This is a genomic window from Streptomyces sp. NPDC020597 (assembly GCF_044335095.1).
In the GTDB taxonomy this organism is placed as follows: Bacteria; Actinomycetota; Actinomycetes; order Streptomycetales; family Streptomycetaceae; genus Streptomyces.
In genome coordinates this window covers 1-55,647 of record NZ_JBIRUL010000001.1, presented here as the reverse complement: position 1 = coordinate 55,647, position 55,647 = coordinate 1, and the positions used below count along the sequence as shown (strand labels likewise).

The following is a 55,647-nucleotide window of genomic DNA, read 5'->3' as shown; positions in this document are numbered from 1 at the left end:
GCCCAGACATGGTTCGCACCCACACCGAAGTCCGCCGCATGGTCTGCCTGGACACCGGGGCTGCCTGCGAACATGTAGTCGTCCACGGCCTCGGGGTCCTGCCAGCTCCCCGACTGCGCGGAAGCGCCGACTACCGTGCTTCCGTAGCTGTGCCCGAGAACCGTGGTGTGTGCGGTGGTTCCGGTGGCCTCCTCGTGGGCTGCTCTGCTCCCCTGGAGGAAGTCGTACAGGCGAGGACCGCCCTCCTCCGCGCGCGATCCGCTGCTCGCCTCCGGGACGATGCTGTCCGGAGCGTCGTAGTCGAGCCAGGTGATCGTGGACACCTTCTGGCCCGGAGCGAGCTTGGAACTCTCCGCCCACAGCGTCTCGCCACGGCCGAGGTCCCCATGGGTGTCGTTCTCTCCGATCTTCTCGAGGCCTGCGTGGGTACCGGGCACGTACACAGCCACATGGTCCGCGACGTCCGGATTTCCATTGGCCATGATGATCTTTCCGTCGTCCAGCCCCACAGGGTCGAAGCCGAGCAGATAAGCCTCGGGCAGGCCACCTTCGCCGGTCCGGTCGAACCGGTCCTGTATGTAGTGCATGCCCTTGAGGTGCTGCTTCAGCTGCTCGGATCGGTCCCCGTACTCTCTGTGCCAGTCCATCCATTCGTCGGTGTGAACCTTGGACGGGTAGCCACCAGCAGTGATCCAGGTCCACTCGTTGGCCGGCGGCTTCGGGATCGAATTCAACTCCATCCGCATCTTGGCGCGCGTCTCCTCCAACACGATGCGGTTCGCCTCGTCGCGAGCCGTGGCGGGCAGACCGTCCATCGCACCGATGGCGTCCGGCCGCATGGAGACCCACGCGGCCTGTTCCTCCGCGTTCAAGCCGGTCCACCATTCCGCGTTCGACTCCGGAGTACCGTCCTTGGGCGGTTGCGGAAGCGAGTCGAAATACTTCTTGCCCGCCTCGGCGACGCCCTTCGTGTCCGAGGACGCGTCGGACCAGTCGCTGTCGGAGACGGTCAGGTCGTCGTCCGCCTTCAGCGCGAGCAGCTTCGGCGCCCACTTCTCGTCGGCCTCCGTGGCCTCCTTCAGGGCGGCGGCGATCTGGTCGGCGTAGTCCTGGGCGAGGCGGTGGTTGGGGTTGGGGTCGACATTGGCCGACTGACGGCCGATCGCGGCGGCCGTGCCGTCCGTCAACCCGCCCACCGTTCCGCCGTCGGGGATCTTGCCGTCCTCGCCCTTCTCCCCGCCCGCCGGATACGTGATCGAACCGTCGGCGTTCACCGTCAGGTTCGCGGCCTGCGCACCGTCGAGGGCCGCGTCGAGCTTTCTCTTGGCCGCACCCACCTCGTAGGAGAACGCCTCCAGAGCCGTACTGACGAGACCGCATTCGACCTGGATGTAGTGGAAGTTCTTGCCCAACTCCCCCAGTTCCTTGATCGCAGCAGTCGCGGCCTCGCCCTTCAGCGAGTTCCTCATCGCCACCACGATCTGGTTCTCGATACGGTCCTTGGCCGCACTCGCCATGTCAGACGTGCTGCGGTAACCGTCCGCCGCCTCGGAGTACTCGGTCGGCTTGAGGGCCTTCAGCGTTGCGAGATCCATGACGCCTAGAACCGCCCGTCGTCCTGGCCGCCGAGCACCGCCGTATCGGCGTACTCCACCCTCAAGTTGCCGATCTCGGCCTCGATCGCCTCGTCCGTCTTCAGCTGGTCGTTGCCCACCTTCTCCAGCAGACCGGAGAGCTTCCCGCAGCGCGCGCTGACGTTCTTGACGTACTTCTCCCAGGACTCATGAACGGCCTTCTGCGACGCCGCCGTCATACAGCCGGCATCCTCACCCAGCCCCTTCTGCCCGTCCGCCAGCTTGACCTCCACCTTGCTGAGGTCCTCGCGGATCAAGCCGACATCACTGCCGGCCTTGGACCAGGCCGGCTTGTTCGAGACCAGTGTGCCGCCGCTGCCACCCGGGTCGAGCGGAACGTGGTTCAGTTGCATCTGGGTCCCGTGCCGATCAGCCGCCGCGCTTTTGAGCTGCTCCCACTCGTCCCACGCCACGCGTGTCTCCCGTTGTCCCCGTTATCCCCGTTGTCACTGCAAACTTGGCATGTACCGTAGCGCGTTCCTCGCGGAGCCAGTTGAGTACCCGTACCTACGTCGCGGACGTAAATGTTCGGATGCATCAGACGCGTGGCGCTGGTGCAGTGGGGCCATGACCGAGACCGAGACCCTGCCGGCCCCGCTTCACGAGCCCCACAGGACCTGGTGGAGAGCCCCCTTCGTGGCCTCCGTGTTCGGACTGCCGGTTCTCGCGACGGAGTACGCCCTCGTCCGGCATCACCATGGCATGGGGCAGTACGGCGGCATGTTCTATACGGCCATGGCCCTGTACGCCCTCGCCTGGGTGCTGCCGCACCGCCTCTCGTTCCGGATGCCCCGCATCCTGGCGGCCGGCGCGGCACTGCTGATCACGCTCTTCCCGGTGGGGCTCCTGCTGCTACTGGCCGCGATGGTCTCCGCCTGACGCGTACGTCACGAACTCCGTCCAGGCGGACGAGGCGACCTGGAACACGGGGCCGTCGACGACCTTGGAGTCCCGCACGTGGACGGCGGAGGGGGCGGTGGCGATTTCGACGCAGGAGTCGGCTTCACTGCTGCTGCTGTAGCTGCTCTTGAACCAGTGCAGGTCCGGAATCACGTATCCCCCAGCAGTTGCTCGATGAAGGCCGACGACTCACGTGGGGTGAGCGCCTGAGCTCGGATGATGCCATACCGCAGTTCAAGGATACGGAGCTGCTTCAGGTCGGATACCGCCCGACCGTTGGCCACCGCCGGCGAGCGCCCCACCGCCGAACCGTCGGCGAACTTCAGCACTTCGATGCCGCCGGCCAGCCCCGCGTGTTCCTCGCGGTCCATGGGCATCACCTGCAGCTCGACGTTTCGCAACTGTCCTTTCTCCAGCAGGTGTTCGAGCTGGCGACGCAACACCGCCCGTCCTCCGAGCGGGCGTCGCAGCGTCCATTCCTCCAGGATGAATCCGAGTTCGGGCATCGGGTCCCGATCGAACACCGACCTGCGTGCGACGCGCGCAGCGACCCCTCGCGCCACCACGTCGTCCGTATACGCGGGCCGCCGCATCCGCAGCAGCGCCCTCGTGTACTCCGGCGTCTGCAGCAACCCGTGGATGCTCAGCGGATCGTAGAGCTGGATCTCGACCGCCCTCGCCTCCAGCTCCGCGATCTCCCGCACCTTCTTCGGGTACTGGACCCTCTTCACGTCCTCGTTCATGGCCGAGAGCAGGCCGCCCGCGCCCAGGATCTCGTCCGCCCTGTCCAGATATTCGGGGCGGGGGATCCGCCGGCCGCTCTCGATCTTGTAGACCATGTCCTCGCCGTATCCCACGGCCACCGCGAAGTCGGCGACCCGCATCGCCACGGCCTCCCGGCGCAGCCTCAGTTGGCGTCCCACCGTGGCGACGACCGCGACGCCCCACTCGTCGTCCGGGTCCACCTCCCAACCCGGCTCGTCCGTCTCGCCCGTCTCGTCCTCGAGCCGTACCGTCTGCCCGTCGACCGACATCCCGCACCCCTCCGTCGTCCCGTCACACCCTCACGGCGATACCCGTGCGCCCGCCTCCGACAAGCCCGGACACGACCGGACAAGGGATGGACAGTGACCCTACGCAACCGTCAGGTCACTGTTCACGGTACGCGGAGCCGGCCACGCTGAGTGACGTGATCCAGGAAAACCACCGACTCGACTCCCCCGGCGTCTCCCTCCGCAACTTCGACGTGCGCCTGTCCGCCACGCCCCGCGGAGCCCGCCTCGCCCGTCTCCTCGCAACCGAGCAACTCCGTTCCTGGGGGCTGCCGCTGGACCCGGCCGCGCTCCTCGTCGCCGAGCTGGCCGCCAACGCCGTCACCCACGGACGCGTCCCCGGGCGCGACTTCCGCCTGCTCCTGTACGTCATCGGCGACGCCCTCCGCATCGAGGTGACGGACACGCGCGGTGACCGGATGCCGTGCCTCCGACCGGCCGACGCACAGGGTGAGTCGGGCCGCGGACTACGGCTGGTGGACGCGCTCGCCGACCGCTGGGGAGTGTACGAGGGACGGTGGCCGCGCAAGACGGTCTGGGCGGAAATCCGCACGTCGTCGGCACCGGAACCCGATCCTCTGCGCTTCGGTGACAGGGGCGGTCTTCCCCAAGGACCACGTGCGTGAAATGACCCCACCAAGCCCCACCCCTCCCGCCCGCCGCGCAAACTCACTCCCGCGAGTGAATATGCCAACTGGGGTGGATTCGGGGTGGGTTGTCTGCTCTACGCTCAGCGCAGCAGCACCGCTTCACCGGATGCACCCCCACGCCGCAGACACACAAATGGCCCCCGCAGGGACTGGCATCCCTTGCGAGGGCCTGACCACCTGGGAACACAACTTCCCGATGGACCGTCACCAAGGACAAGCCTCCCTGATGAACACGGAAAACCCTAGCGCGCCCTCGGGTGCCGAGTCCCGCATCCCGGGCAAAACCCACCCTCAAGTGGGTGGCCTCAGCCACGACAACGCCCGTCACACCACCCGTTTCACGGTGATCGGCAACCACCTCGCCCAGCACGCGGAGCTGTCGTTGCTCGCGATCGGCCTGGGTGTGCACATCCAGTCGCTGCCCCCGGGGTTCCGCGTCGACATCAAGAGCCTCACCGCGCGCTTCCCCGAAGGGTCGGTCCGTATCGCCGCCGCGTTGCGCGAGCTGGAGGCCCACGGGTACCTCCGCCGCGAACGCACCCGCATCCCCGGCGGCCGGATCATCACCCGCACGGTCTCCTGCAACCAGCCCGGTCACCGTGATCGCCGTCCGGCCTCGGACCACGCGCCGACAAGGCCGGCGGCCACGTCCCAGCCCCGCGAGGCTCCGACCCGTGAGCCGCAGCTGCGCAAGGCGCTCCCCGACGTGCCCCGCCCCGCGTACCCGGCCCCCGCGCTCCTCCAGGCGGCGACGGATCTTCTCGCACGCATCCGCCGCCACGACTCCCGCCTCCTGCTGTCCGCCACGGACGTGGAACACCTCGCCCCCGGCGTCGCCGCCTGGCTGGAGCGTGACGTCAGCCCCGCAGCCGTGACGGGGGCCCTCACCGCGGACCTGCCGGCGGACCCGCTGCGCAGACCGGCCGCCCTCCTGGCCCACCGCCTCGCCGCCCAGCTCCCGCCCCCGCCGCCCTTCCGGACGCCACCCGAGACTCCACCGCCCGTACGGGGCCCCCTCCCCACCTGCGACGGCTGCGACCGCCCCTTCCGCTCGCCGACCCCGCAGCCCCTCTGCCGCGACTGCCGACCCGATCCCCCGCAGGCCGCCTAGCATGAGCGTGACGATCCTTGCCCCCGGGCACAGACGAGGAGCGAGCGCCATGACCATCGCCTCGGACCACACCCAGCAGGGCGCCTCCCTCCTCTACCGGGCCATGCGGGACTTCGTGGAGTCGACGGACGACCGCCTCCCCGGCAGGTTCGAGATCACCAAGGAAGGGATCGTCCTCGACATGATGTCGCCCACGAGGCCGCACGAGCTCACCGTGCTGCGCGTTCGCAAGCGCCTGGAGAAGGCGATGCCGGACGAGATCGTGGCCCACACCGGTGAACCCGACGTGGAGGACGAGCCCGAAGGCATCATGCGCCGTCCCGACGTGATGGTGATCGCCGAGACGGACATGGAAGGAGAGGGCTCCTTCGATCCCCGGTCACTCATCGCCGCCATCGAGGTCGTCTCCCGCTCCAACCCGGACAACGACTGGGTGAGCAAGGTGCGCGACTACCCCCTGATGGGCGTCCCCGTCTACGCGGTCTTCGATCCCCGTACCGGAACGGGCGCGGTCCTCAGCGACATCCATCCCACCCCCGACGGCCCCCGGTACGCCACCCGCAAGGACTTCGTCTACGGCGAGTACGTCACCGTCGCGGACTGGACCATCTCCACCGAGGACCTCCCCCGGTACCCTGCCTGACCGGCTCCACCGAGGTCTCCCCGCGCCCCGAGCCCACGGGCCGCACCCCCGGCGCCGTCCATGCGAAAGGGCCCGTACGACCGGAGTCGTACGGGCCCTCTCAGGTTGCTCAGCTCAGGCTGGAGCTACCAGGCCGATCAACAGGACTTACTTGTTGATCTTGGTGACCTGGCCGGCGCCGACCGTCCGGCCACCCTCACGGATGGCGAACTTCAGGCCCTCTTCCATGGCGACGGGCTGGATGAGCTCCACCTTCATCTCGGTGTTGTCACCCGGCATGACCATCTCGGTGCCCTCGGGGAGGGTCACGACGCCGGTCACGTCCGTCGTACGGAAGTAGAACTGCGGACGGTAGTTGTTGAAGAAGGGGGTGTGACGGCCACCCTCGTCCTTCGACAGGATGTAGGCCTGGGCCTCGAACTCGGTGTGCGGCGTGACCGAACCCGGCTTGATGATGACCTGGCCGCGCTCGACGTCCTCGCGCTTGATGCCACGAAGCAGCAGACCGACGTTCTCACCGGCCTGGCCCTCGTCGAGCAGCTTGCGGAACATCTCGATGCCGGTGACCGTGGTGGTGGTCTTGTCCTGCTTGATGCCGATGATGTCGACGGTCTCGTTGACCTTCAGGACACCACGCTCGATACGGCCGGTGACGACCGTACCGCGACCGGTGATCGTGAAGACGTCCTCGACGGGCATGAGGAACGGCTTGTCGACGTCACGCTCGGGGGTCGGGATCGACTCGTCGACCGCGGCCATGAGCTCCAGGACGGTCTTGGCCCACTCCGGGTCGCCCTCGAGGGCCTTGAGCGCCGAGACCTTGACGACCGGCAGGTCGTCGCCCGGGAACTCGTACTCGGAGAGGAGCTCACGGACCTCGAGCTCGACGAGCTCCAGGATCTCCTCGTCGTCCACCATGTCGGCCTTGTTCAGGGCGACGACGATGTACGGAACGCCGACCTGGCGGGCCAGGAGCACGTGCTCCTTGGTCTGCGGCATCGGGCCGTCGGTGGCGGCGACGACGAGGATGGCGCCGTCCATCTGCGCCGCACCCGTGATCATGTTCTTGATGTAGTCCGCGTGACCGGGGCAGTCGACGTGGGCGTAGTGACGCGTCTCGGTCTGGTACTCGACGTGCGCGATGGAGATGGTGATACCGCGCTGGCGCTCCTCAGGAGCCTTGTCGATCTGGTCGAAGGCCGAGGCCTCGTTCAGGTCCGGGTACGCGTCGTGCAGCACCTTGGTAATGGCGGCCGTGAGGGTCGTCTTACCGTGGTCGATGTGACCGATGGTGCCGATGTTGACGTGCGGCTTAGTCCGCTCGAACTTCGCCTTCGCCACTGGGGTCCTCCTGGGAGTGGTTCTGGAACGCCTTGCTTCATCGGCGCCAGGTGATCTTTGCTGTCAAATCCCGGGGCCGGGGCAAACACCCACGATCCTTGACGAATGCGGGTGGTTGCCCCAGAGGCTCCGGAGTCAAGCCTAAAGCGTGTGAACGCGGTGCGTTACTCGCCCTTGGCCTTCGCGATGATCTCCTCGGCGACGTTCCGGGGAACCTCGGCGTAGGAGTCGAACTGCATCGAGTAGCTCGCGCGACCCGACGTCTTGCTGCGGAGGTCGCCGACGTAGCCGAACATCTCCGACAGGGGCACCAGCCCCTTGACGACGCGGGCGCCGGCCCGCTCCTCCATGGCCTGGATCTGACCACGGCGGGAGTTGATGTCGCCGATGACCTCGCCCATGTAGTCCTCGGGCGTGGTGACCTCGACGGCCATCATCGGCTCGAGCAGCACGGGGCTGGCCTTGCGCGCGGCCTCCTTGAAGGCCTGCGAACCGGCGATCTTGAAGGCGAGCTCGGAGGAGTCCACCTCGTGGTAGCCACCGTCGAGCAGGGTGACGCGCACGCCGGTCATCTCGTAACCGGCGAGGATGCCGAACTGCATGGCCTCCTGCGCACCGGCGTCGACCGAAGGGATGTACTCCTTCGGGATACGACCACCGGTCACCTTGTTCACGAACTCGTACGAGGCGTCGCCGCCCTCGATCGGCTCGATCGCGATCTGCACCTTGGCGAACTGGCCGGTGCCGCCGGTCTGCTTCTTGTGCGTGTAGTCGACCCGGTCGACCGCCTTGCGGATGGTCTCGCGGTAGGCGACCTGGGGCTTGCCGACGTTGGCCTCGACCTTGAACTCACGGCGCATACGGTCGACCAGCACCTCGAGGTGCAGTTCGCCCATGCCGCCGATGATGGTCTGGCCGGTCTCCTCGTCCGAGTGGACCTGGAACGACGGGTCCTCCTCGGCCAGGCGCTGGATCGCGATGCCCAGCTTCTCCTGGTCGCCCTTCGACTTGGGCTCGATGGCGACCTGGATGACCGGCGCCGGGAAGTCCATGGACTCCAGGATCACCGGCTGCTTGTCGTCGCACAGCGTCTCACCGGTCGTGGTCTGCTTCAGACCCATGACGGCGATGATGTCGCCGGCGCCGACCGCCGCGATCTCCTCACGCTTGTTCGCGTGCATGCGGTAGATCTTGCCGATGCGCTCCTTCTTGCCCTTGACGGAGTTCAGCACGGCAGTGCCGGACTCCAGGCGGCCCGAGTAGACCCGGACGAAGGTGAGCTTGCCGAGGTGCGGGTCGCTCATGATCTTGAACGCCAGCGCCGACAGCGGCTCGTCGTCGGACGGCTTGCGCTTGACGACCTCCTCCGGGTCGTTCACGGCGTGGCCCTCGATGGCCTCGACGTCGAGCGGGGAGGGGAGGTAGCGCACGACCGCGTCGAGCAGGGGCTGAACGCCCTTGTTCTTGAACGCGGTGCCGCAGAACACCGGGGTGACGGTGGTGTCCTTGGACTTGCCGGACGCGATGGTGATGCGACGGATCGCGGCGTACAGCTGCTCCACGGAAGGCTCCTGGCCCTCCAGGTACAGCTCCATGATCTCGTCGTCGTTCTCGGCGACGGTCTCGACGAGCTTGCCGCGGTACTCCTCGGCAGCCTCGGTGTGGGTGGACGGGATGTCGACGACGTCGTACATCTCGCCCTTCTCCGCCTCGGCGGACCACACGAAGGCCTTCATCGTGACCAGGTCGACGACGCCCTTGAAGTCGGCCTCGGCACCGATCGGGAGCTGCATGACGATCGGCTGAGCGCCGAGGCGGCTGCTGATCATGTCGACACAGCGGTGGAACTCGGCACCGGTCCGGTCGAGCTTGTTGACGAAGCAGATGCGCGGGACGCCGTAACGGTCCGCCTGACGCCACACGGTCTCGGACTGGGGCTCGACGCCGGCAACGCCGTCGAACACCGTCACAGCGCCGTCGAGCACCCGAAGGGAACGCTCCACCTCGACGGTGAAGTCGACGTGGCCCGGGGTGTCGATGATGTTGATGGTGTGGTCGACGTCGGCGAGCGGCCAGTGACAGGTGGTGGCAGCAGAGGTGATCGTGATGCCACGCTCCTGCTCCTGCTCCATCCAGTCCATGGTCGCGGCGCCGTCGTGGACCTCGCCGATCTTGTAGGAGACGCCGGTGTAGAACAGGATCCGCTCGGTGGTGGTCGTCTTGCCCGCGTCGATGTGGGCCATGATCCCGATGTTGCGGACCTTGGCCAGGTCAAGTGAAGTGGTAGCCATAAGGCTTTCGTCTTCTCTCGGTCTCGATGTGGGTAGCGACTACCAGCGGTAGTGCGCGAAGGCCTTGTTGGACTCGGCCATCTTGTGGGTGTCCTCGCGCTTCTTCACAGCGGCGCCGAGGCCGTTGGACGCGTCGAGAAGCTCGTTGAGCAGGCGCTCGGTCATGGTCTTCTCGCGACGGGCGCGGGAGTAGCCGACGAGCCAGCGCAGCGCCAGGGTGCTCGCGCGGCCGGGCTTGACCTCGACCGGAACCTGGTAGGTCGCGCCACCGACACGGCGGGACTTGACCTCGATGGTCGGCTTGATGTTCTCGAGAGCGCGCTTCAGCGTGATGACCGGGTCGTTGCCGGTCTTCTCGCGCAGGCCCTCCATGGCACCGTAGACGATGCGCTCGGCGGTGGAGCGCTTGCCGTTCAGCAGCACCTTGTTGATGAGCGACGTGACAAGAGGAGAACCGTAGACCGGGTCGATGATGACCGGGCGCTTCGGGGCAGGGCCCTTACGAGGCATTTCTTACTTCTCCTTCTTGGCGCCGTAGCGGCTGCGGGCCTGCTTGCGGTTCTTGACACCCTGGGTGTCGAGGGAGCCGCGGATGATCTTGTAGCGAACACCCGGCAGGTCCTTCACACGGCCACCACGCACGAGCACGATGGAGTGCTCCTGCAGGTTGTGTCCCTCACCCGGAATGTAAGCGGTGACCTCGATCCCGCTGGTCAGACGCACACGCGCGACCTTACGCAGGGCCGAGTTCGGCTTCTTCGGGGTGGTCGTGAACACGCGCGTGCAGACGCCGCGGCGCTGGGGGGAACCCTCGAGCGCGGGCGTCTTGTTCTTCTCGACCTTGTCCTGCCGGCCCTTACGGACCAGCTGCTGGATCGTAGGCACTACTTCTCCGGTTTCTGTGTGCCGATTTGTACAGCTAACCTGGAACTTCGCCGACCCACGCGGTCGGGTGTGTCGAACCCGCGGACTTCCGCCGCGAGGCAGAAATAGGCGCAGATCACGGTGGCCATTGCTACGGCCCCGGTGCGGCTGAAGACACGCACATGGGCCAGGGCACACCCCAGGCACAAGGTCTGAGCGTACCTAGCGCACCGACTCCGGTCAAAACAAAGGCCCTCTCACCGACACGCCGGAGGTTTACGAACGCTGTCGCAACCCCTGCTCCCGGCGGGCCGCGGCGTCCTCGGAACCCTCCGGCGGCCCCGCGGGGGACGGCACGGACGCGCCGGCGCCCGCTTCCGCCGCGGTGCCGCCCCCGGCCCCCACCGCCTCCCCGTCGTGGCCGCCCGCCGCCGTGTCGTGGCCGATGAAGTACGTCGGACGGTTCTGCACGGCCGTGTAGATGCGGCCCACGTACTCGCCGAGCAGCCCGACGCAGACCAGCTGCACGGCGCCGATGAACAGCACGCCGATGAAGAGGGACGTCCAGCCGGGCACGGTGTGCTGGAAGGCGTGGGCGCTCAGCGTGTACACCATCAGCCCGAGGCAGACCAGGAAGGCGAAGCCGCCCAGCCAGGTGGCGATGCGCAGGGGCGCGGCCGAGAACCCGGTGACGCTGTCGAGGGCGAGCCGGATCATCCGGCCGAGGGGGTACTTGCTCTGCCCGGCCGGACGCGGGGCCCGCTCGTAGGTGACCTCGCCGCTGGGGAAGCCCAGCCAGGGCACCAGGAGACGGTAGACGCGCTGCTGGTCGGGCAGGGCCTTCAGGGCGTCCACGGCGGCCCGGCTGAGCAGCCGGAAGTCACCGGCCTGGGCCGGCACCGACGGGCCCGCAAGACGGCGCACGAGGCGGTAGTACAGGCCCGCCGTCCACCGCTTGAAGCCGGTGTCGCTGGCCCGGTCGGCGCGGATGCCGTAGACGATGTCCAGGCTCTCGGCGCGGGCCAGCGCGAGCATCTCGGGGATCTTCTCTGGCGGGTCCTGGAGGTCGGCGTCGATGCTGACGACGAACGCGCCGAGCGACCGGTCCAGCCCGGCGGTCAGGGCGGCCTGGTGGCCGGAGTTGCGGCGCAGGCCGATGACGCGCAGCTGCGGCCAGCCGAGCCGGAACGCGGCCAGCAGCTCCGCCGTGCGGTCGGTGCTGCCGTCGTCCACCGCCACGACCTCGTGCTCGACGCCGAGCCCGGCGAGGACCGGTCGCAGCCTGCTGACCAGCGCGGGCAGCACCTCTTCCTCGTTGTACATGGGTATGACGACCGACAAGACGGTCCCCGCCGCCGTGGTCTTCGGCGCTTCGGACACCCGTCCTCCCCCAACCTGTGGTGCGCATGTGCGACGCTGTTGCGATCTTATGACCACACTCTTGTGAGCAGACTTCACGACCATCCGGACAGCCGCGCCGCCACCCTGGACGTCCGGCGGTCGGCCGAGGGGGGACCCCAGCCATGAGCACGGCTTCCAGCGACACGGCGACGGACCCCGCCGTGCCCGACGGGCCGGAGAAGCGGCCAGGAACCCTGCGCCGCCTCACCCTGCCGGACGGTGTACGACCGTACCTCGCCCCGCTGCTCCTCTACGGTGTGACGAAGCTCGTGGGTCTCACGGTGTTCGCCTGGCTCCTGGAATGGGCCGACGAGTACCAGAAGAAGAACCCGCGCTTCGGCGGCGGCGCCCACTGGTGGGACGTGCTCGCCACCTGGGACGGCTGGTGGTACCTCCAGGTCGCCGAGAAGGGCTACGACCCCGGCCCGCTGGAGCGGCTCGCCCCGGGCGGGCTGTTCACCGTCAAGCAGAACTCGGTCGCCTTCTTCCCGCTCTACCCTGCCCTGATCCGCAGCGTCTCCGAGGTCACCGGCCTCGGGCTGTACGGCTCCGGGATGCTGGTGTCGGTCGCGGCGTCGTTCGTCGCGGCCGCCGGCGTCTACGCGGTGATCTCCACGCTCGCCGGCGTGCGGGCCGGCACGATCGCGGCAGGCCTGTGGGCACTGGCGCCCGGCGCGGGCGTGGAGTGGGCGGTCTACTCGGAGTCGGTCTTCGTCGCCATCGCGACCTGGTGCTGCTACTGCGTGATGAAACGCCGCTGGGTGGCCGCCGGACTGCTCGCCTTCCTGGCCGGGCTCAACCGGCCCACGTCCGCCGCGCTCATCGGCGCCGTCGGCCTCGCGGCGATCGTGACCCTCGCCCGGCGCGAGAGCAGGCGCGAGCACGGGGTGGCGGGGCCCCTCTACGCCATGTTCGCCGCCCCGCTCGGCCTGCTCACCTATGTCGCCTGGGTCGGCCTCAGCTCGGGTGACCTCACGGCGTACTTCACGCTCCAGCGCGAGGGCTGGGCGCACTACTTCGACTTCGGCGCGTACACCTGGGACGTGCTCGCCAACACGGCGGTCGGCCGCCACGACTACCTGTTCGCGTTCTCCGTCCCGGACCTGCTCGCCGTCCAGGTGGTGCTGGCACTGCCGTTCCTGATCGCGCTGATGCTGCGCAGAAAACCGCCGCTGGTCCTGGTCGCGTACACGCTGGCGAGCGTGATCACCGTGCTGGGCACCCAGCAGATGTTCGGCAACACGGGTCGCTACCTGCTGCCGGCCTTCCCCCTGCTGCTCGCGCCGGCCGCGGCGATGAGCCGGCTGAAGTGGCCGAGCCTCGCGGTGTTCTTCACGACGGCGGCCCTCGCGTCCGGGTGGTACGCGCACTACGTCATCTTCGAGCTGGGAATCCCGTAGCGAGAACCCCTCCGGGCAGCGACGACGGCGTCCGAGGCGGTTGCGAGCAGCGTCCCGGAGCCTCGGGGCTCCCGCCGGGGCCTCGGGACGCGGCGCGGTTCCCCCCGGCCGCCCTGCCGCCCGTCAGAGCGCCCGTGGCCCGTCAGCGCCCCCTCCGGCGCCTCCCCCTCCTTGACGCCACCCTCCAGCTCCTCGCCCCTCAGCGTCCTCCCCCCACTGCGTCCCCCCGGTCACGCCGAAGGGCGGCCACCCCGCAACCGGGGTGACCGCCCTTCAGTACCTCAGACCTACGTACGCCTTACTGGTTGTACGGACCGTAGTCGTAGTCCTCCAGCGGAACGGCCTGGCCGGAGCCCGTGCCGAACGGCGAGTAGTCGATGTCGTCGTAACCGACGGCCGAGTACATCGCGGCCTTGGCCTCTTCGGTCGGCTCGACCCGGATGTTGCGGTAGCGGGACAGACCCGTACCGGCCGGGATGAGCTTACCGATGATGACGTTCTCCTTGAGGCCGATCAGGGAGTCGGACTTGGCGTTGATCGCCGCGTCCGTGAGGACCCTGGTCGTCTCCTGGAAGGACGCCGCCGACAGCCAGGACTCCGTGGCCAGCGAGGCCTTGGTGATACCCATGAGCTGCGGACGACCGGAGGCCGGGTGACCGCCCTCCTGCACCACACGACGGTTCTCGACCTCGAACTTCGAGCGCTCGACGAGCTCGCCGGGCAGCAGCTCGGCGTCGCCGGACTCGATGATCGTCACACGGCGCAGCATCTGCCGGATGATGATCTCGATGTGCTTGTCGTGGATCGACACACCCTGCGAGTTGTACACCTTCTGGACCTCGCCGACCAGGTGGACCTGGACGGCACGCTGACCCAGGATGCGCAGCACGTCGTGCGGGTTGGTGGCACCCACGGTGAGCTTCTGGCCCACCTCGACGTGCTCGCCCTCGCTGACCAGCAGACGGGCGCGCTTCGAGATCGGGAACGCCGTCTCGTCGCTGCCGTCGTCCGGCGTGATGACGATCTTCTTCGTCTTCTCGGTCTCCTCGATCCGCACGCGGCCGGAGGCCTCGGAGATCGGGGCGACACCCTTCGGGGTACGGGCCTCGAAGAGCTCGACGACACGCGGCAGACCCTGGGTGATGTCGTCACCGGCCACACCACCGGTGTGGAAGGTACGCATCGTCAGCTGGGTGCCGGGCTCACCGATGGACTGGGCGGCGATGATGCCGACCGCCTCACCGATGTCGACCAGCTTGCCGGTGGCCAGCGAGCGGCCGTAGCACATGGCACACGTGCCGACCTGCGACTCACAGGTCAGGATCGAGCGGGTCTTGACCTCCTCGACGCCGTGGCGCACCAGCTGGTCGATGAGCACGTCGCCCAGGTCCACGTTGGCCGGCGCGATCACCTTGCCGTCGATGACGACGTCCTCGGCGAGCATGCGGGCGTAGACGCTGGTCTCGACGTCGTCCGTCTTGCGCAGGACGCCGTCCTCGCCGCGGACGGCGATCTTCAGCTTCAGACCGCGCTCGGTGCCGCAGTCCTCCTCGCGGATGATGACGTCCTGCGAGACGTCCACCAGACGACGGGTCAGGTAACCCGAGTCGGCGGTACGCAGGGCGGTGTCCGCCAGACCCTTACGGGCGCCGTGCGTGGAGATGAAGTACTCCAGCACGGACAGGCCCTCACGGAAGGACGCCTTGATCGGACGCGGGATGGTCTCGTTCTTCGCGTTCGACACCAGACCGCGCATACCAGCGATCTGCCGCATCTGCATCATGTTTCCTCGGGCGCCCGAGTCGACCATCATGAAGATGGGGTTGGTCTTGGGGAAGTTCGCGTTCATCGCCTCGGCGACCTCGTTGGTCGCCTTGGTCCAGATCGCGATGAGCTCCTGCGTGCGCTCTTCCTTGGTGATCAGACCGCGCTCGTACTGCTTCTGGACCTTCTCGTCCTGCGCCTCGTACCCGCGGACGATCTCCTTCTTCGCCTCGGGAACGACGACGTCGGAGATGGCCACGGTGACACCGGAACGGGTCGCCCAGAAGAAGCCGGCCGCCTTCAGGTTGTCGAGCGTCGCCGCCACGATGACCTTGGGGTAGCGCTCGGCCAGGTCGTTGACGATCTCGGAGAGCTGCTTCTTGCCCACCGAGTAGTCGACGAACGGGTAGTCCTCGGGCAGCAGCTCGTTGAAGAGCGCGCGGCCCAGGGTCGTCCGCAGCCGGAAGGTGTCACCCTGCTGCCACTCGCCCGCGGCGTAGCCGCTGTCGGACGCAGTGCCCTCCTCCTGCGCCGGCGGCGTCCAGCCACGCGGCGGGATGGTGCCCACCGGGAAGCGGATGTCGATCGGCGACTGCAGCGCGAGCTCACCGGCGTCGAACGCCATGATCGCCTCGGCCGTGGAGCCGAAGGACCGGCCCTCGCCCTTGGTGTCGCGCAGCTCACCGTCGGTGGTGAGGAAGAACAGACCGAGGACCATGTCCTGGGTCGGCATCGTCACCGGACGGCCGTCGGCGGGCTTGAGGATGTTGTTCGAGGACAGCATCAGGATGCGGGCCTCGGCCTGCGCCTCCGCGGAGAGCGGCAGGTGGACGGCCATCTGGTCACCGTCGAAGTCCGCGTTGAACGCGGTGCAGACGAGCGGGTGGATCTGGATGGCCTTGCCCTCGACCAGCTGCGGCTCGAAGGCCTGGATGCCGAGGCGGTGCAGGGTGGGCGCACGGTTCAGCAGCACCGGGTGCTCGGCGATGACCTCTTCGAGGACGTCGTACACGACGGTGCGGCCGCGCTCCACCATGCGCTTGGCGCTCTTGATGTTCTGCGCGTGGTTCAGGTCGACCAGGCGCTTCATCACGAACGGCTTGAACAGCTCCAGCGCCATCGCCTTCGGCAGACCGCACTGGTGCAGCTTCAGCTGCGGACCGACGACGATCACGGAACGCGCGGAGTAGTCCACGCGCTTGCCGAGGAGGTTCTGACGGAAGCGGCCCTGCTTGCCCTTGAGCATGTCGGACAGCGACTTCAGCGGCCGGTTGCCGGGGCCCGTGACCGGGCGACCACGACGGCCGTTGTCGAAGAGCGCGTCGACGGCCTCCTGGAGCATGCGCTTCTCGTTGTTCACGATGATCTCGGGCGCGCCGAGGTCGAGAAGCCGCTTCAGACGGTTGTTGCGGTTGATCACCCGGCGGTACAGGTCGTTCAGGTCGGAGGTCGCGAAGCGGCCACCGTCCAGCTGCACCATCGGACGCAGGTCCGGCGGGATGACCGGCACGCAGTCGAGCACCATGCCCTTGGGGCTGTTGCTGGTCTGCAGGAACGCGGAGACGACCTTGAGGCGCTTGAGCGCACGGGTCTTCTTCTGGCCCTTGCCGGTGCGGATGATCTCGCGGAGGCGCTCGGCCTCCTCGTCGAGGTCGAAGGACTCCAGGCGCTTCTGCAGGGCAGCGGCGCCCATGGAGCCGTCGAAGTACGTGCCGAAGCGGTCACGCAGCTCGCGGTAGAGGAGCTCGTCGCCCTCGAGGTCCTGGACCTTGAGGTTCTTGAAGCGGGTCCACACCTCGTCGAGACGGTCGATCTCGCGCTGCGCACGGTCGCGCAGCTGCTTCATCTCGCGCTCGGCGCCTTCGCGCACCTTGCGGCGCACGTCGGCCTTGGCGCCCTCGGCCTCGAGCTCGGCCAGGTCGGTCTCGAGCTTCTTGGCGCGGGCCTCCAGGTCGGAGTCGCGACGGTTCTCGATCTGCTGACGCTCGACGGAGACGTGCGCCTCCAGCGAGGGCAGGTCACGCGTACGGCGCTCGTCGTCGACGAACGTGATCATGTACGCCGCGAAGTAGATGACCTTCTCGAGGTCCTTGGGAGCCAGGTCGAGCAGGTAGCCCAGACGGCTCGGGACGCCCTTGAAGTACCAGATGTGGGTGACGGGAGCGGCCAGTTCGATGTGGCCCATCCGCTCACGACGCACCTTGGCGCGGGTCACCTCGACGCCGCAGCGCTCACAGATGATGCCCTTGAAGCGAACGCGCTTGTACTTGCCGCAGTAGCACTCCCAGTCCCGGGTCGGACCGAAGATCTTCTCGCAGAAGAGTCCGTCCTTTTCGGGCTTGAGCGTGCGGTAGTTGATGGTCTCGGGCTTCTTGACCTCGCCGTGGCTCCACTGACGGATGTCGTCAGCGGTAGCCAGACCGATCCGGAGCTCGTCGAAGAAGTTGACGTCGAGCACTATGCGTCAATCCCTCTCAGGGTTGTAAGTCTTGGGGTCTGATACGGGGGTCCCGGGGCCGGCCGGAGGTTCAGGGATCTTCATCGCCGAACCTCCGGACCGGACTCCCGTCAGACCTCTTCGACGCTGCTCGGCTCGCGCCGGGACAGGTCGATGCCGAGCTCCTCCGCCGCGCGGAAGACGTCCTCGTCGGTGTCACGCATCTCGATGGACATACCGTCGCTGGACAGCACCTCCACGTTCAGGCAGAGAGACTGCATCTCCTTGATGAGCACCTTGAAGGACTCGGGGATGCCGGGCTCGGGGATGTTCTCGCCCTTGACGATGGCCTCGTAGACCTTCACGCGGCCGGTGACGTCGTCGGACTTGATGGTCAGGAGCTCCTGGAGGGCGTAAGCGGCGCCGTATGCCTCCAGCGCCCACACCTCCATCTCACCGAAGCGCTGACCGCCGAACTGCGCCTTACCGCCCAGCGGCTGCTGGGTGATCATCGAGTACGGACCGGTCGAACGGGCGTGCAGCTTGTCGTCGACCAGGTGGTGGAGCTTGAGGATGTACATGTACCCGATGGAGATCGGGTCCGGGAACGGCTCGCCGGAGCGGCCGTCGAACAGCCTCGCCTTGCCGGTCGGCTGCACCATGCGCTCGCCGTCGCGGTTCGGGATGGTGTGGTTCAGCAGACCCGCGAGCTCGTCCTCACGGGCGCCGTCGAACACCGGGGTGGCGACGTTGGTGCCCGGGGCGACCTGGTCGGCGCCGATGACCTGCAGGCGCTGCGCCCAGTCCTCGCCGAGGCCGGAGACGTCCCAGCCGCGGCTGGCGAGCCAGCCGAGGTGGATCTCCAGCACCTGTCCCGGGTTCATTCGGGACGGCACGCCCAGCGGGTTGAGGATGATGTCGACCGGGGTCCCGTCCTCGAGGAACGGCATGTCCTCGATGGGCAGGATCTTGGAGATGACACCCTTGTTGCCGTGACGGCCGGCGAGCTTGTCACCGTCCGTGATCTTGCGCTTCTGCGCCACGTAGACCCGAACCAGCTGGTTCACGCCCGGCGGCAGCTCGTCGCCCTCTTCACGGTCGAAGACGCGGACGCCGATGACCTTGCCGATCTCGCCGTGCGGCACCTTCAGCGAGGTGTCACGGACCTCACGGGCCTTCTCGCCGAAGATCGCGCGCAGCAGGCGCTCCTCCGGGGTCAGCTCGGTCTCGCCCTTGGGCGTGACCTTGCCGACCAGGATGTCGCCGGCGACGACCTCGGCGCCGATGCGGATGATGCCGCGCTCGTCGAGGTCGGCGAGGACCTCCTCGGAGACGTTCGGGATGTCCCGGGTGATCTCCTCGGGGCCGAGCTTGGTGTCACGGGCGTCGACCTCGTGCTCCTCGATGTGGATCGAGGAGAGGACGTCGTCCTGCACGAGGCGCTGCGACAGGATGATCGCGTCCTCGTAGTTGTGACCCTCCCACGGCATGAACGCCACGAGCAGGTTCTTGCCGAGCGCCATCTCGCCGTTCTCGGTGGCCGGGCCGTCGGCGAGGACCTGACCGGTGATGATCCGGTCGCCCTCGTTGACGATGACCTTCTGGTTGACCGAGGTGCCCTGGTTGGAGCGCGAGAACTTGGCCAGGCGGTACGTGATGTACGTGCCGTCGTCGTTGGTCGTGGTGATGTAGTCCGCGGAGACCTCCTGGACCACACCGTCCTTCTCGGCCTTGACCACGTCGCCGGCGTCGACGGCGGAGCGGTACTCCATGCCGGTGCCGACGAGCGGGGCCTCGCTCTTGATGAGCGGCACGGCCTGGCGCATCATGTTCGCGCCCATGAGGGCACGGTTGGCGTCGTCGTGCTCGAGGAACGGGATCATGGCGGTCGCGACCGACACCATCTGGCGCGGCGAGACGTCCATGTAGTCCACGTCGTCACCGGGGACGTAGTCGACCTCGCCGCCACGGCGGCGGACCAGGACGCGGTTCTCGGTGAAGCGCAGGTCGTCGTCGAGCGTGGCGTTGGCCTGCGCGATGACGAAGCGGTCCTCCTCGTCGGCCGTCAGGTAGTCGACCTCGTCGGTGACGACACCGTCGGTGACCCGGCGGTAGGGCGTCTCCACGAAACCGAACGCGTTGACGCGGCCGTAGGAGGCGAGCGAGCCGATCAGACCGATGTTCGGGCCTTCGGGCGTCTCGATCGGGCACATGCGGCCGTAGTGCGAGGGGTGCACGTCACGGACCTCGAAGCCGGCCCGCTCACGGGAGAGACCACCCGGGCCAAGAGCCGACAGGCGGCGCTTGTGGGTGAGACCCGACAGCGGGTTGTTCTGGTCCATGAACTGCGACAGCTGGCTGGTGCCGAAGAACTCCTTGATGGAGGCGACGACCGGCCGGATGTTGATCAGGGTCTGCGGCGTGATCGCCTCGACGTCCTGGGTCGTCATCCGCTCGCGGACGACTCGCTCCATACGCGCCAGACCCGTGCGGACCTGGTTCTGGATGAGCTCGCCGACGCTGCGCAGACGGCGGTTGCCGAAGTGGTCGATGTCGTCGGTCTCGACGACGATCGTCGTGCCGTTGTCGGCGCCCGTCTCGGTCTCGCCGGCGTGCAGCTTGACCAGGTACTTGATCGTCGAGATGACGTCCTCGACGGTCAGCACGCCCGCGTCGAGCGGAGCGTCCGCGCCCAGCTTCTTGTTGACCTTGTAGCGGCCGACCTTCGCGAGGTCGTAGCGCTTGGGGTTGAAGTAGAGGTTCTCGAGCAGCGTCTGCGCGGCCTCACGCGTGGGGGGCTCGCCCGGACGCAGCTTGCGGTAGATGTCGAGCAGCGCGTCGTCCTGGCCCTGGGTGTGGTCCTTCTCCAGGGTGGCGCGCATGGACTCGTACTCGCCGAACTCCTCGAGGATCTGCTCGGTGGTCCAGCCGAGAGCCTTCAGAAGGACGGTGACGGACTGCTTGCGCTTGCGGTCGATGCGGACACCGACCATGTCGCGCTTGTCGATCTCCATCTCGAGCCAGGCGCCCCGGGAGGGGATGATCTTGGCCGAGAAGATGTCCTTGTCGGACGTCTTGTCGATGGAGGAGTCGAAGTAGACACCCGGCGAACGGACCAGCTGCGACACCACGACACGCTCGGTGCCGTTGATGACGAAGGTGCCCTTGTTCGTCATGAGCGGGAAGTCGCCCATGAAGACGGTCTGGGACTTGATCTCGCCGGTCTCGTTGTTCGTGAACTCGGCCGTCACGAAGAGCGGGGCCGCGTACGTGAAGTCACGGTCCTTGCACTCGTCGATGCTGTTCTTCGGCGGCTCGAAACGGTGGTCGCGGAACGTCAGCGACATCGACCCGGAGAAGTCCTCGATCGGGGAGATCTCCTCGAAGATCTCCTCCAGACCGGACTTGGTGGGGACGTCCTGACCGGACTCCAGAGCCGCCTCGACCCGACTCTGCCAGGCGGTGTTCCCGAGCAGCCAGTCAAAGCTCTCGGTCTGCAACGCGAGCAGGTTGGGAACCTCGAGCGGCTCCTTGATCTTTGCAAAAGAGATGCGCAGCGGGGCAGTGCTGGCGGCGTTGTTCGTATTCGAGGTCGAGGCGTTGCGCGAGGCGGCCAAGAGGGGGTCCTTCCGAGGGCTCGGACTCACTACGCGCGTACCGGCCCCTCAGTCCCGGGCACGGAGACAGATATTCCCCGATTGGCGAAAAGGCCAGGTGGGAGATGATCTGGTCGTCCGGACTCAAGTGAGGGCATGCCCCTGGTGACGGGCAGGGGACAGCTAACAGGCAGCGCAAAGGGTCAGTGTAGCCACTTGGCACACTGATGTCCAGTGCGGGTTCTTCGAGACCCTCGTAGTTCTCAACGCCCTCGGTCCGGTAGCCCTCAACGCACGGTGATACTGCCCTCTTCGCCGTCGATCCATGCCTCGGATACGGATCCTTGTGACGACGCGTCCTGAGAATTGCGCGCTGCGTGCGGTTCGTCAAGGCCTCCTGGCGCGAACGGGGGCGCTCGGAGACACGATGAAGATCACCATACCCCCCGCTCAGAGGGGTACCAGGCAACCGTGGCCGCGCTCCCAGGAACGCCGAAGAGCGACCACCCAGATGGATGATCGCTCCTCGGTGCGTGGGCGTTACAGCTCCCGGGGGAGCAGTTTCAGCCTTCGCGTGCGGTCGTCGCCGACCGCGTGGTGTTACTTGACCTCGACGGAGGCGCCGGCGGCCTTGAGGGACTCGGCAGCCTTCTCCGCGGCCTCCTTGGCGACCTTCTCGAGAACGGGCTTCGGAGCGCCGTCCACGAGGTCCTTGGCCTCCTTCAGACCCAGGGAGGTCAGCTCACGCACGACCTTGATGACCTGGATCTTCTTCTCGCCGGCGCCGGTGAGGACGACGTCGAACTCGTCCTGCTCCTCAGCGGCCTCGGCAACGGCGACCGGGCCCGCGGGGGCGGCGGCGACCGCGGCGGCGGCGGTGACGTCGAACTTCTCCTCGAAGGCCTTCACGAACTCGGAGAGCTCGATGAGGGTCATCTCCTCGAACTGCGCGAGCAGGTCTTCCTGGCTGAGCTTCGCCATGGTGGGCGATCCTTCCACTAATTCGGCTGGTGCCGGTATGTACATGTGTGGCGGGCGTACTGTCGGCCCGCTACGACCTCTGCCTCAGGCGGAACGCCTCAGGCGGCGGTCATTTCGCGAGCCGAGTTACTCGGCACCGCCCTGCTCGGCCTGCTTGGCGCGAAGAGCGTCCACGGTGCGGACGAGCTTCGAGGGAAGCGCCTGGAAGAGCTGAGCAGCCTGAGACTGCTTGCCCTTGAAGGCACCCGCCAGCTTGCTGAGCAGAACCTCGCGGGACTCGAGGTCCGCAAGCTTCTTGATCTCGTCGGCGGACAGCGCCTTGCCGTCAAGGACACCGCCCTTGATGACGAGGTTCGGGTTGTCCTTGGCGAAGTCACGAAGACCCTTCGCCGACTCCACCGGGTCACCGGTGATGAAGGCGACCGCCGTCGGACCGTTGAAAAGGTCGTCGAGCGTGTTGATCCCGGCCTCGTTGGCCGCAATCTTGGTCAGCGTGTTCTTCACCACGGCGTACTGGGCGTTCTCACCGAGCGAACGACGCAGCGTCTTGAGCTGCGCCACGGTGAGACCCCGGTACTCGGTCAGCACGGCGGCGTTCGAACTGCGGAACGCGTCCGTCAGCTCGGCTACCGCGGCAGCCTTGTCGGGCCTTGCCATAGAGCGTCGGCCTCCTTCCGGGTGATGAGGACCGCTCAGAAGGGGCTGTGACAGACGAAACGCCCCGGCGCAGGCGCACGGGGCGTAGCTCGACCGAACGAATTCCGCGGACGGATTTCTGTTCGGGAGCACATCCACTGACACCTGCGCGGGTCGTCCGCATTGCAGCGGATCCTTCGGCCACCGCACACTCTGCTGAGTGCACGGCAACGACCAGCGGTCTTTGGCTTCTGCAGGAGCGTACGTGAACCGGTCGCCGTCAAGCAAATCCGCCCGTACGGGGACCGGCCGGGTGCCCGGAGGGGCGTCCGGCGGAGGTCAGTTCGCGGACTTCCCCAGCTTCTCGGCCAGGTCGACGGTGTCCGAGGCCGGCGGCGCCTTCACCGTCACGGGCTTGCCGAAGTCGGAGAAGGTGATGGTCAGGTCGAGCGGGCCGCGCCGTCCGAAGCCCTGCATGCGCAGCTGCCGGGTGCGGTCCTCGGCGTCGACCCACAGGTCCATGGTGAGCTCGTCGACGCCCAGCTTCTCGTACTGGGCGAGGCTCTTCTCGGTCCGCTGCCGGATCTTCGCCGGCCGGCCCTCGAAGGAGGCGCGGATCTCGTCGACCGTCGCCGTGCCCGTGTAGTGGTCGGTGCGGACGCCGCCGACCGCCTCGGCGCCGGCCTTCTTCAGATCGTCGGCGGCGGCCAGGAAACCGGTCTCGTGCGCCGGGTTGTCCCGGACCTTGTCGGACATCCCGCCGTTGGCGCCTGGCTTGCCGAACTTGACCCAGTGCTTGCCGTCCTCGTCGGCTTCGTCGGTGCCTATGTAGAGCACGCCGCCGACGAACCGGAACTCGCCCGTGCCCTTGTCGGGGCCGCTGAGCACGGTGGACTTCAGAGTCATGACCTGCGGTTTCGTGCCGATCGCGGCCTCGCCCCGGATCCGTCCCTCCTCCGGCGTCCGGCCGTTCGTGCGGTAGCGCAGGGACACCGGCTGTTCCGCCTTCTCCGCGGCCCGTGCGACCGCCGCCGCAGCGGACGAGTCACCCTCGCTCCCCGTCCCGCCCATCGCCGCACAGCCGCTGACGAGCAGCACGGACAGCCCGAGGACACCCACGGCAGACCTCATCCAATTTCCCCCAGAACCCCGTACACAGAACACATGGTCGACTCACAGCAAGACCGTGAAGGTATCCTAGGAACCCGGAGGAGGTCCCGTGAATTACGAGCCGCCGGCCGCCCCCTGTTGTTTCACCAGCTCACGGAAGTCCGCCGTGTCGCCCGCCGGGGGCGCCTCGGCCGCGACCGCGGTCCCGTAGTCGCTGTAGTAGGCGGTCTGGCTGTACGCGCCCGCCGTGGTCTCGCCCTTCTCGACCTTCTTGGCCAGCAGGTCCCGCTCGTCGACCCAGATGTCGACGGTCTCGGTGGTGACGCCGGCCTGTTCCAGCGTCTTCTTCAGCTCGTCGAGCCGACTGCGGTCGAGGTGGGAGTTCTTCTCGGCGAGGTCGGCCACCTTCACGGTGCCGGAGTAGTGCGTGGTGTTCCGGCCGCGCACCTTCTCCTCGCCGACCTCGTGGACGTCCCCGGAGGCCAGCAGCAGCTTCACGGACTGGTGGGGGGTGGTGTTGGTCAGCTGGTCCTTCAGATACGCGCCGGAGCCGCCGCCGAGGCTCGCCAGGTCGTCGTACGCGTACTTGATCCAGTGTCTGCCGCCGGCCTGCCCCGCGAAGGAGTCGCCCATCCTGGCGTAGTAGGCGTCGGGCAGGTACCGGGCCTCCATCGAGGTGGCGCCCATCTGCCGCATCGTGTCGGCCATGGTGCCGCCGGTGTAGGTGATGGTGAGCGTGCCGGTGAGGCCGTCTCTCCAGCCCAGGGCGCCCTCGGCGGTCATCGACATCACCGAGCCCATGGTGGTGGTGGACTCGACCTTCGCGGAGTCCGCGCCGTCGGTCGACTTCTCGGCGCTCTGCAGCGCCGCGACGGGACTGAGCCGCGGGCTGCCCTCCTGGCCCTTCCCCGGGCCGCCCGAGCCGCCCGAGCCGCTGCAGGCCGTCGCCCCCGCCAGCAGGGTCAGTGCCGCGATCGAGAGGCCCGCACGACGCACGCTCGTGCACTTCATTCGTCCCACCCCCATGGAATGCCTGTCACTGGACGTTAACGCACAGCACTGACAGTCGTACGAAGAAAGAAGAGGTACGACAAAAAGGGACGAGCCCCGCACCTCGAGAGGTTGCGGGGCTCGTCGCCGACTCGGGCGAACCGTCAGGTTCAGACCGCGGCCGGGTCCTCCTCGACGAGGAGGTTCCGGGTGCGGTTCGGGTCGACCTGGATGCCGGGGCCGATCGTGGTGCTGATCGCGGCCTTCTTGATGTAGCGACCCTTGGCGGCGGACGGCTTCAGACGGAGGATCTCCTCCAGCGCCGCGCCGTAGTTCTCCACCAGCTTGGCGTCGTCGAAGGACGCCTTGCCGATGATGAAGTGCAGGTTCGAGTGCTTGTCGACGCGGAACTCGATCTTGCCGCCCTTGATGTCGGTCACGGCCTTGGCCACGTCCGGGGTCACGGTGCCGGTCTTCGGGTTGGGCATCAGACCACGCGGGCCGAGGACGCGGCCGAGGCGGCCGACCTTGCCCATGAGGTCCGGGGTGGCGACGACGGCGTCGAAGTCCAGACGCCCCTTCGCCACCTCGTCGATCAGTTCGTCGGAGCCGACGATGTCGGCGCCCGCGGCCTCCGCGGCCGCAGCACGGTCACCGGTCGCGAAGACCAGGACCCGGGCGGTCTTGCCGGTGCCGTGCGGCAGGTTCACGGTGCCACGGACCATCTGGTCGGCCTTGCGCGGGTCGACACCCAGGCGGAAGGCGACCTCGACGGTGCCGTCGAACTTGCTCGTGGAGGTCTCCTTGGCGAGACGGACGGCCTCGAGCGGGGCGTAGAGCTTCTCCCGGTCGATCTTGGCGTCCGCAGCGCGGAGGGACTTGCTGCGCTTGCTCACTACTGCTCCAGTGTGTCTGAGGAGTCGTGGTACGGGCCGAGCAGGCCCTGCCACGGTGCTACGAAGGTGCTACGGGGCTGGGTGTCAGCCCTCGACCGTGATGCCCATGGAGCGGGCGGTGCCGGCGATGATCTTCGACGCGGCGTCAAGGTCGTTGGCGTTGAGGTCGGGGAGCTTGGTCGTGGCGATCTCGCGGACCTGCGCCTCGGTGATCTTGGCGACCTTGGTCTTGTGCGGCTCGCCCGAGCCCTTCTCGACACCCGCGGCCTTGAGGATCATCTTCGCGGCCGGCGGCGTCTTGGTGACGAAGGTGAAGGAGCGGTCCTCGTAGACCGTGATCTCCACCGGGATCACCCAGCCACGCTGCGACTCGGTCGCGGCGTTGTAGGCCTTGCAGAACTCCATGATGTTGACGCCGTGCTGGCCGAGCGCGGGGCCGACCGGCGGTGCGGGGTTGGCCGCACCGGCGTTGATCTGGAGCTTGATGAGCCCCGTGACCTTCTTCTTCTTGGGAGGCATTGCTCTCTCCGGGTCCTAGTGAGAGTTTTTCAGCCTTCCGGTCCGGATGATCCGGATGGAGGCATACCGCACAACGATAACGGGTATCTGTGCGCGGCCAAAAACCGAGCAGGTCAGGCGAGCTGTGACAGCCCGCCTGACCTGGTCGGAGGCGTGTGTTCCAGAAGGAGCTAGTTCTTCTGGATCTGGTCGAAGCTGAGCTCGACCGGGGTCTCGCGGCCGAAGATCTCGACGAGGCCCTTGACCTTCTTCGAGTCGGCGTTGATCTCGTTGATCGTGGCCTGCAGCGTGGCGAACGGGCCGTCGGTGACGGTGACCGAGTCGCCCACCTCGAAGTCCAGCACCTGGACCTCGACCTTGCGGGCCGGAGCCGGCTTGCCCTCGGCCTCGGCGGCCTCACGGGCGGCCTTCTCCTCGGCCTCCGGGGCGAGCATCTTGACGATCTCGTCCAGGGTCAGCGGGTACGGGTCGTAGGCGTTGCCCACGAAGCCGGTGACGCCGGGCGTGTTGCGCACGACGCCCCAGGACTCGTTCGTCAGGTCCATGCGCACCAGCACGTAGCCGGGGAGCTTGTTCTGACGGATGGTCTTGCGCTCGCCGTTCTTGATCTGCGCGACCTCTTCCTGCGGCACCTCGGCCTGGAAGATGAAGTCCTCGACGTTCAGCGAGACGGCGCGCTGCTCCAGGTTGGTCTTCACGCGGTTCTCGTAGCCGGCGTACGTGTGGATGACGTACCACTCGCCGGGGAGGGTGCGCAGTTCCTCGCGCAGGGCGGCGACGGGGTCGACCGGCTCGGCCGGCTCTTCCTCTTCGGCTTCCTCGGACTCTTCGGCGACGGCCTCGTCGGCGTCATCGTCCTCGGCGCCCGCGGCGTCCTCGTCCTCGACGTGCAGCGCGGCTTCCTCCGCGGGCTCGCCCGCCTCGGCCTCGGCAGCCTCGAACTCGTCCACCTCGTCCGAGCCCTCGACGATGTCGAGCTCGTCGTCCACGGACTCGTCCGGCTCGATGGCGTCGTTCAGGTTCTGGTCAGACACGGTGGCTGCTTCTTCCTGGATACATAGGGGTGGAACATGCGAAAGGGGCGCCGGATACCTCGGCGCCCTTCGCTCTAGGCTCAGCCAAAGACGTACTTGGCGGCGTGGCTGAGTCCATAGTCAATCACGGTCACCAGGCCGATCATGATGACGACGAACACGATCACCACGGTGGTGTACGTCGTCAGCTGACCGCGAGTGGGCCATACGACCTTGCGGAGCTCCGCAACGATCTGGCGATAGAAGAGCGCCAGGCGCTTGAGCGGGCCCTTCTTGGCTCGCTTGCCGCCCTTGCGGGCCTTCTTCTTCGCCTCAGGCGCCTCGTCCTGGGCATCAGGCGTGTCGATGGAGCCCACGGCGTCCGCCATTCGTCCTCACCTGTTCCCGGGTCGTGGCCGTGCCGCGCCCGGTCTGAGCCGCACGGCGAGTGCATTGCTGTACGTACATGCGCTGCGCACACATCCTGGTGACGGAGTGTGTAGCAGGGCCGGAGGGACTTGAACCCCCAACCGCTGGTTTTGGAGACCAGTGCTCTACCAATTGAGCTACGACCCTTTGTGTGTCCCCAACGTACCGCATCCGCTCGGGTGCTCGGTGTGCACCGGTTGTGGCGCGGCTGTCGAAGGCCAACGACGTGTGAGTGTACGTGGTCTTGAGCGCCTCGTCGAACGGAAAGGGTCCTTGATCGGATTCCTTCGGATGTTCTCCTGGATGTTCGCTCGGCTGACCAGTCCGTGAAACCAGTGTGCCGGGCCGGTTTCCGGTCTGAAACCATGGACCCCATGAGCGCTGCAACCCCTCCCACCGAGCGCCGGGTCTCCGCCCGAGTCGGCGCGATCTCCGAGTCCGCCACCCTCGCCGTGGACGCCAAGGCCAAGGCCCTGAAGGCCGCCGGGCGTCCGGTGATCGGCTTCGGCGCCGGCGAGCCCGACTTCCCGACCCCGGACTACATCGTCGAGGCCGCGATCGAGGCCTGCAAGAACCCCAAGTTCCACCGGTACACGCCGGCCGGGGGCCTGCCCGAGCTGAAGGCCGCGATCGCCGCGAAGACGCTGCGTGACTCCGGCTACGAGGTCGAGGCCTCGCAGATCCTGGTCACCAACGGCGGCAAGCAGGCCATCTACGAGGCCTTCGCCGCGATCCTCGACCCGGGCGACGAGGTCATCGTCCCGGCCCCGTACTGGACCACGTACCCGGAGTCGATCCGGCTGGCCGGCGGCGTCCCGGTGGACGTGGTGGCCGACGAGACGACCGGCTACCGGGTCTCCGTCGAGCAGTTGGAGGCGGCCCGCACGGAGCGCACCAAGGTCGTCCTGTTCGTCTCCCCGTCCAACCCGACCGGCGCGGTCTACAGCGCCGAGGACGCCGAGGCGATCGGCCGCTGGGCCGTCGAGCACGGCCTGTGGGTCATGACGGACGAGATCTACGAGCACCTCGTCTACGGCGACGCGACGTTCACCTCGCTGCCGGCGATCCTCCCCGAGCTGCGCGACAAGTGCATCGTCGTCAACGGCGTCGCCAAGACGTACGCGATGACCGGCTGGCGGGTCGGCTGGATCATCGGCCCGAAGGACGTCGTCAAGGCCGCGACGAACCTGCAGTCGCACGCCACCTCGAACGTCTCCAACGTGGCGCAGATCGCCGCCCTGGCCGCCGTCTCCGGTGACCTGTCGGCCGTCGAGACGATGCGCGAGGCCTTCGACCGCCGCCGCAGGACGATCGTCCGGATGCTCAACGAGATCGACGGCGTCGTCTGCCCGGAGCCCGAGGGCGCGTTCTACGCCTACCCGTCGGTGAAGGCGCTGCTCGGCAAGGAGATCCGCGGCAGGCGTCCGCAGGACTCGGTCGAGCTGGCCGCGCTGATCCTGGAGGAGGCCGAGGTCGCGGTCGTGCCGGGCGAGGCCTTCGGCACCCCGGGGTATCTGCGGCTGTCGTACGCGCTGGGCGACGAGGACCTCGTCGAGGGTGTGAGCCGCATCCAGAAGCTGCTGGCCGAGGCCAGGGACTGACGTCCGCTTCCGCCACGGGACCGCATGCCGACGCCGGTGTGCGGTCCCGCTGCTTTGTGCGAGCAAGACCACGTTCGGGGAAAGCGCTACCGGGACCCGGGGGGCATGCGGCAGGATCCATGGATGGAGCGTGTACGTGATGTCTCTGAGCTGCCGAAAGCCCATCTGCACCTGCACTTCACCGGGTCGATGCGGCCGGCCACCGTGCTGGAGCTGGCCGACAAGTACGGCGTCCGCCTGCCCGACGCGCTGACCGAGGCGCTGACCAGCGGCGAGCCGCCCAAGCTGCGTGCGACGGACGAACGCGGCTGGTTCCGCTTCCAGCGCCTGTACGACGCGGCCCGCTCGTGTCTGCGGGAGCCGGAGGACATCCAGCGGCTGGTGCGCGAGGCCGCCGAGGAGGACCTGCAGGACGGCTCGCACTGGCTGGAGATCCAGGTCGACCCCACGTCGTACGCGCCCCGGCTGGGCGGGCTGATCCCGGCGCTGGAGGTCATCCTGGACGCGGTGGAGACGACGTCGCGCGAGACCGGGCTCGGAATGCGGGTGCTGGTCGCGGCCAACCGGATGAAACACCCGCTGGACGCCCGCACCCTGGCCCGGCTGGCCGTGCGGTACGCGGACCGCGGGGTGGTCGGCTTCGGGCTCTCCAACGACGAACGCAGGGGCATGGCACGGGACTTCGACCGGGCGTTCGCGATCGCCCGCGAGGGCGGGCTGCTGTCCGCCCCGCACGGCGGCGAGCTGACCGGCCCGTCGTCCGTCCGCGACTGCCTGGACGACCTGCACGCGAACCGGCTCGGGCACGGCGTGCGGGCGGCCGAGGACCCCCGGCTGCTGAGGAAGCTCGCCGAACGCGGGGTGACCTGCGAGGTGTGTCCGGCGTCGAACGTCGCCCTGGGCGTGTACGACAAGCCCGAGGACGTTCCGCTGCGAACCTTGTTCGACGCGGGCGTCCCCATGGCGCTGGGCGCCGACGACCCGCTGCTGTTCGGCTCGCGCCTGGCCGCCCAGTACGAGTTCGCCCGCCGCCACCACGCCTTCACGGACGAGGAGTTGGCGGAACTGGCCCGGCAGTCGGTGCGGGGCTCGGCGGCGCCGGAGGACGTACGCCGGAAGCTGCTGTCGGGCGTGGACGACTGGCTGGCGTCCTGAGCCCGGGGCCCCTAGAGCCCGACGCCCACCATCACCGGCTCGTTGACGAGGGTGATCCCGAACGTCTCGCGCACGCCGACGACGACCTCGCGGGCCAGCGCCAGCAGGTCCTCCGTGGTCGCCGCGCCCCGGTTGGTGAGGGCGAGGGTGTGCTTCGTGGAGATCCGCGCGGGGCCGCTGCCGTACCCCTTGGTGAAGCCCGCCTTGTCGATCAGCCAGGCCGCGGAGGTCTTGGTGTGTCCCTCGCCGGCCGGGTAGGCGGGCGGCTCCGCGCCGTCGCCCAGCCGCTCCTTCACGCGTGCGTGGAAGGCGGCGAAGTCGGCGTCGGTGAGGATCGGGTTGGTGAAGAAGGAACCGGCCGACCAGGTGTCGTGGTCCTCGGCGTCCAGCACCATGCCCTTGCCGGCGCGCAGCTTCAGCACGGTGTCGCGTGCGTCGGCGAGCGGCACCCGGTCGCCCGGCGCGACGCCGAGCGCGCGGGCCGTCTCGGCGTACTTCAGCGGCGCCGACAGGCCGTCCGCGTCCTCCAGCTCGAAGCGGACGCGCAGGACGACATAGCGCTCCGGGTCGGCCTTGAAGCGGCTGTGCCGGTAGGCGAAGGCGCACTCCTCGTCGGTGAGCGTGACCGTCTCGCCCGCCCGGCGGTCGTAGGCGACCACCTCGGTGATCGTGCTGGAGACCTCCTGGCCGTACGCCCCCACGTTCTGGATCGGCGTGGCGCCCGCCGAACCGGGGATGCCGGCCAGGCACTCGATGCCGGCCAGGCCGGCCGCCACGGTGTGGGCGACGGCGTCGCTCCACACCTCGCCCGCGGCCAGTTCCAGCCGCGTCCCGACGATGTCGCGGCCGCGGGTGGCGATGCGCAGGGCCGTCCCCTCGAAGCCCTTGTCGCCGATGACGAGGTTGGAGCCGCCGCCGATGATCAGCAGTGGCGTGCCGCCGGCGTCGGCCTCGCGCACGGCGGCGACCACCTCGGCGTCGGTGGTCGCGGTCACCAGCCTGGTGGCGGGACCGCCCAGCCGGAAGGTGGTCAGCGGGGCGAGCGGGGCATCGTGGAGTTCCTGCACCCGCCCAGCCTACGAGACACCGCCGACAGCCCGGCCCGCCCGTCACGCGTAAGGGGCGCCTCCCCCTGGAAGACGCCCCTTACCGCACCGCTCGCTGCTGCTCGCTGCTCGCTGCTCAGGCCAGTCGTACGACCGCCCGTGACATGCCCAGGACCTTCTGGCCGCCGCTGGTCACGGTCAGGTCCACCCGGACGGTGTTGTCGTCGAGCTTGGCGGCCACCTTGCCGGTGACCTCGATCACCGCGCCCTGGTCGTCGTTCGGGACGACGACGGGCCTGGTGAAGCGGACGCCGTAGTCCACGAGGGCGCCCGGGTCGCCGGTCCAGTCGGTCACGACGCGGATCGCCTCGGCCATGGTGAACATGCCGTGCGCGATGACGTCCGGCAGGCCCACCTCCTTGGCGAACTTCTCGTTCCAGTGGATGGGGTTGAAGTCCCCGGAGGCGCCCGCGTACCGGACGAGGGCGGCCCGGTTCACCGGGAAGGACCGGGCCGGCAGTTCGGCGCCGACCTCGACGTCGTCGTAAGCGATCTTCGTCGTCATCGGGTTCCTCACGCCTCCCCGTCGGTCTGCGCCGGCTCCGCCGCACGGGCGACCAGCTTGGTCCAGGCGGTCACCACGTGTTCGCCGGTCTCGTCGTGGACCTCGCCCCGGACGTCCAGGATGTCGTTGCCCGCCATGGACTTGACGGCCTCGATGGTCGAGGTGACGGTCAGCCGGTCACCGGCGCGCACCGGGCGCTTGTAGGCGAACTTCTGGTCGCCGTGCACCACACGGCTGTAGTCGAGGCCCAGCTGGGGGTCCTGGACGACCTGTCCCGCCGCCTTGAAGGTGATCGAGAACACGAAGGTGGGCGGCGCGATCACATCCGCGTACCCGAGCGCCTTGGCGGCCTCCGGGTCGGTGTACACCGGGTTGTCGTCCCCCACGGCCTCGGCGAACTCGCGGATCTTCTCGCGGCCGACCTCGTAGGGATCGGTGGGCGGGTAGCTCCGCCCGACGAAGGACTGGTCGAGCGCCATGGGCCTCGGCACCTCCTGGTTCTCTGCGTCGCTGTGCGTCGCTCTACTGACCGGTACGGGTCGCTCAACGACACGAGGCCGCCCCCGATCACTCGGGGACGGCCTCGCATACGAGCCTGATTTATCGCGTTTCGCGGTGCGCGGTGTGCGCGTTGCAACGCGGGCAGTGCTTCTTCATCTCCAGTCGGTCCGGGTTGTTACGCCGGTTCTTCTTGGTGATGTAGTTCCGCTCCTTGCACTCCACGCAGGCCAGCGTGATCTTCGGGCGGACGTCGGTGGCAGCCACGTGAGTGCTCCTTGACGAACGGATGGGACAGATGAACGCATAAAAGAGTAGCCGATCGAAGGACCGACCCCACAATCGGCTACCGTCAGTAGCGGTGACCGGACTTGAACCGGTGACACAGCGATTATGAGCCGCTTGCTCTACCGACTGAGCTACACCGCTTTGATGGGATCAGGTCCCGCCTCGCGACGGGAACCTCACCCACCAGAGCCCCAATACGGAATCGAACCGTAGACCTTCTCCTTACCATGGAGACGCTCTACCGACTGAGCTATTGGGGCGAGCGATGAAGACATTACACGGTCCGCAGCCGTTCGCCCAAATCCGTTTCGCGAGGCCCACCGGCCCCTCTTCCAGGGTCGTACGGGCATCCGTTTCCCATGGGTCCCGAAGGACTCCCGAGCCCCTCCCGAGCCCCTCCGGCACAGCGGACCACGCCGGTACGACTATTGCGCTCCTCCCCGCCCTCGCCGAAGCACCGCCCTAGGCTCGACTCACTCTGCGTGATCATGCGTCCCGCCAGGACGCCTGCGTCCTCAGCGTCCTCTGCGCCCCGCGCAGTCCCGAGCCCCTGGAGCCCGATGCCCGACAGCCGGCCGCAGCCGCCCCACTCGTGGTCCTCCTCCGGCGCCTCCTCGGGCACACCGGACCCGGCCGCCCTGCTGTTGTGCGGGGCGCGCCTGACGGACGGCCGCACGGTGGACGTACGGCTGGGCCGCGGGCGCATCGAGGCGGTCGGAACCGCCGGGAGCCTGGCGGCCGGGCCGGCCCGGGCCGGAGGGCGCGTGGACCTCGACGGCTACCTCCTGCTCCCGGCCCCCGCAGAGCCCCACGCACACCTCGACACCGCGCTCACGGCGGACGACGACGGTCCCGTCTCGTACGCCCCGCAGGACGTCCAGCGCCGCGCCACCGAGGCGGTGCTGCTGCAGCTCGGCCACGGCGCGACCGCGCTGCGCGCCCAGGTGCGTGTGGGGGACGTCCAGGGCCTCGGCGCGCTGGCGGCCGTCCTGCAGGCCCGGCGCTCGCTGCGCGGGCTGGCGGAGCTGTCGGCGGTGGCGATGCCGCGGGTGCTGACCGGGGCGGCGGGGGCGGACGGGCTCGCGATGCTGCGCGACGCGGTGAAGATGGGCGCCGCGGTGGTAGGCGGCTGCCCGGACCTGGACCCCGACCCCGCCGGCTACGTGGAGACCGTGCTCGAGGTCGCCTCCGAGCACGGCTGCCCCGTCGACCTGCACACCGACGCCGCCGACCCGGCCCGGCTCGCCCGCCTCGCCGCGATGGCCGGCGGGCTGCGGCCCGGCGTCGCCCTCAGCCCCTGCGGCGGGCTCGGTCGCCTCCCCGCCGAGGCGGCCGGCCGCACCGCCGACCAACTGGCCGCGGCGGGCGTGACGGTGGTCTGCCTGCCCCAGGGCGGCTGCGGCGCCGTCGAGGACCGGCGCGCCGCGCCCGTACGGCTGTTGCGTGCGGCCGGGGTGCGGCTGGCCGCCGGCAGCGGCGCGTTGCGGGACGTCTGCAACCCGGTGGGCCGCGGCGATCCCCTCGAGGCCGCCTATCTGCTCGCCTCGCGCCACGGCCTGCGTCCCGAGGACGCCTATGACGCCGTCAGCACGTCCGCGCGGGCCGCTCTGGGCCTGCCCGAGGTCCGGGTGGAGGCCGGCTTCCCGGCCGACCTCCTCGCCGTCCGCGGAGACCGCCTGGCAGGGGTCCTGTCGCTGGCCTACAGCCGGATCGTGATCCACCGCGGGCGCGTGGTGGCCCGCACGAGCGCCGTCCGCGAGTACTGCAACTCGGCGGCCGCCGAGGAGCTGGGTCTGCCGCGGCAGGGGCGGGGCGGCCCGTCGTAGCGCCGGCCGCCGCGGGGCGGGGGCGTGCGCCCGGCGCGGCGGAGCGGCAGGGTTCGGCCCGGACGTTGCCCCTGCGGCCGTTCCGTGGCCGCTGGGGGCGTGCGGCGGCGGACGGGGGCGCCCGGGCGTACGGTCGGAACCATGCGCATTGTCATCGCTGGTGGTCATGGTCAGATCGCGCTGCGGCTCGAGCGGTTGCTCGCCGCGCGCGGTAACGAGGTCGCGGGGATCATCCGCAGGGCCGAACAGAGCGACGACCTGAGGACGGCCGGCGCCGAACCGGTCGTCCTGGACCTGGAGTCGGCGTCCGTCGAAGAGGTCGCGGAGCGGCTGCGGGGCGCGGACGCGGCGGTGTTCGCGGCGGGCGCCGGCCCGGGCAGCGGTGTGCAGCGCAAGGACAGCGTGGACAAGGGCGCTGCCGTGCTGTTCGCGGACGCGGCGGTCCGGGCGGGCGTACGGCGGTTCCTGGTCGTCTCGTCCATGGGCGCGGACGCGGAGCACCGGGGCGACGAGGTCTTCGACGTCTACCTGCGCGCCAAGGGCGAGGCGGACGCGTACGTACGGGGCCTGGACTCCCTCGACTGGACGATCCTGCGCCCGGGCGCGCTCACGGACGACGATGGGACCGGCCTGGTCCGTCTGGAGGCCCGCACGGGCCGCGGACCCGTCCCACGGCAGGACGTAGCCGCCGTACTGGCGGAACTCCTCGACTCGCCGGCCACGTCGGGGCTCACCCTGGAGCTGATCGGCGGCTCGACGCCGGTGTCGGTCGCCGTGAAGGCGGTGGCGGGGAACTGAGGGCGGCGGGCGGCCGGGGCGGGGCGGAGCGGCCGCGAAGGGCGGTGCAGGGGCTGTTGGGGGCGCGCGGCAGCGCCGGGCGCGGGCACGCACGCGTGCGGGGCGTGTGCGGCGCGTGGGCGCGCTAGAAGAGCGCCAGCTGTCCCGGGAAGTCCGGGACCACGTACCCGTCCAACGACGGTTGGGCGGCTCCCAGTTGCGCCGTCCGGCGGGAGCCCGGGCAGGAGACGAGGTCGCCGCTCTCCCGCGTCCCGGGCGGGTCGTGCCGGGCGAACCGTCCGGCGACGACGGCGATCTCGCGACGGCACTCCGGACAGCTTCTGCGACGGCTGGACAGGCTGGACATGAGGTCAGTGTGCCGCAGTGGGCCACGCGGGTATCCCGTGCCCGGACGCGCCCCGCTCGCCGCGCGGAACCGCCGTCCCGTCCCTAGCATCCGTACACGTGGCACATACCTTCGAGGAACTCGTGGAGAAGCAGCGTGCGGCCGACGAGGCGCACGCGAGGGTCGAGCAGTTGCGGGACGCGTACGGCGCGCCGACGACCGCTCCTTGGTCGGAGACCCAGACGGACACCTACGAGACGGCCTGGCGCGCCTGGCGCGACCTCGCCCGCGACGCCCAGACCTCGGTGACGGAGTACGCCAAGGACGAGAAGAAGCCCCGCACGGACGTCGAGGTGGAGGTGAAGCGGGCGGCGAAGACGCCCCCGGACGCGGACGAGACCCCGGAGAACGGCTGAAACCTCGCGGAGACGGGCCCCGGACACGAAGAAACCCCTCCGCTCTGCGTTTCCGCAGTTCGGAGGGGTTTCCTCTCTCAGCGTGGCGGCGCCAGGATTCGAACCTGGGAAGGCTGAGCCGGCAGATTTACAGTCTGCTCCCTTTGGCCGCTCGGGCACACCGCCGGGTTTGCTGCCTATTCGAACCGCTTTTCGGCGGTGCTCCCTGGCAACGACGTAAACGATACCCGATGCGCGGGGGTGCTTCGCCACCTGATTCCGCGCCGCCCGGAGGGGGCGGGGTGGCTAGGCTTGTGCGGATGCGGCCCGGGATCCCACCGGGCTCGGCGGTCACCCCCACGTGCGCCGATACGCACCCTGACACGCACCCCGATACAAGGAGCCACAGGACATGGCCGACTCCAGTTTCGACATCGTCTCGAAGGTCGAGCGGCAGGAGGTCGACAACGCCCTCAACCAGGCCGCCAAGGAGATCTCGCAGCGCTACGACTTCAAGGGCGTGGGCGCCTCGATCTCGTGGTCCGGTGAGAAGATCCTCATGGAGGCGAACTCCGAGGACCGGGTGAACGCCGTCCTCGACGTCTTCCAGTCCAAGCTGATCAAGCGCGGCATCTCGCTGAAGGCGCTGGACGCGGGCGAGCCGCAGCTTTCCGGCAAGGAGTACAAGCTCTTCGCGGACATCAAGGAGGGCATCTCCCAGGAGAACGCGAAGAAGGTCGCGAAGCTCATCCGCGACGAGGGCCCCAAGGGCGTGAAGGCCCAGGTGCAGGGCGAGGAACTGCGGGTCAGCTCGAAGAGCCGCGACGACCTGCAGACCGTCATCACGCTGCTCAAGGGCCAGGACTTCGACTTCGCGCTGCAGTTCGTGAACTACCGCTAGCCGACGTACGGGCGAGGGCGGGCGCCCCTCGGCGTCCGCCCTCGCGCTCGGCCGGGCCGCAGCGGGTCAGCGGGCTCAGTCGCGTGAGTTGCCGAACAGCACGCGGTAGACGATCAGGAGCACGAGCGAACCGCCGATCGCGGCGGCCCAGGTGGCGCCGTCGTAGAAGCCCTTGGTGATGGGGTGGTCCAGCCAGCGGGCCGAGATCCAGCCGCCGATGAACGCGCCCGCGACACCGATGAGGGTCGTGCCGACGAAGCCGCCCGGGTCGCGCCCGGGCAGCAGGACCTTGGCGATGACTCCGGCCAACAACCCCAGGATGATCCAGCTGATGATGCTCATGCCGTGAACCTGCCCCTCCGTGCTGTGCCTGTGCTGTCCGGGCAGTGTGATGTCACTCGCTCCGGACGGGCGCGCGCTCTCCGGCGCGCCCCGCGTCCTTCGTCGCACGCGGGTTCGTGCCGTGCTGATCGGAACGACGCATCACGGGAGGCGGCGGTTCCGGCGTGGGCCGGTGCAGGCCGGGCTGTCATGCCGGTCAGCACGGTGAGCGCGGTCAGCGTGAGGCGAACGGCCGGTCGGTGGGCACGATTTCGCGGCCCAGCGGGAACAGCGAGACCGGGATCAGCTTGAAGTTCGCGATGCCGAACGGGATGCCGATGACGGTCAGGCACAGCAGGAAGCCGGTGACGATGTGCCCGATGGCCAGCCACCAGCCGGCGAGCACCAGCCACAGCACGTTGCCGAGACAGGAGGGCGCGCCGGCGTCACGCCGCTCCACGGTCGTGTAGCCGAACGGCCAGAGCGCGAAGACGCCGATGCGGAACGCGGCGACGCCGAAGGGGATGCCGATCACCGTGATGCAGAGCAGTACTCCTGCGAGCAGGTAACCGAGGAACAGCCAGAAGCCGCTCAGGATCAGCCAGATGACGTTCAGGATGGTCTTCACTGGGGGCGACCTGCCATTTTCTCGAGCCGGGCGATTCGCTCCGCCATCGGCGGGTGCGTCGAGAACATCTTGGAGAGTCCCTGGCCCGGGCGGAAGGGGTTCGCGATCATCATGTGACTCGCGGTCTCGATACGGGGCTCCGGCGGAAGCGGAAGCTGCTTGGCGCCCGTCTCCAGCTTGCGCAGGGCGCTCGCGAGCGCCAGGGGGTCGCCGGTGAGCCGGGCGCCCGAGGAGTCCGCCTCGTACTCCCGGGAGCGGCTGATGGCGAGCTGGATGAGGCCGGCGGCGAGCGGCCCGAGGATCATGATCAGGAGCATGCCCAGGAGGCCGGGGCCGTCGTCGTCGTCGGAGCGGCCGACCGGGATCAGCCAGGCGAAGTTGACCAGGAACATGATCACCGAGGCGAGGGCGCCGGCGACCGAGGAGATCAGGATGTCGCGGTTGTAGACGTGGCTGAGCTCGTGGCCGATGACGCCGCGCAGCTCGCGCTCGTCGAGGAGGCGCAGGATGCCTTCCGTGCAGCACACGGCGGCGTTGCGTGGATTGCGGCCGGTCGCGAAGGCGTTGGGCGCCTCTGTCGGGGAGATGTACAGGCGGGGCATGGGCTGACGGGCCTGAGTGGAGAGCTCGCGGACCATCCGGTACAGGGCGGGGGCCTCGAACTCGCTCACGGGGCGCGCGCGCATCGCGCGTAGAGCCAGCCTGTCGCTGTTCCAGTACGCGTACGCGTTGGTGCCGAGCGCGACCAGTACGGCGACGACGAGCCCCGCGCGGCCGAAGAAGCTGCCGAAGACGATGATGAGTGCCGACAGCCCCCCGAGGAGTACTGCGGTCCTGAGCCCGTTGTGCCGGCGGTGCACGGTACGCCCTCCAAGTCGTGCAGCAGGGGAACCCTTTGCTTGCGGATCTTCCTGTTCTCCGGTGGCACTGGTGCCGTGATGTCACCTCCAGTGCACCCTCCCGTACTGGTCAACGCCAGGCGGGAGGCACGAGTTCCCTGGTGCGCGGGCGCGGGGTGTGGGCCGTCCGGGTGAGGACGGCCCGCACGCGCGTGTGGGATCAGAAGAGACCGGTGTCGGCGAAGCGCAGGATCAGCTGCGGCGCTCCCGAGAGGGCGACGCCGACGGCCGCGGTGAGGGCGATCGCCGCCGTGAGGGGGGCGGGGACGGGATGCTTCTCGTTCTCGCCCTCACGCGCGCGGAAGAGCAGCGCCGTCCACTGGAGGTAGTAGTACAGGGCGACGACCACGTTGACGGCCATGACGACGGCGAGCCAGCCGAGTCCGGCGTCGACGGCCGCCGAGAAGACGGTGACCTTCGCGAAGAGGCCGATGACGCCCGGCGGCAGTCCGGCGAGGCAGAGCAGGAAGAAGGCCAGCAGGAGGGCGGCTACGGGGTTCCTGGCATAGAGGCCGCGGTAGTCGGTGAGCCGGTTCGCCGTGCTGGTCCGCCCGACGAGGGCCGCGACGGCGAAGGCGCCGAGGTTCACCGCGGCGTACATGAGGGCGTACGCGACGGTGGAGCCGACGGCGTGCTCGGCGTCGTCGGTGTACGCGGCGGCGGCGATCGGCACGAGGAGGTAGCCGGCCTGGCCGACGGAGGACCAGGCGAGGAGGCGTACGGCGCTGTACGCGCGCGTGGCCTGCTGGCGGAGCGCCCCGACGTTGCCGACGGTCATGGTGAGGGCGGCCAGCGCGGCCAGGGCGGGACCCCAGACGTCGGCGTACGACGGGAAGCCGACGACGGTGACGAGGATGAGGCCGGAGAAGCCGACGGCCTTGCCCACGACCGACAGGTAGGCGGCGATGGGCAGGGGGGCTCCCACGTAGGTGTCGGGAACCCAGAAGTGGAAGGGGACGGCGGCCGTCTTGAAGGCGAAGCCGACGAGGGTGAGCACCACGCCCGTCTGGGCCAGGGTGTGCAGCTGGCCGTCGACGCGCTGGATGCGGTCGGCGACCTGGGTGAGGTAGAGGGTGCCGGTCGTGGCGTACACGAAGCTGATGCCCAGGAGGCTGACCGCGGTGGCCGCCACGGACGACAGGAAGAACTTGAGGGCGGCCTCGGAGGACTTGCGGTCGCCGTGCCGGATGCCGACGAGGGCGAAGGCCGGCAGGGAGGCGACCTCCAGGGCGACGACCAGGGTGGCGAGGTCGCGGGAGGCGGGCAGCAGGGCGGCGCCGGCCGCGGAGGACAGCAGCAGGAACCAGTACTCGCCCTCGGGGAGGCGCCCGCGCGCGTCCTTCAGGGCGGTGACCGACAGCAGGGCGGCCAGCAGGGCTCCCCCGAGCACCAGGAACTGGACGACCAGGGTGAAGTGGTCTGCCGCGTAGCTGCACGCGCGCGTGTCGCCGGTCAGGCAGAACGTGGCGCGGTCGCCGTCCAGGAGGGGCAGGAGAAGGGCCGTGGAGGCGGCGAGGCCGGCGACGGAGAACCAGCCCAGCAGCGGCTTGCGCGCCTCACCGACGAAGAGGTCGGCGACGAGGACGGCCAGGGCGACGACCGCCGCGAGGGTGGGCGGTGCGATGGCAAGCCAGTCGACGGACTGGACCACGGACTCGGCCAGGGCCTGGGCCGGGGGGTGGGCCACGGAGCTCATCGGGTGCCTCCTGCGAGGAGCTGCTGCACGGCCGGGTCGGTGAGGCCGAGGAGGGCCCTCGGCCACAGGCCGGCGACGACGGTGAGGGCGACGAGCGGGGTCCAGGCCACGAACTCGTAGGTCTGCACGTCGGCGAGGCGCGGGGCGTCCGGCCGGACCGTGCCCATGCAGACCCGCCGGACCACGGCGAGCAGGTAGGCGGCCGTCAGCAGGGTGCCGAACGCGCCGATCGCCGTGAACGTGAGGAAGGCGGGGCGGCCGAGGCCTTCGGCCGGGTCGAACGCGCCGAACAGGGCGAGCATCTCGCCCCAGAACCCGGCGAGACCCGGAAGGCCGAGCGAGGCGACCGCGGCGAAGGCGAGGAGACCGCCGAGGCGGGGCGTCCTGCCGTACAGGGCGGCGCCGGTCTGCTCGGCGAGGGTGTCCAGGTCGGTCGTGCCCGTGCGGTCCTTCAGGGCGCCGACCAGGAAGAAGAGGAGGCCGGTGATGAGGCCGTGGGCGATGTTGGCGAACAGGGCGCCGTTCACGCCGGTCGGCGTCATGGTCGCGATGCCGAGGAGGACGAAGCCCATGTGGCCGACGGAGGAGTAGGCGATCAGACGCTTGAGGTCGCCCTTCGCTCCCTGCTTGGCGAGGGCCAGGCAGGCCAGGGACCCGTAGATGATCCCGACGACGGCGAAGGCGGCGAGGTAGGGCGCGAAGACGCGGAAGCCGTCCGGTGCGACCGGCAGCAGGATGCGGACGAACCCGTACGTGCCCATCTTCAGCATCACGCCCGCCAGCAGGACCGAGCCGACGGTCGGGGCGGCGGTGTGGGCGTCGGGCAGCCAGCTGTGCAGGGGCCACATCGGGGTCTTGACCGCGAGCCCGAGGCCGATCGCGAGAACGGCCACGACCTGCACGGACGTGGTCAGCGACCGGCCGTTGTCAGTGGCGAGTGCCACCATGTCGAAAGTGCCCGCCTTGATTCCGATCAGGAGCAGGCCGAGCAGCATGACCACGGATCCGAGCAGCGTGAAGAGGATGAACCTCCAGGCCGCCCGGGTGCGGCCGGCGCCGCCCCACCGGGCGATGAGGAAGTACATCGGGATGAGCACGGTCTCGAAGGCGAGGAAGAACAGCAGCAGGTCGAGGACGGCGAAGGTCGCGAGGGTGCCGGACTCGAGCACGAGCACCAGGGCGACGAACGCCTTGGGTGAGGGGCCCGCGGGCAGCTTGAAGTAGGAGTAGAGCGCGCAGAGGAAGGTCAGCAGCGCGGTCAGGACCAACAGGGGGAGCGAGATGCCGTCGACGCCGAGGTGGATGCGCACGTCGAGTGCGGGGATCCAGCTGATGTCCGTGGTGGCCTGCATCTTCGACGGCTGGTCGTGGTCGAAGCCGACCGCCAGGGCGATCGCGGCGACGAGAATCACGCCGGTAACGGTCACTCCGTGCCGGAGGACGGCCTGCTCGGGTGACTTCCCCTTCAGCCCGGGCGGGGCGGGCAGCAGCGCGGCGGCGGCGCCGAGGAGCGGGCCGACCACGATGAACGCCAGAAGAACCTGCATCACGGACTCATTGACAGGAATCACGCCTGCTCACGCTCCCGAGGCGACGAGAAGGGCGGCGACCGCCAGGACGACGGCGCCGGCGAGCAGCGCGCTCACATAGGTCTGGACGTTGCCGGTCTGGGCGCGCCGCACGGCGAGTCCCAGCCAGCGGGGCAGTGCGCCCGCGCCACGGACGTACGTCTCGACGACCTCGCGGTCGAGGAACCGGACAAGCCGGGCGGAGGCCTGCGCTGGACGCACGAACAGCGCGTCGTACAGGGCGTCCAGGTGGAAGCCGACGGCCGCGTGGCGGTGCAGCGGGCCGAGCAGGAGCCGCCCGGGATCCGCCGGGTCGGGGGCGGAGGCCACGTCGCCGTAGGCGGGGGCGTGCGTCGCGATGGCTTCCGCCTCGACCTGCGCCGCGTCGGCCTCCGGGTGGGCGGCCACCGCCCCCAGGGGTGTGCGGACGGCGAGTCCGGCGAGGCGCCGCCACGCGGCGAACGTGACGAGTCCGCCGGCCAGGGCCAGGCCGGTGCCCAGCACGGAGGTGGTGAGGGTCGGCGTCAGGTCGTCGCCGTCGAACCAGTCGGGAAGCGTGCGGTACGCGAGCGCGCCGAGGGCGAGGGAGGGCGCCGCCAGCACCCACAGCACCACCGTCATGGTCAGTGGCTGGCGGCCGTGATCGGGTGCTTCGGCTCCCTGTCCGCGGAAGGCCAGCAGCCACAGACGGGCCGCGTAGGCGGCGGTGAGGAGGGCGGCGAGCAGCCCGGTGACGAGGACGACCCAGCCGGCGGCGTCGGGGATGTGCTCGGCGTGGCCGGCGGTCGCGTGCTCGGCCGCGCCGAGGACCGACTCCTTGGAGAAGAAGCCGCTGAACGGCGGGATCGCGGCGAGCGCGAGGAGCGCCACGGTCATCGTCCAGTAGGCGTCGGGGACGCGGTCCCGCAGGTGGCTCATCCGGGACATGGCGGCCAGTGAGTTGGTGCCGGCGGCGTGGATCACCACGCCGGCCGCGAGGAAGAGCAGCGCCTTGAAGGCACCGTGCGAGAGGAGGTGGAAGACGGCGGCGCTGCGGTCGCCGACGGCGAGGGCCCCGGTCATGTAACCGAGCTGGCCGATCGTCGAGTAGGCGAGGACGCGCTTGATGTCGTCCTGGGCGAGCGCGGACAGCCCGGAGCCGACCATCGTGACGCCGGCCATCACCGCGAGCACGACCATCGCGGCCGCGGAGGCCTCGAAGACCGGGAGGAGGCGGGCGACGAAGTAGACGCCGGCGGCGACCATCGTCGCGGCGTGGATCAGTGCGGAGACGGGGGTGGGGCCGGCCATCGCGTCCGGGAGCCAGGTGTGCAGGGGGAACTGCGCGGACTTTCCGGCCACGCCCGCGAGAAGCAGCAGGGCGACGACGGTGGGGTGGCCCAGGTCGCCGTGCGCGACCGCGCCGAGGACCTTCGTGATGCGGAAGGAGCCGGCGTCGGCGCCGAGGGCGAACAGGCCGATGAGGAAGGGGACGTCGCCGAGCTTGGTGACCAGGAAAGCCTTGATCGAGGCGGCGCGGGCCTCCGGGGTCTCCCAGTAGTGGCCCACCAGGAAGTAGGAGCAGATGCCCATGACCTCCCAGCCGACCAGCAGCACGATCAGGTCGCCGGAGTAGACGACCAGCAGCATGGCGGAGGTGAAGAGGGAGACCAGCGCGGCGTACGAGGCGTAGCGCGGGTCGTCACGCAGATAGCCGGTCGAGTAGATCTGCACGCAGGTCGCCACGAGAGCGACCAGGACGGCGACGAGGGCGGCGAACCCGTCGATGTGCAGGGCGAGTTCGATCGGGACGGAACCGGTGGGGGTCAGTTCGGCGGCCGCGTCGACGGCCGCGTCCCCGCCCTGGCGCACCGCGACGACCGCGGCCAGCGCGAGCGCGGCGAGGGTCGGCAGGACGGCGAGCGGGCGGACGAAACCGGGCGCGGTCCGGCCCAGGAGCAGGCCGGCGGCTGCGCCCAGGAACGGAAGGAGGGGGACGAGGACGGCGAGGGTGGTCGTGGTCACGCGGTGGCCTCAGCCTTCTCGGGCGCCGTTCCGGTCGCGGGGGCGTCGTCGTCGGAGCCGTCTGCGGCGGGCGTCCCGTGGCCCTCGGCGGTGTCGCGGAGCCGGTCGATGTCCGCGGTGCCGCGGTTGCGGTGCACGGCGAGGACGATCGCCAGGCCGATGCCGATCTCCGCGGCGGCGATGGCGATGGTGAACAGGGTGAGGGCCTGACCGGAGTGCAGGGTCTCCTCGGCACTCCTGCTGAGCCAGACGTCGAACGCGACCAGGTTGAGGTTGACGGCGTTGAGCATCAGCTCGACCGACATCAGGATCAGGATCGCGTTGCGGCGGGCGAGGACGCCGTACAGGCCGGTGCAGAAGAGGAGGGCGGAGAGGACGGCGGGATAGGCGAGGTGCATCAGCGGGCGCCTTCCTGCTCGGCCGGGTTCTGCCGGGCGTCCGGGAGGTCGGGGAGGCTCTCGGAATTTCCGGAACCGTTTGTGACGGGTCGGGAACCATCGGTGACGGTCCGGGCGTTCACAGGGGGCGGGCCCGATTCGGCCTTCGCCTTGCGGGACAGGACGATCGCGCCGACCAGCGCCGCGAGAAGGAGGACGGAAAGGGCCTCGAAGGGAAGGACCCAGTTCTGGAAGAGGCTCGCGCCGGTGACCTCGGTCGAGCCGGCGGCCGGGCCGTCCAGCTCGATCCAGGTGCTGCGGAAGGCGTCGACGACCACCCAGACCAGGGCGGCGGCCGCGGCGACGGCGACCGTGAGCGCGGCCCAGCGATTACCGGAGTCCGCATCCGGTGAGCGGCCGATGGGGGCCTTGGTGAGCATCAGACCGAAGAGGAGGAGCACCACGACGGAACCGACGTAGATGAGGACCTGCACCCAGGCGATGAACTCCGCGGTGAGCAGGAGGTATTCGACGGCAAGGCCGCCGAGGGCGACCACGAGCCACAGGGCCGCGTGCACCAGCTGCCTCGTGGTGACGGTGACGAGGGCGGCGCCGAAGGTGACCAGTCCGACGAGAAGGAAGGCGATCTCGACGCCGGTCGGGGAGAGGAAGCCCTGCGGGGCCTGGGCGAGGGTCACGCGTCTCCTCCCTCGGGTTCGGGTTCGGTCGACCCCGGTTCGGTGGACGCGGGTGCGGTGGACTCGGGTGCGGTGGACTCGGCTCGGGTGGCTGCCGCCAGCTTCTCCGCCGTCTTGCGGGCGGCCGCGACCTCCTTCGGCTCCTCGGCTGCCGGGTCGAGGGCCGGCGGGGCCGGCACGGTCCACATCCACTCGCGGAGCTTGTCGCGCTCGTGGGTGAGCTCGTGGATGTCGGTCTCCGCGTACTCGAACTCCGGGGACCAGAACAGAGCGTCGAAAGGACAGACCTCGATGCAGATACCGCAGTACATGCAGAGCGAGAAGTCGATGGCGAAGCGGTCGAGGACATTGCGGCTGCGCTCGCGTCCGCCTGGAGCGGCGGGCGGCACCGTCTCCTTGTGGGAGTCGATGTAGATGCACCAGTCGGGGCACTCACGGGCGCACAGCATGCAGACCGTGCAGTTCTCCTCGAACAGTCCGATGACCCCGCGGGTGCGGGGCGGGAGTTCGGGCTGGGCGTCCGGGTACTGCTGGGTGACCGTCTTCCGCGTCATCGTGCGGAGGGTGACGGCCAGACCCTTGGCGAGGCCGCTGCCGGGGATCGACGGACGGGGCCGCCCGGAGGGCGCGGCCGGGGTGTGGTGGTCGGGGGACGGGCGGGACATGGCTACTGGATCACCACCTTGACGATGCCGGTGAGGGCGATCTGGGCGAGAGAGAGGGGGACCAGGAGGGTCCAGGAGAACTTCTGCAGCTGGTCCTCGCGCAGGCGGGGGTAGGTGACGCGCAGCCAGATGACGACGAAGGCGAGGACGGCCGTCTTGAGCAGGGTCCAGACCCAGCCGAGGCCTTCGGCTCCCCAGGGGCCGTGCCAGCCGCCCAGGAAGAGCACGGTGGTCAGCCCGCACAGGACGACGATCCCGGCGTACTCGGCGAGGAGGAACAGAGCGAAGCGCAGGCCGGTGTACTCGGTGTACGCACCGAAGATGATCTCCGAGTCGGCGACCGGCATGTCGAAGGGAGGGCGCTGGAGTTCGGCCAGACCGGCGATGAAGAAGACGATCGCTCCGGTGATCTGCCAGGGCAGCCACCACCACTCGAACGCGTCGACGATGCCGGGCAGCGAGACCGTCCCGGCTGCCATCGCCACCGAAGCGGCGGTGAGCAGCATGGGCAGTTCGTAGGCGAGCAGCTGAGCGGCGGTGCGCAGGCCGCCGAGGAGGGAGAACTTGTTGGCGCTGGCCCAGCCGGCCATGAGGGAACCGAGCACGCCGACGCCCATCACGGCGAGGACGAAGAAGATCCCCGCGTCCAGGACCTGGCCCACGGCCCCCTCGCCCGGCCCGATGGGGATGGCGAGGAGGACGAGCAGATACGGCAGGAGGGCCACGGCCGGCGCGAGCTGGAAGATGCGGCGGTCCGCGCCCGCGGGGACGATGTCCTCCTTCTGCGCGAACTTCACGCCGTCCGCGACGAGCTGGGCCCAGCCGTGGAAGCCGCCCGCGTACATCGGGCCCAGGCGGCCCTGCATATGGGCCATCACCTTGTGCTCGGTCTGACCGACGATCAGGGGGAAGGTGAGGAAGACGCCGAAGACGACCAGGAGTCGCAGGGCGACGTCGAGAGCGTCGTTCACTGCGGGCCTCCTGCGGGGTCGTCATCGGGGGCGGGCCGCTCGGCGTTCGGACGCTCGGGGTTCGAACGCTGCGGGTTCGGACGCTCGGAGGCAGGACGCTCCGGGCCGGAGACACGGTCGCTCGGCTTCGGGCTCGCGTCAGGGTCCGGTGCAGGGCTCGCGTCGGGCTCGGGGCTCGGGTCCGAAGGTGACTCGGACCCGGACACGGACCCGGATTCGGGCTCGGGCTCGGGCGCTCGTTCCGGACGCGCCTCTGTCGCAGGGCTCGGCGCGGCCTCCGTCCGAGGCGTGCCGCCCGCCGTGCGCCCGGGCTCCCCCGCGGGCTCCGGCTGCGTCCTCGGCCGGTTCTCCGCCTGCGGCTCCGGCTCGGCGGCCGGCTCGGCGTCCGCCTTCCGGGTGGGCTCGGCGGTCGGCTTCTGAGGCAGCTCGGCGTCTGCCGTCGGGGTCGGCTTCGGGGCTTCGCTCGCCTGGGGGTCGTCGAAGGCGGGGCGGGCGTGGTGCCAGGGGGCGTCGGACGAGCGGGGGGCCGTGGAGGGGCGGGCCGGGGGGTCGGAAGGCGTCGCCGGGGGCTGGGTGCGCTGGGAAGCGGAGCCCTGGGAGGCGCTGCGGGCGCGGCGCGGTCCCGCCGGGGTTCCCGGAGTCGGCGCGGCGGCGGGGGGTGCTGTCGCGGGCTGTGTGGGAGCCGTGCCGGGGTCGCCTGCGGCGTCGGGAGCCGTCGCCGGCGGAGCGGACGCGGCGGGCGGTGTCGCCGCCGGGGCCGCCTGGCTGGTCGAGCCCTGCGATGCCGTGCGGGCGCGCCGCACGGGGCGGTCGCCCGCAGCACGGGCGGCCGGGGTTCGGGCCGGGCGGGCCGGGGCCGGGGGGAGCTGGCCCTTCAGGGGTCCCCATTCGTTGGGGTCGGGGACGCCCGGGGGGAGCATCTGCCGGCGCTTGGGGCCGCCGTGCTCGGACTCGCCGGGCTCCTTCGCACCGGGCCAGGCCTTGGCGACGCGAGCCGCCAGGACGAAGTCCTTGCGCAGGGGGTGGCCTTCGAAGGTCTCGGGAAGGAGGAGGTGGTCGAGTGCGGGGTGGCCCTCGAAGGCGACGCCGAACATTTCGTGCGTCTCGCGTTCGTGCCAGGCGGCACCCGCGTAGACGTCCACGGCGGAGGCGAGGGTCGGGGCGTCGTGCGGGATCGTGGTGCGCACCAGCAAACGGCGCACCGGGGACAGGGCCACGACGTGCGCGGAGACGCGGAAGCCGCTGCCCGGTTCGTCGACGGCGCTCAGCCAGTCGAAGTAGGTGCAGGACAGCCGGTCGCGGGCCACGCGCAGAGCGGCGGTCCACGAGGCCGGCGGGACGTCGACGGTCAGGACGTCGTAGGACTCCTCGGCTGTGGAGTCCGGGCCGAACAGGTCCTCTGCGGAGGCGGGGAGCCACCCGGTCGTGGTCATCGGTCCCCCTCCGCCGGTGCCGCCGGTGCCGCCGCGGGCGGGTGTACGAGGCCGCTCTGCAGGGCCGCGGGCGAGGGGCGCGACGGGGCCGGGCGGGCGGGGATCGCGGCGTAGCGCTCGTCGAGGGACTCGCGCGCGATCTTCTCCTGGAGCTTGAGGATGCCCTGGAGCAGGGCTTCCGGGCGCGGCGGGCAGCCCGGCACGTAGACGTCCACCGGGATGATCTGGTCGACGCCCTTGGTCACCGAGTAGGAGTCCCAGTAGGGGCCTCCGCAGTTGCTGCACGCGCCGAAGGAGATGACGTACTTCGGCTCGGGCATCTGCTCGTAGAGGCGCTTCACGGCCGGGGCCATCTTGTCCGTGACCGTGCCGGAGACGATCATCAGGTCGGCCTGGCGCGGACCCGGCGCGAAGGGGATGACGCCGAGGCGGATGAAGTCGTGGCGGGCCATCGAGGCGGCGATGAACTCGATCGCACAGCAGGCGAGGCCGAAGTTGAAGACCCAGAGCGAGTAGCGGCGGCCCCAGTTGAGGATCACCTTCATCGGCTCGGGGGCGAGCCGGGCCAGTGTGCCGAGCCGCTTCGGCTCGGGCAGCAGGACGGGCTCGGGGGCCGCCTGCTCCGGTGTGGCCGGCCGGGGCGCGTTCGGTTCCGGCGTCACGCCCATGTCAGGACGCCCTTCTTGTATGCGTACAGCAGGCCCACGGTGAGGAAGCCGAGGAAGACGAACATCTCGACGAGCGTGGTCGTGCCGTAGCCGGGGGCGGCGAAGACCGTCGCCCAGGGGAAGAGGAAGATCGAGTCGACCGCGAAGATCACGTAGAGGAAGGCGTAGACGTAGTAGCGGACCTGGGTGTGGGCCCAGCCCTCGCCGACGGGGTCGACTCCGCACTCGTACGTCAGGAGCTTCTCCGGGGTGGGGACCACCGGACGCAGCAGGCGTCCCGCGCCGAAGGCGACGGCGACGAACAGCACGCCGACGACGGCGAGCAGCCCGACGACGGAGTAGGACTGGAAGTAGTCGGCCGCATAGTCCGCCGCGACATCGACGGTCGGTTCCCGCACGTCCGTCCCCTCGCTCCCTGACCTCAGCCTCTTCGACGGCAGGCCGGTTCGACGATCTGTACGCACGGGAGTCTAGGCCCTGATAAAGAAGCGGTAAGCAGCCCGTCACAGGTCGGGACGTGATACGGGGGTTTTCCCCCGACAACGGAAGGCAGCAGACCTCATGGCGCGGGGTCGGGCGGGGCGGCAGGCTAGCCCGTATGACCGCTTCCGCCAGCCGTTCAGCCGTCCCTTTGGGCTACTCCGGACCATCGGGCGCGGGGCCCGACGACGACCGTCCGCCTCCGGCCCGTCTCGCGTTCGATCCGCAGACATGGCGGGAGATCGCGCATCTGCTGACCAATCTGCCGATGGCGTTGATCGGGTTCACCTATGTGATGACGGTGATCGTCACGGGGACCGCGATGACCGTCACGGTGGTGGGGTTCCCCTTGCTCGCGCTCGGGCTGGGCGGGGCACGGCTGATGGGCCGGTTCGAACGGGCGCGGGCGCGCAGGCTGCTCGGGGTGCGGATCGACGAGCCGAGCCCGCTGCCGCTGCGCAGAGCGGGCGGCCTTCTGCAGCGGATGTGGCTGGTGTTGAAGGACCCGGTGGCCTGGCGCACGGTGCTGTACGACCTGATCCGGCTGCCCTGGGGCGTTGTGACCTTCAGCGTGGTGGTGCCCTCGCTGTTCGTGCTGTGGCCGGTGCTGCCGTTCCTGGCGCGCGGCCTCACCAACGCGGACCGGGCGATGGTGCGGGGCCTGCTCTCCCCCTCCGACGAGCTGGAGAGGCGCATCGCGGAGCTGGAGTCCGACCGGGGGGTCGTGGTCGACACGGCGGCCGCCGACCTGCGGCGCATCGAACGCGACCTGCACGACGGGGCGCAGGCCCGGCTGGTGAACCTGGCGATGGGGCTGGGTCTGGCCAAGGAGAAGCTGCTGGAGGGGCAGGCCGACGACGTCGTGGCGGCCATGGTGGAGGAGGCGCACGGCGAGGTGAAGCTCGCGCTGCAGGAGCTGCGGGACCTGGCGCGCGGCATCCACCCGGCCGTCCTGACCGACCGGGGGCTGGACGCGGCGCTGTCCTCGGTGGCCTCGCGCTGCACGGTCCCGGTGAAGGTGACCGCGGACCTGACGAGCAGGCCGGCGCAGGCCATCGAGGGCATCGCCTACTTCACCGTCTCGGAGCTGCTGCAGAACGTCAGCAAGCACAGCGGGGCCCGGTCCGCGTCGGTCGAGGTGTGGCGGTCGGGCGACCGGCTGCTCATCCAGGTGTGGGACGACGGCCGGGGCGGCGCGCGGCTCGACGGCGGCTCGGGGATGCGGGGGCTCGCTGAACGGCTGGACGCGGTCGACGGGCTCTTCGTCGTGGAGTCGCCGGACGGGGGTCCCACGACGGTGACCGCGGAACTCCCCTGGCGGGACCGCGACGGGAAGCCGTGACGGAGCGGGGTAGGGAAAACCCCCCTTCCGAGAGGCCGACGGACTCCATGGCCCGCGCGGCGGCCGCCGGGGAGGCTGGGAGGTACGGATCGACAACCGGGCGATGAGCAGGGCCGAGCAGAACGGACGACGCCGATGGCCACGCAGTACGACCAGTACCGGCAGTACGACGAGTACGACCAGCGCGACCGGTACGACGGACACGCAGGGCACGGCGGGCGCGGGCGCGGGGCCCGGGAGCGTCGGCATCCGCTCCCGGCGGGACTGCGTGAGCCGCTCACCGCGCGCCACTGGCGGGAGCTCCTGTACGTCCTGCTGAGCCTGCCGATCAGCATCGTGCTGTTCACCTTCGCGGTGACGATGCTCTCGGTCGGGGCGGGCCTGCTGGTGACGTTCCTCGGCATCCCGGTGCTGGCGGCGGGTCTGGCGGCGTGCCGGGGCTTCGCGGCGGTGGAGCGGGCGCGGGCGCGCGGGCTGCTCGCTCTGGACGTGGCCGAGCCCGAGCCGCTGCGGCCGCGCGGCAGTGGCGCGATGGCGTGGACGGCGGCCGTCCTCAAGAGCGGCACGTCCTGGCGGAACGTCCTGTACGCGGTGCTGCACTTTCCGTGGGCGGTGTTCACCTTCGGCGTCGTCGTGACGGTGTGGTCGGTCGGCTGGTCGACGCTGACGTATCCGCTGTGGTTCTGGGTGTTCCCGATGTACGGCGGCCAGGACGGCATCCAGCTGTACGGCGACGACCACCACGCCGTCTACCTCGACAACCCGTTCGAGATCGCCGTGACCGCGCTGGTGGGTCTGCTCATCACGCTGGCCACGCCGTGGATCGTGCGCGCGCTGACGACGGTGGACGGGCTGCTGGTGCGTGGGCTGCTCGGGCCGTCGTCGCTGGGGGCGCGGGTGGTGGAGCTGGAGTCCGACCGGGGGGTCGTGGTGGACACGGCGGCCGCCGACCTGCGGCGCATCGAACGCGACCTGCACGACGGGGCGCAGGCCCGGCTGGTGGCGCTGGCGATGGATCTCGGGATGGCGAAGGAGAAGCTGCGGGAGGACCCGCAGACGGCGGCACGGATGGTCGGTGAGGCGCACGGCGAGGTGAAGACGGCCCTGCAGGAGTTGCGGGACCTGGCGCGCGGCATCCACCCGGCCGTCCTGACCGACCGGGGGCTGGACGCGGCGCTGTCCTCGGTGGCCTCGCGCTGCACGGTCCCGGTGAAGGTGGACGTGGACCTGGCCGAACGGCCGGCTCCGGCGATCGAGGGCATCGCCTACTTCACCGTCTCTGAGCTGCTGCAGAACGTCAGCAAGCACAGCGGGGCCCGGTCCGCGTCGGTCGACGTGTGGCGGTCGGAGAACCGGCTGATGCTGCAGGTGGCGGACGACGGGGTGGGCGGCGCGGACGCCTCCGGCGGAGGGTCGGGGCTGACCGGGCTCGCCGGACGGCTGGACTCGGTGGACGGGATCCTCGTCGTGGACTCACCGGTGGGCGGCCCGACCCGGATCACCGCGGAACTGCCCTGGCGGGCCGGTCAGGTCTGAGACCGCCTCCCTCCCCCACCCCCGGCCTCTCCCCCATCCCTGCCCCTCCCTCCCTCCTTCCCCTCGCCCCGCCCCCCGCCCCCCCGCCCCCGGCTCCCGGCTCCCGCCCATCCCTCTCGTCGCCCCGATCGGCGGCCGAAAGGCGGTGGGCGGGGGCCGATTTCACGTCGTCCTCCAGCCGGGCCCGACTCTCGGCCGGTAGAGACGAGCCTGTTGCTGAAATGCTTGACTGGTTCGACCGACGGGTGGACGGCTGGGGGGCCGAGGAGCGTGGAGGACAGGGTGCGGGTGGTCATCGCCGAGGATTCGGTGCTGTTGCGGGAGGGGCTGACCCGGTTGCTCACCGACCGGGGACACGACGTGGTCGCGGGGGTCGGTGACGCCGACGCCCTGGTCAAGACGATCACCGAGCTGAACGACGAGGGCGCGCTGCCCGACGTCGTCGTCGCCGACGTGCGGATGCCGCCGACGCACACCGACGAAGGCGTGCGGGCCGCCGTCCAACTGCGCAAGGCGCACCCCGGACTCGGCGTGCTGGTGCTGTCACAGTACGTGGAGGAGAGATACGCCACCGAACTGCTGGCCGGTTCCAGTCGCGGGGTCGGCTACCTGCTCAAGGACCGCGTGGCCGAGGTGCGGGAGTTCGTGGACGCGGTCGTGCGGGTCGCCGAGGGCGGCACCGCGCTGGATCCGGAGGTCGTGGCGCAGCTGCTCGGGCGGAGCCGGAAGCAGGACGTGCTCGCCGGGCTCACCCCGCGGGAGCGGGAGGTCCTCGGGCTGATGGCCGAGGGGCGGACGAACTCGGCCGTCGCCCGGCAACTGGTCGTCAGTGACGGGGCCGTCGAGAAGCACGTCAGCAATATCTTCCTGAAGCTCGGCCTGTCTCCGAGTGATGGAGATCACCGCCGTGTACTAGCAGTTCTCACCTATCTGAATTCATAAACAGATGGCACTGTGCCGTGCGTCGGGTGAGGAAATCAGAGGAGGGGAACTCGGAGGAAGCGGCGGAGAAACACCACAGAACCACGGCGGGATTCCGGAGCGTCTGACGGAGCAGCGCCGGGGGGCGGGAAATCATGGTTAGCGGGGGTGCCGGGCCGTCTCGGGACAGTGACCGTCATGCGAATGGCCGAAGGAAGGCGACCCTTACCGACGTAGGGTTGATCCGTGGAGGGCCTTCGGGAAGGGCGCTCCGGGACAGCCGCCTCGAGGGAGGTCCAGTTCAGTGACCAGTCAGGTCAGCCCAGCAGAACAGGCCGACGGAACCGACGGAGCGGATGCGGCCGTCGTGGGAGAGCAGCGCAAGCCCGGTGGGACGAAGGACGTCCGCCGCCTCGACCGGGTGATCATCAGGTTCGCGGGGGACTCCGGCGACGGCATGCAGTTGACCGGTGATCGTTTCACTTCGGAGACCGCGTCGTTCGGCAACGACCTGTCCACACTGCCGAACTTCCCGGCCGAGATCCGCGCGCCCGCAGGAACGCTGCCCGGGGTGTCGTCCTTCCAGCTGCATTTCGCCGACCACGACATCCTCACTCCGGGCGACGCACCGAATGTGCTGGTCGCGATGAACCCGGCCGCGCTCAAGGCGAACATCGCCGATGTGCCGCGCGGGGCACAGATCATCGTCAACACCGACGAGTTCACCAAACGCGCCATGCAGAAAGTGGGGTACGCGGCCTCGCCGCTGGAGGACGGCTCCCTCGACGGTTATCAGCTCCACCCGGTCCCGCTGACCACCCTGACCGTCGAGGCTCTCAAGGAATTCGACCTCACCCGTAAAGAGGCCGAGCGCAGCAAGAACATGTTCGCGCTCGGCCTCTTGTCGTGGATGTACCACCGGCCGACCGAGGGCACCGAGAAGTTCCTGAAGTCGAAGTTCGCGAAGAAGCCCGACATCGCGGCCGCCAACATCGCCGCGTTCCGGGCCGGCTGGAACTTCGGCGAGACGACCGAGGACTTCGCCGTCTCCTACGAGGTCGCCCCGGCCGCGCAGGCCTTCCCGGCCGGCGTCTACCGCAACATCTCCGGCAACCTGGCCCTGTCCTACGGCCTGATCGCCGCCTCCCGGCAGGCCGATCTGCCGCTGTTCCTGGGCTCGTACCCGATCACGCCGGCCTCGGACATCCTGCACGAGCTGTCGAAGCACAAGAACTTCGGCGTGCGCACCTTCCAGGCCGAGGACGAGATCGCCGGGATCGGCGCGGCGCTGGGCGCGGCCTTCGGCGGGTCGCTCGCCGTCACCACGACGTCCGGCCCGGGCGTGGCGCTCAAGTCGGAGACGATCGGTCTCGCCGTGTCGCTGGAGCTGCCGCTGCTCGTGATCGACATCCAGCGCGGCGGGCCGTCGACGGGGCTGCCGACCAAGACCGAGCAGGCGGACCTGCTGCAGGCGATGTACGGGCGCAACGGCGAGGCCCCGGTACCGATCGTGGCTCCGCGCACCCCGGCCGACTGCTTCGACGCCGCGCTGGACGCCGTCCGCATCGCCCTCACCTACCGCACCCCGGTGTTCCTGCTCTCGGACGGCTACCTCGCCAACGGCTCGGAGCCGTGGCGCGTGCCGTCGCCCGACGAGCTGCCGGATCTGCGGGTGCAGTTCGCCCAGGGCACCAACCACACCCTGGCCGACGGCACCGAGGTCTTCTGGCCCTACAAGCGCGACCCGCACACCCTGGCCCGCCCCTGGGCGATCCCCGGCACGCCCGGCCTGGAGCACCGCATCGGCGGCATCGAGAAGCAGGACGGCACCGGCAACATCTCCTACGACCCGGCCAACCACGACTTCATGGTCCGCACCCGCCAGGCCAAGATCGACGGCATCGAGGTCCCGGACCTCGAGGTGGACGACCCGCACTCCGCCCGGACCCTGGTGCTGGGCTGGGGCTCCACGTACGGGCCGATCACCGCGGCGGTACGACGGCTGCGCGCCGCCGGGACGCCGATCGCGCAGGCCCATCTGCGCCATCTGAATCCCTTCCCGCGCAATCTCGCAGCGGTGCTGAAGGGGTACGACAAGGTCGTCGTCCCCGAGATGAACCTCGGCCAGCTGGCTGCCCTCATCCGCGCCCGCTATCTCGTCGACGCCCACTCCTACAACCAGGTCAACGGCATGCCGTTCAAAGCGGAGCAGCTCGCCGCGGCGCTCAAGGAGGCCATCGATGACTGAGACGTCGACGCACCGCCCCGGCGGCACGACCGAGGCGCTCGCGCTCGTGCCCAGGGCCGAGGCCCGGCAGTCCATGAAGGACTTCAAGTCGGACCAGGAGGTGCGCTGGTGCCCGGGCTGCGGCGACTACGCGATC

At 69.5% G+C, this 55,647-nt stretch carries 52 protein-coding genes, 4 tRNA genes and 1 pseudogene (1 of these 57 only partly in view); 16 read left to right on the top strand and 41 right to left on the bottom strand.

The window, feature by feature from the left end; translation table 11 throughout:
• Both ACH4ZA_RS00285 and ACH4ZA_RS00280 read right to left on the bottom strand, forming a co-directional pair.
• A protein-coding gene (locus ACH4ZA_RS00285; protein WP_398427400.1) for an alpha/beta hydrolase crosses the window boundary here: on the bottom strand, positions 1-1,595 show its 5' portion. The gene continues 217 nt to the left of window position 1, outside the view; the window shows 1,595 of its 1,812 coding nt (coding positions 1-1,595); it begins with the start codon at positions 1,593-1,595; its stop codon lies beyond the left edge, outside the window.
• A 5-nt stretch (positions 1,596-1,600) separates the two neighbouring features.
• Positions 1,601-2,047: a hypothetical protein gene (locus tag ACH4ZA_RS00280; RefSeq protein ID WP_398427399.1), complete on the bottom strand. Its 447-nt coding sequence runs from the start codon at positions 2,045-2,047 to the stop codon at positions 1,601-1,603.
• Between the two features lie 154 nt (positions 2,048-2,201).
• On the opposite strand from ACH4ZA_RS00280, the gene ACH4ZA_RS00275 reads away from it, so the two are divergent.
• Positions 2,202-2,513: a hypothetical protein gene (locus tag ACH4ZA_RS00275; RefSeq protein ID WP_398427397.1), complete on the top strand. Its 312-nt coding sequence runs from the start codon at positions 2,202-2,204 to the stop codon at positions 2,511-2,513.
• Here the strand turns inward: ACH4ZA_RS00275 and ACH4ZA_RS00270 are convergent.
• Together ACH4ZA_RS00270 and ACH4ZA_RS00265 are read right to left on the bottom strand one after the other, a co-directional pair.
• Positions 2,487-2,687: a DUF397 domain-containing protein gene (locus tag ACH4ZA_RS00270; protein WP_398427396.1), complete on the bottom strand. Its 201-nt coding sequence runs from the start codon at positions 2,685-2,687 to the stop codon at positions 2,487-2,489. The two genes, ACH4ZA_RS00275 and ACH4ZA_RS00270, sit on opposite strands and share 27 nt — an antisense overlap.
• Positions 2,684-3,568 carry a helix-turn-helix domain-containing protein gene (locus tag ACH4ZA_RS00265; protein WP_398427395.1) on the bottom strand — a complete coding sequence of 295 codons (885 nt, stop codon included), beginning with the start codon at positions 3,566-3,568 and terminating at the stop codon, positions 2,684-2,686. Before ACH4ZA_RS00265 ends, ACH4ZA_RS00270 begins: the two co-directional genes overlap by 4 nt.
• A gap of 155 nt (positions 3,569-3,723) precedes the next feature.
• On the opposite strand from ACH4ZA_RS00265, the gene ACH4ZA_RS00260 reads away from it, so the two are divergent.
• From ACH4ZA_RS00260 to ACH4ZA_RS00250, 3 genes are all read left to right on the top strand, one after another.
• The gene (locus tag ACH4ZA_RS00260; RefSeq protein WP_319277158.1) at positions 3,724-4,212 is read left to right on the top strand and encodes an ATP-binding protein; all 489 of its coding nucleotides are present in this window, start codon (positions 3,724-3,726) and stop codon (positions 4,210-4,212) included.
• A 250-nt stretch (positions 4,213-4,462) separates the two neighbouring features.
• Positions 4,463-5,347, top strand: coding sequence for a helix-turn-helix domain-containing protein (locus ACH4ZA_RS00255; protein WP_319277160.1), 885 nt, complete (start codon positions 4,463-4,465; stop codon positions 5,345-5,347).
• Between the two features lie 49 nt (positions 5,348-5,396).
• Complete coding sequence (locus ACH4ZA_RS00250) at positions 5,397-5,990, top strand: Uma2 family endonuclease (protein WP_319277161.1); 594 nt, start codon at positions 5,397-5,399, stop codon at positions 5,988-5,990.
• Positions 5,991-6,137: 147 nt separating this feature from the next.
• On the opposite strand, the gene tuf is transcribed toward ACH4ZA_RS00250, so the two are convergent.
• The 5 genes from tuf to ACH4ZA_RS00225 all read right to left on the bottom strand — a co-directional run bounded on the left by tuf (position 6,138) and on the right by ACH4ZA_RS00225 (position 11,866).
• Positions 6,138-7,331, bottom strand: a complete 1,194-nt coding sequence (gene tuf, locus ACH4ZA_RS00245) for an elongation factor Tu (protein ID WP_057584687.1) — start codon at positions 7,329-7,331, stop codon at positions 6,138-6,140.
• A gap of 164 nt (positions 7,332-7,495) precedes the next feature.
• Positions 7,496-9,622: an elongation factor G gene (fusA, locus tag ACH4ZA_RS00240; RefSeq protein ID WP_319277163.1), complete on the bottom strand. Its 2,127-nt coding sequence runs from the start codon at positions 9,620-9,622 to the stop codon at positions 7,496-7,498.
• Positions 9,623-9,661: 39 nt separating this feature from the next.
• Positions 9,662-10,132, bottom strand: coding sequence for a 30S ribosomal protein S7 (rpsG, locus tag ACH4ZA_RS00235; protein ID WP_030788318.1), 471 nt, complete (start codon positions 10,130-10,132; stop codon positions 9,662-9,664).
• Positions 10,133-10,135: 3 nt separating this feature from the next.
• Positions 10,136-10,507: a 30S ribosomal protein S12 gene (gene rpsL / locus ACH4ZA_RS00230; protein ID WP_003948652.1), complete on the bottom strand. Its 372-nt coding sequence runs from the start codon at positions 10,505-10,507 to the stop codon at positions 10,136-10,138.
• A 255-nt stretch (positions 10,508-10,762) separates the two neighbouring features.
• Entirely contained in the window at positions 10,763-11,866 is a 1,104-nt protein-coding gene (locus tag ACH4ZA_RS00225) for a glycosyltransferase family 2 protein (RefSeq protein WP_398427394.1), read from the bottom strand.
• 143 nt (positions 11,867-12,009) lie between these two features.
• Here ACH4ZA_RS00225 and ACH4ZA_RS00220 point away from each other — a divergent pair, with 143 nt between their 5' ends.
• Positions 12,010-13,287, top strand: coding sequence for a hypothetical protein (locus ACH4ZA_RS00220; protein WP_398427393.1), 1,278 nt, complete (start codon positions 12,010-12,012; stop codon positions 13,285-13,287).
• A gap of 298 nt (positions 13,288-13,585) precedes the next feature.
• Here the strand turns inward: ACH4ZA_RS00220 and ACH4ZA_RS00215 are convergent, their stop codons facing one another.
• The 11 genes from ACH4ZA_RS00215 to ACH4ZA_RS00165 form a co-directional block, all read right to left on the bottom strand.
• Entirely contained in the window at positions 13,586-17,509 is a 3,924-nt protein-coding gene (locus tag ACH4ZA_RS00215) for a DNA-directed RNA polymerase subunit beta' (RefSeq protein ID WP_319277168.1), read from the bottom strand.
• A gap of 110 nt (positions 17,510-17,619) precedes the next feature.
• Complete coding sequence (gene rpoB / locus ACH4ZA_RS00210) at positions 17,620-21,105, bottom strand: DNA-directed RNA polymerase subunit beta (RefSeq protein WP_057584691.1); 3,486 nt, start codon at positions 21,103-21,105, stop codon at positions 17,620-17,622.
• A 579-nt stretch (positions 21,106-21,684) separates the two neighbouring features.
• The gene (rplL, locus tag ACH4ZA_RS00205) at positions 21,685-22,065 is read right to left on the bottom strand and encodes a 50S ribosomal protein L7/L12 (RefSeq protein ID WP_319277170.1); all 381 of its coding nucleotides are present in this window, start codon (positions 22,063-22,065) and stop codon (positions 21,685-21,687) included.
• A 126-nt stretch (positions 22,066-22,191) separates the two neighbouring features.
• Positions 22,192-22,722, bottom strand: coding sequence for a 50S ribosomal protein L10 (rplJ, locus tag ACH4ZA_RS00200; protein WP_057584693.1), 531 nt, complete (start codon positions 22,720-22,722; stop codon positions 22,192-22,194).
• 318 nt (positions 22,723-23,040) lie between these two features.
• Entirely contained in the window at positions 23,041-23,832 is a 792-nt protein-coding gene (locus tag ACH4ZA_RS00195; RefSeq protein WP_319277171.1) for an LppX_LprAFG lipoprotein, read from the bottom strand.
• 93 nt (positions 23,833-23,925) lie between these two features.
• The gene (locus tag ACH4ZA_RS00190) at positions 23,926-24,822 is read right to left on the bottom strand and encodes a hypothetical protein (RefSeq protein WP_319277173.1); all 897 of its coding nucleotides are present in this window, start codon (positions 24,820-24,822) and stop codon (positions 23,926-23,928) included.
• A gap of 149 nt (positions 24,823-24,971) precedes the next feature.
• A complete protein-coding gene (gene rplA, locus ACH4ZA_RS00185; RefSeq protein WP_319277175.1) occupies positions 24,972-25,697 on the bottom strand; it encodes a 50S ribosomal protein L1 in 726 nt (241 codons plus the stop codon).
• An 84-nt stretch (positions 25,698-25,781) separates the two neighbouring features.
• A complete protein-coding gene (gene rplK, locus ACH4ZA_RS00180; protein ID WP_005481290.1) occupies positions 25,782-26,216 on the bottom strand; it encodes a 50S ribosomal protein L11 in 435 nt (144 codons plus the stop codon).
• A 170-nt stretch (positions 26,217-26,386) separates the two neighbouring features.
• Positions 26,387-27,250: a transcription termination/antitermination protein NusG gene (gene nusG / locus ACH4ZA_RS00175; protein ID WP_319277177.1), complete on the bottom strand. Its 864-nt coding sequence runs from the start codon at positions 27,248-27,250 to the stop codon at positions 26,387-26,389.
• Between the two features lie 80 nt (positions 27,251-27,330).
• Complete coding sequence (secE, locus tag ACH4ZA_RS00170; protein ID WP_057584698.1) at positions 27,331-27,618, bottom strand: preprotein translocase subunit SecE; 288 nt, start codon at positions 27,616-27,618, stop codon at positions 27,331-27,333.
• 114 nt (positions 27,619-27,732) lie between these two features.
• Positions 27,733-27,805, bottom strand: a tRNA-Trp gene (locus ACH4ZA_RS00165).
• A 227-nt stretch (positions 27,806-28,032) separates the two neighbouring features.
• On the opposite strand from ACH4ZA_RS00165, the gene ACH4ZA_RS00160 reads away from it, so the two are divergent.
• Both ACH4ZA_RS00160 and ACH4ZA_RS00155 read left to right on the top strand, forming a co-directional pair.
• Positions 28,033-29,259 carry a pyridoxal phosphate-dependent aminotransferase gene (locus ACH4ZA_RS00160; protein WP_319277179.1) on the top strand — a complete coding sequence of 409 codons (1,227 nt, stop codon included), beginning with the start codon at positions 28,033-28,035 and terminating at the stop codon, positions 29,257-29,259.
• Between the two features lie 123 nt (positions 29,260-29,382).
• On the top strand, positions 29,383-30,414 hold the full coding sequence (locus tag ACH4ZA_RS00155) for an adenosine deaminase (protein WP_319277181.1): 1,032 nt from the start codon (positions 29,383-29,385) through the stop codon (positions 30,412-30,414).
• Between the two features lie 11 nt (positions 30,415-30,425).
• Here ACH4ZA_RS00155 and ACH4ZA_RS00150 read toward each other — a convergent pair whose 3' ends face one another.
• The 6 genes from ACH4ZA_RS00150 to ACH4ZA_RS00125 all read right to left on the bottom strand — a co-directional run bounded on the left by ACH4ZA_RS00150 (position 30,426) and on the right by ACH4ZA_RS00125 (position 33,071).
• Positions 30,426-31,481: a UDP-N-acetylmuramate dehydrogenase gene (locus ACH4ZA_RS00150; protein ID WP_319277183.1), complete on the bottom strand. Its 1,056-nt coding sequence runs from the start codon at positions 31,479-31,481 to the stop codon at positions 30,426-30,428.
• A 115-nt stretch (positions 31,482-31,596) separates the two neighbouring features.
• Complete coding sequence (locus ACH4ZA_RS00145; protein ID WP_319277185.1) at positions 31,597-32,025, bottom strand: MaoC family dehydratase; 429 nt, start codon at positions 32,023-32,025, stop codon at positions 31,597-31,599.
• Between the two features lie 8 nt (positions 32,026-32,033).
• Positions 32,034-32,504, bottom strand: a complete 471-nt coding sequence (locus ACH4ZA_RS00140; RefSeq protein ID WP_319277187.1) for a MaoC family dehydratase N-terminal domain-containing protein — start codon at positions 32,502-32,504, stop codon at positions 32,034-32,036.
• Between the two features lie 121 nt (positions 32,505-32,625).
• Complete coding sequence (gene rpmG / locus ACH4ZA_RS00135) at positions 32,626-32,790, bottom strand: 50S ribosomal protein L33 (RefSeq protein WP_003948671.1); 165 nt, start codon at positions 32,788-32,790, stop codon at positions 32,626-32,628.
• Positions 32,791-32,879: 89 nt separating this feature from the next.
• Positions 32,880-32,952 (bottom strand) — tRNA-Met (locus ACH4ZA_RS00130).
• Positions 32,953-32,998: 46 nt separating this feature from the next.
• Positions 32,999-33,071 (bottom strand) — tRNA-Thr (locus ACH4ZA_RS00125).
• A gap of 300 nt (positions 33,072-33,371) precedes the next feature.
• Between ACH4ZA_RS00125 and ACH4ZA_RS00120 the strand changes: the two genes are divergently transcribed.
• Both ACH4ZA_RS00120 and ACH4ZA_RS00115 read left to right on the top strand, forming a co-directional pair.
• Positions 33,372-34,637: an amidohydrolase family protein gene (locus tag ACH4ZA_RS00120; protein ID WP_319277189.1), complete on the top strand. Its 1,266-nt coding sequence runs from the start codon at positions 33,372-33,374 to the stop codon at positions 34,635-34,637.
• Positions 34,638-34,778: 141 nt separating this feature from the next.
• On the top strand, positions 34,779-35,435 hold the full coding sequence (locus tag ACH4ZA_RS00115) for an SDR family oxidoreductase (RefSeq protein ID WP_319277190.1): 657 nt from the start codon (positions 34,779-34,781) through the stop codon (positions 35,433-35,435).
• A gap of 124 nt (positions 35,436-35,559) precedes the next feature.
• Here ACH4ZA_RS00115 and ACH4ZA_RS00110 read toward each other — a convergent pair whose 3' ends face one another.
• On the bottom strand, positions 35,560-35,772 hold the full coding sequence (locus ACH4ZA_RS00110; RefSeq protein WP_398427800.1) for a hypothetical protein: 213 nt from the start codon (positions 35,770-35,772) through the stop codon (positions 35,560-35,562).
• 107 nt (positions 35,773-35,879) lie between these two features.
• Here ACH4ZA_RS00110 and ACH4ZA_RS00105 point away from each other — a divergent pair, with 107 nt between their 5' ends.
• Complete coding sequence (locus ACH4ZA_RS00105) at positions 35,880-36,176, top strand: hypothetical protein (RefSeq protein ID WP_319277191.1); 297 nt, start codon at positions 35,880-35,882, stop codon at positions 36,174-36,176.
• A gap of 83 nt (positions 36,177-36,259) precedes the next feature.
• On the opposite strand, the gene ACH4ZA_RS00100 is transcribed toward ACH4ZA_RS00105, so the two are convergent.
• Positions 36,260-36,341 (bottom strand) — tRNA-Tyr (locus ACH4ZA_RS00100).
• Between the two features lie 226 nt (positions 36,342-36,567).
• Here ACH4ZA_RS00100 and ACH4ZA_RS00095 point away from each other — a divergent pair.
• Positions 36,568-37,056: a YajQ family cyclic di-GMP-binding protein gene (locus ACH4ZA_RS00095; protein ID WP_057584707.1), complete on the top strand. Its 489-nt coding sequence runs from the start codon at positions 36,568-36,570 to the stop codon at positions 37,054-37,056.
• A 75-nt stretch (positions 37,057-37,131) separates the two neighbouring features.
• On the opposite strand, the gene ACH4ZA_RS00090 is transcribed toward ACH4ZA_RS00095, so the two are convergent.
• The 13 genes from ACH4ZA_RS00090 to ACH4ZA_RS00030 form a co-directional block, all read right to left on the bottom strand.
• Entirely contained in the window at positions 37,132-37,398 is a 267-nt protein-coding gene (locus tag ACH4ZA_RS00090; RefSeq protein ID WP_319277222.1) for a GlsB/YeaQ/YmgE family stress response membrane protein, read from the bottom strand.
• A 214-nt stretch (positions 37,399-37,612) separates the two neighbouring features.
• On the bottom strand, positions 37,613-38,005 hold the full coding sequence (locus tag ACH4ZA_RS00085) for a YccF domain-containing protein (protein ID WP_319190283.1): 393 nt from the start codon (positions 38,003-38,005) through the stop codon (positions 37,613-37,615).
• Positions 38,002-38,865 (bottom strand): zinc metalloprotease HtpX, encoded by an 864-nt coding sequence (gene htpX, locus ACH4ZA_RS00080; protein WP_398427390.1) that lies wholly within the window; start codon positions 38,863-38,865, stop codon positions 38,002-38,004. Before htpX ends, ACH4ZA_RS00085 begins: the two co-directional genes overlap by 4 nt.
• A 199-nt stretch (positions 38,866-39,064) precedes the next feature.
• A complete protein-coding gene (locus ACH4ZA_RS00075) occupies positions 39,065-40,600 on the bottom strand; it encodes an NADH-quinone oxidoreductase subunit N (RefSeq protein ID WP_398427389.1) in 1,536 nt (511 codons plus the stop codon).
• Positions 40,597-42,171, bottom strand: a complete 1,575-nt coding sequence (locus tag ACH4ZA_RS00070) for an NADH-quinone oxidoreductase subunit M (RefSeq protein WP_319277227.1) — start codon at positions 42,169-42,171, stop codon at positions 40,597-40,599. The genes ACH4ZA_RS00075 and ACH4ZA_RS00070 overlap by 4 nt, the downstream gene beginning before the upstream one ends.
• Before the next feature lie 6 nt (positions 42,172-42,177).
• A complete protein-coding gene (locus ACH4ZA_RS00065) occupies positions 42,178-44,172 on the bottom strand; it encodes an NADH-quinone oxidoreductase subunit L (protein ID WP_398427388.1) in 1,995 nt (664 codons plus the stop codon).
• On the bottom strand, positions 44,169-44,570 hold the full coding sequence (gene nuoK, locus ACH4ZA_RS00060; protein ID WP_319277230.1) for an NADH-quinone oxidoreductase subunit NuoK: 402 nt from the start codon (positions 44,568-44,570) through the stop codon (positions 44,169-44,171). The genes ACH4ZA_RS00065 and nuoK overlap by 4 nt, the downstream gene beginning before the upstream one ends.
• Positions 44,570-45,247 (bottom strand): NADH-quinone oxidoreductase subunit J, encoded by a 678-nt coding sequence (locus ACH4ZA_RS00055; RefSeq protein WP_398427387.1) that lies wholly within the window; start codon positions 45,245-45,247, stop codon positions 44,570-44,572. The genes nuoK and ACH4ZA_RS00055 overlap by 1 nt, the downstream gene beginning before the upstream one ends.
• Positions 45,244-45,912: a NuoI/complex I 23 kDa subunit family protein gene (locus ACH4ZA_RS00050; protein WP_398427385.1), complete on the bottom strand. Its 669-nt coding sequence runs from the start codon at positions 45,910-45,912 to the stop codon at positions 45,244-45,246. The genes ACH4ZA_RS00055 and ACH4ZA_RS00050 overlap by 4 nt, the downstream gene beginning before the upstream one ends.
• Positions 45,913-45,914: 2 nt before the next feature.
• Positions 45,915-46,883 (bottom strand): complex I subunit 1 family protein, encoded by a 969-nt coding sequence (locus ACH4ZA_RS00045; protein WP_319277232.1) that lies wholly within the window; start codon positions 46,881-46,883, stop codon positions 45,915-45,917.
• Positions 46,880-48,316, bottom strand: coding sequence for an NADH-quinone oxidoreductase subunit C (locus ACH4ZA_RS00040; RefSeq protein ID WP_398427384.1), 1,437 nt, complete (start codon positions 48,314-48,316; stop codon positions 46,880-46,882). The genes ACH4ZA_RS00045 and ACH4ZA_RS00040 overlap by 4 nt, the downstream gene beginning before the upstream one ends.
• Positions 48,313-48,984 (bottom strand): NADH-quinone oxidoreductase subunit B, encoded by a 672-nt coding sequence (locus tag ACH4ZA_RS00035; protein WP_398427383.1) that lies wholly within the window; start codon positions 48,982-48,984, stop codon positions 48,313-48,315. The genes ACH4ZA_RS00040 and ACH4ZA_RS00035 overlap by 4 nt, the downstream gene beginning before the upstream one ends.
• Positions 48,975-49,382, bottom strand: a complete 408-nt coding sequence (locus tag ACH4ZA_RS00030) for an NADH-quinone oxidoreductase subunit A (protein WP_057584717.1) — start codon at positions 49,380-49,382, stop codon at positions 48,975-48,977. The genes ACH4ZA_RS00035 and ACH4ZA_RS00030 overlap by 10 nt, the downstream gene beginning before the upstream one ends.
• 200 nt (positions 49,383-49,582) lie before the next feature.
• Here ACH4ZA_RS00030 and ACH4ZA_RS00025 point away from each other — a divergent pair, with 200 nt between their 5' ends.
• The 5 genes and pseudogenes from ACH4ZA_RS00025 to ACH4ZA_RS00005 all read left to right on the top strand — a co-directional run.
• Entirely contained in the window at positions 49,583-50,806 is a 1,224-nt protein-coding gene (locus ACH4ZA_RS00025; RefSeq protein WP_319277237.1) for a sensor domain-containing protein, read from the top strand.
• Positions 50,807-50,941: 135 nt separating this feature from the next.
• The gene (locus ACH4ZA_RS00020) at positions 50,942-52,342 is read left to right on the top strand and encodes a sensor domain-containing protein (RefSeq protein ID WP_319277239.1); all 1,401 of its coding nucleotides are present in this window, start codon (positions 50,942-50,944) and stop codon (positions 52,340-52,342) included.
• Between the two features lie 270 nt (positions 52,343-52,612).
• Positions 52,613-53,284, top strand: a complete 672-nt coding sequence (locus ACH4ZA_RS00015) for a response regulator transcription factor (RefSeq protein ID WP_351669805.1) — start codon at positions 52,613-52,615, stop codon at positions 53,282-53,284.
• 283 nt (positions 53,285-53,567) lie between these two features.
• Entirely contained in the window at positions 53,568-55,511 is a 1,944-nt protein-coding gene (locus tag ACH4ZA_RS00010; protein ID WP_398427381.1) for a 2-oxoacid:acceptor oxidoreductase subunit alpha, read from the top strand.
• A pseudogene (locus tag ACH4ZA_RS00005) lies at positions 55,504-55,647 on the top strand (2-oxoacid:ferredoxin oxidoreductase subunit beta); the annotation flags it as partial. The gene ACH4ZA_RS00010 and the pseudogene ACH4ZA_RS00005, both read left to right, overlap by 8 nt.

What these genes read in the sequence shown, in the direction of transcription:
- ACH4ZA_RS00275 (WP_398427397.1), top strand. Translation starts at nt 2,202, where the DNA reads ATGACCGAGACCGAGACCCTGCCGGCCCCGCTTCACGAGCCCCACAGG.
- ACH4ZA_RS00265 (WP_398427395.1), bottom strand. Translation starts at nt 3,568, where the DNA reads ATGTCGGTCGACGGGCAGACGGTACGGCTCGAGGACGAGACGGGCGAG.
- ACH4ZA_RS00255 (WP_319277160.1), top strand. Translation starts at nt 4,463, where the DNA reads ATGAACACGGAAAACCCTAGCGCGCCCTCGGGTGCCGAGTCCCGCATC.
- ACH4ZA_RS00250 (WP_319277161.1), top strand. Translation starts at nt 5,397, where the DNA reads ATGACCATCGCCTCGGACCACACCCAGCAGGGCGCCTCCCTCCTCTAC.
- fusA (WP_319277163.1), bottom strand. Translation starts at nt 9,622, where the DNA reads ATGGCTACCACTTCACTTGACCTGGCCAAGGTCCGCAACATCGGGATC.
- rpsG (WP_030788318.1), bottom strand. Translation starts at nt 10,132, where the DNA reads ATGCCTCGTAAGGGCCCTGCCCCGAAGCGCCCGGTCATCATCGACCCG.
- ACH4ZA_RS00220 (WP_398427393.1), top strand. Translation starts at nt 12,010, where the DNA reads ATGAGCACGGCTTCCAGCGACACGGCGACGGACCCCGCCGTGCCCGAC.
- rplL (WP_319277170.1), bottom strand. Translation starts at nt 22,065, where the DNA reads ATGGCGAAGCTCAGCCAGGAAGACCTGCTCGCGCAGTTCGAGGAGATG.
- rplJ (WP_057584693.1), bottom strand. Translation starts at nt 22,722, where the DNA reads ATGGCAAGGCCCGACAAGGCTGCCGCGGTAGCCGAGCTGACGGACGCG.
- ACH4ZA_RS00195 (WP_319277171.1), bottom strand. Translation starts at nt 23,832, where the DNA reads ATGAGGTCTGCCGTGGGTGTCCTCGGGCTGTCCGTGCTGCTCGTCAGC.
- ACH4ZA_RS00190 (WP_319277173.1), bottom strand. Translation starts at nt 24,822, where the DNA reads ATGAAGTGCACGAGCGTGCGTCGTGCGGGCCTCTCGATCGCGGCACTG.
- rplK (WP_005481290.1), bottom strand. Translation starts at nt 26,216, where the DNA reads ATGCCTCCCAAGAAGAAGAAGGTCACGGGGCTCATCAAGCTCCAGATC.
- secE (WP_057584698.1), bottom strand. Translation starts at nt 27,618, where the DNA reads ATGGCGGACGCCGTGGGCTCCATCGACACGCCTGATGCCCAGGACGAG.
- ACH4ZA_RS00160 (WP_319277179.1), top strand. Translation starts at nt 28,033, where the DNA reads ATGAGCGCTGCAACCCCTCCCACCGAGCGCCGGGTCTCCGCCCGAGTC.
- ACH4ZA_RS00155 (WP_319277181.1), top strand. Translation starts at nt 29,383, where the DNA reads ATGGAGCGTGTACGTGATGTCTCTGAGCTGCCGAAAGCCCATCTGCAC.
- ACH4ZA_RS00145 (WP_319277185.1), bottom strand. Translation starts at nt 32,025, where the DNA reads ATGACGACGAAGATCGCTTACGACGACGTCGAGGTCGGCGCCGAACTG.
- ACH4ZA_RS00140 (WP_319277187.1), bottom strand. Translation starts at nt 32,504, where the DNA reads ATGGCGCTCGACCAGTCCTTCGTCGGGCGGAGCTACCCGCCCACCGAT.
- ACH4ZA_RS00120 (WP_319277189.1), top strand. Translation starts at nt 33,372, where the DNA reads ATGCCCGACAGCCGGCCGCAGCCGCCCCACTCGTGGTCCTCCTCCGGC.
- ACH4ZA_RS00115 (WP_319277190.1), top strand. Translation starts at nt 34,779, where the DNA reads ATGCGCATTGTCATCGCTGGTGGTCATGGTCAGATCGCGCTGCGGCTC.
- ACH4ZA_RS00095 (WP_057584707.1), top strand. Translation starts at nt 36,568, where the DNA reads ATGGCCGACTCCAGTTTCGACATCGTCTCGAAGGTCGAGCGGCAGGAG.
- ACH4ZA_RS00090 (WP_319277222.1), bottom strand. Translation starts at nt 37,398, where the DNA reads ATGAGCATCATCAGCTGGATCATCCTGGGGTTGTTGGCCGGAGTCATC.
- ACH4ZA_RS00075 (WP_398427389.1), bottom strand. Translation starts at nt 40,600, where the DNA reads ATGAGCTCCGTGGCCCACCCCCCGGCCCAGGCCCTGGCCGAGTCCGTG.
- nuoK (WP_319277230.1), bottom strand. Translation starts at nt 44,570, where the DNA reads ATGCACCTCGCCTATCCCGCCGTCCTCTCCGCCCTCCTCTTCTGCACC.
- ACH4ZA_RS00050 (WP_398427385.1), bottom strand. Translation starts at nt 45,912, where the DNA reads ATGTCCCGCCCGTCCCCCGACCACCACACCCCGGCCGCGCCCTCCGGG.
- ACH4ZA_RS00040 (WP_398427384.1), bottom strand. Translation starts at nt 48,316, where the DNA reads ATGACCACGACCGGGTGGCTCCCCGCCTCCGCAGAGGACCTGTTCGGC.
- ACH4ZA_RS00035 (WP_398427383.1), bottom strand. Translation starts at nt 48,984, where the DNA reads ATGGGCGTGACGCCGGAACCGAACGCGCCCCGGCCGGCCACACCGGAG.
- ACH4ZA_RS00025 (WP_319277237.1), top strand. Translation starts at nt 49,583, where the DNA reads ATGACCGCTTCCGCCAGCCGTTCAGCCGTCCCTTTGGGCTACTCCGGA.
- ACH4ZA_RS00020 (WP_319277239.1), top strand. Translation starts at nt 50,942, where the DNA reads ATGGCCACGCAGTACGACCAGTACCGGCAGTACGACGAGTACGACCAG.